Annotated in this window: 44 protein-coding genes; 30 read left to right on the forward strand and 14 right to left on the reverse strand. The window is 54.1% G+C overall.

Going from position 1 to position 50,485, the window contains the following annotated elements:
- Positions 1 to 150: 150 nt before the first annotated feature.
- The gene (locus G9Q73_RS18360; RefSeq protein ID WP_177421068.1) at positions 151 to 546 is read right to left on the reverse strand and encodes a hypothetical protein; all 396 of its coding nucleotides are present in this window, start codon (positions 544 to 546) and stop codon (positions 151 to 153) included.
- A 283-nt stretch (positions 547 to 829) separates the two neighbouring features.
- Here G9Q73_RS18360 and G9Q73_RS18365 point away from each other — a divergent pair, with 283 nt between their 5' ends.
- Complete coding sequence (locus G9Q73_RS18365; protein ID WP_218649984.1) at positions 830 to 1,753, forward strand: hypothetical protein; 924 nt, start codon at positions 830 to 832, stop codon at positions 1,751 to 1,753.
- 47 nt (positions 1,754 to 1,800) lie between these two features.
- Here the strand turns inward: G9Q73_RS18365 and G9Q73_RS18370 are convergent, their stop codons facing one another.
- Positions 1,801 to 2,688: an alpha/beta hydrolase gene (locus G9Q73_RS18370; RefSeq protein ID WP_177421070.1), complete on the reverse strand. Its 888-nt coding sequence runs from the start codon at positions 2,686 to 2,688 to the stop codon at positions 1,801 to 1,803.
- A 661-nt stretch (positions 2,689 to 3,349) separates the two neighbouring features.
- On the opposite strand from G9Q73_RS18370, the gene G9Q73_RS18375 reads away from it, so the two are divergent.
- Positions 3,350 to 4,915: an XrtA system polysaccharide chain length determinant gene (locus tag G9Q73_RS18375; RefSeq protein WP_177421071.1), complete on the forward strand. Its 1,566-nt coding sequence runs from the start codon at positions 3,350 to 3,352 to the stop codon at positions 4,913 to 4,915.
- Positions 4,916 to 5,151: 236 nt separating this feature from the next.
- Positions 5,152 to 6,270 carry a glycosyltransferase family 4 protein gene (locus G9Q73_RS18380; RefSeq protein WP_177421072.1) on the forward strand — a complete coding sequence of 373 codons (1,119 nt, stop codon included), beginning with the start codon at positions 5,152 to 5,154 and terminating at the stop codon, positions 6,268 to 6,270.
- 54 nt (positions 6,271 to 6,324) lie between these two features.
- On the opposite strand, the gene G9Q73_RS18385 is transcribed toward G9Q73_RS18380, so the two are convergent.
- A complete protein-coding gene (locus G9Q73_RS18385; protein WP_177421073.1) occupies positions 6,325 to 7,104 on the reverse strand; it encodes a type IV pili methyl-accepting chemotaxis transducer N-terminal domain-containing protein in 780 nt (259 codons plus the stop codon).
- A gap of 224 nt (positions 7,105 to 7,328) precedes the next feature.
- Between G9Q73_RS18385 and glyA the strand changes: the two genes are divergently transcribed.
- The 5 genes from glyA (at position 7,329) to G9Q73_RS18410 (ending at position 12,184) form a co-directional block, all read left to right on the forward strand.
- Complete coding sequence (gene glyA / locus G9Q73_RS18390; RefSeq protein WP_177421074.1) at positions 7,329 to 8,582, forward strand: serine hydroxymethyltransferase; 1,254 nt, start codon at positions 7,329 to 7,331, stop codon at positions 8,580 to 8,582.
- Between the two features lie 105 nt (positions 8,583 to 8,687).
- A complete protein-coding gene (nrdR, locus tag G9Q73_RS18395) occupies positions 8,688 to 9,200 on the forward strand; it encodes a transcriptional regulator NrdR (protein WP_177421075.1) in 513 nt (170 codons plus the stop codon).
- Positions 9,197 to 10,321 carry a bifunctional diaminohydroxyphosphoribosylaminopyrimidine deaminase/5-amino-6-(5-phosphoribosylamino)uracil reductase RibD gene (gene ribD, locus G9Q73_RS18400; protein ID WP_177421076.1) on the forward strand — a complete coding sequence of 375 codons (1,125 nt, stop codon included), beginning with the start codon at positions 9,197 to 9,199 and terminating at the stop codon, positions 10,319 to 10,321. Before nrdR ends, ribD begins: the two co-directional genes overlap by 4 nt.
- A 121-nt stretch (positions 10,322 to 10,442) precedes the next feature.
- Positions 10,443 to 11,102 carry a riboflavin synthase gene (locus tag G9Q73_RS18405; protein WP_177421077.1) on the forward strand — a complete coding sequence of 220 codons (660 nt, stop codon included), beginning with the start codon at positions 10,443 to 10,445 and terminating at the stop codon, positions 11,100 to 11,102.
- Positions 11,103 to 11,794: 692 nt separating this feature from the next.
- Positions 11,795 to 12,184 carry a potassium channel family protein gene (locus G9Q73_RS18410; protein ID WP_177421078.1) on the forward strand — a complete coding sequence of 130 codons (390 nt, stop codon included), beginning with the start codon at positions 11,795 to 11,797 and terminating at the stop codon, positions 12,182 to 12,184.
- Here the strand turns inward: G9Q73_RS18410 and G9Q73_RS18415 are convergent.
- Together G9Q73_RS18415 and G9Q73_RS18420 are read right to left on the reverse strand one after the other, a co-directional pair.
- Positions 12,170 to 12,442, reverse strand: coding sequence for a hypothetical protein (locus tag G9Q73_RS18415; RefSeq protein WP_177421079.1), 273 nt, complete (start codon positions 12,440 to 12,442; stop codon positions 12,170 to 12,172). The genes G9Q73_RS18410 and G9Q73_RS18415 overlap by 15 nt on opposite strands.
- A 46-nt stretch (positions 12,443 to 12,488) precedes the next feature.
- A complete protein-coding gene (locus G9Q73_RS18420) occupies positions 12,489 to 13,730 on the reverse strand; it encodes an integrase (RefSeq protein ID WP_246345391.1) in 1,242 nt (413 codons plus the stop codon).
- 177 nt (positions 13,731 to 13,907) lie between these two features.
- On the opposite strand from G9Q73_RS18420, the gene ribBA reads away from it, so the two are divergent.
- The 3 genes from ribBA (at position 13,908) to nusB (ending at position 15,993) form a co-directional block, all read left to right on the forward strand.
- Positions 13,908 to 15,023 (forward strand): bifunctional 3,4-dihydroxy-2-butanone-4-phosphate synthase/GTP cyclohydrolase II, encoded by a 1,116-nt coding sequence (ribBA, locus tag G9Q73_RS18425; protein WP_177421081.1) that lies wholly within the window; start codon positions 13,908 to 13,910, stop codon positions 15,021 to 15,023.
- A 62-nt stretch (positions 15,024 to 15,085) separates the two neighbouring features.
- Positions 15,086 to 15,559, forward strand: a complete 474-nt coding sequence (gene ribH / locus G9Q73_RS18430; protein WP_177421082.1) for a 6,7-dimethyl-8-ribityllumazine synthase — start codon at positions 15,086 to 15,088, stop codon at positions 15,557 to 15,559.
- Positions 15,556 to 15,993 (forward strand): transcription antitermination factor NusB, encoded by a 438-nt coding sequence (gene nusB / locus G9Q73_RS18435; protein ID WP_177421083.1) that lies wholly within the window; start codon positions 15,556 to 15,558, stop codon positions 15,991 to 15,993. Before ribH ends, nusB begins: the two co-directional genes overlap by 4 nt.
- A 1-nt stretch (position 15,994) precedes the next feature.
- On the opposite strand, the gene G9Q73_RS18440 is transcribed toward nusB, so the two are convergent.
- On the reverse strand, positions 15,995 to 16,408 hold the full coding sequence (locus tag G9Q73_RS18440; RefSeq protein WP_177421084.1) for a phosphate-starvation-inducible protein PsiE: 414 nt from the start codon (positions 16,406 to 16,408) through the stop codon (positions 15,995 to 15,997).
- Positions 16,409 to 16,511: 103 nt separating this feature from the next.
- Between G9Q73_RS18440 and thiL the strand changes: the two genes are divergently transcribed.
- The 3 genes from thiL to G9Q73_RS18455 are packed head-to-tail and all read left to right on the forward strand — an operon-like array spanning position 16,512 to position 18,611.
- A complete protein-coding gene (gene thiL / locus G9Q73_RS18445) occupies positions 16,512 to 17,486 on the forward strand; it encodes a thiamine-phosphate kinase (RefSeq protein WP_177421085.1) in 975 nt (324 codons plus the stop codon).
- Positions 17,479 to 17,967, forward strand: coding sequence for a phosphatidylglycerophosphatase A family protein (locus G9Q73_RS18450; protein WP_177421086.1), 489 nt, complete (start codon positions 17,479 to 17,481; stop codon positions 17,965 to 17,967). The genes thiL and G9Q73_RS18450 overlap by 8 nt, the downstream gene beginning before the upstream one ends.
- Positions 17,967 to 18,611 (forward strand): retropepsin-like aspartic protease family protein, encoded by a 645-nt coding sequence (locus G9Q73_RS18455; protein WP_177421087.1) that lies wholly within the window; start codon positions 17,967 to 17,969, stop codon positions 18,609 to 18,611. The genes G9Q73_RS18450 and G9Q73_RS18455 overlap by 1 nt, the downstream gene beginning before the upstream one ends.
- 109 nt (positions 18,612 to 18,720) lie before the next feature.
- Here G9Q73_RS18455 and folE2 read toward each other — a convergent pair whose 3' ends face one another.
- The 3 genes from folE2 to G9Q73_RS18470 form a co-directional block, all read right to left on the reverse strand.
- Positions 18,721 to 19,536, reverse strand: a complete 816-nt coding sequence (gene folE2, locus G9Q73_RS18460; RefSeq protein WP_177421088.1) for a GTP cyclohydrolase FolE2 — start codon at positions 19,534 to 19,536, stop codon at positions 18,721 to 18,723.
- A 185-nt stretch (positions 19,537 to 19,721) separates the two neighbouring features.
- The gene (ispA, locus tag G9Q73_RS18465; protein ID WP_177421089.1) at positions 19,722 to 20,624 is read right to left on the reverse strand and encodes a (2E,6E)-farnesyl diphosphate synthase; all 903 of its coding nucleotides are present in this window, start codon (positions 20,622 to 20,624) and stop codon (positions 19,722 to 19,724) included.
- On the reverse strand, positions 20,614 to 20,850 hold the full coding sequence (locus G9Q73_RS18470; protein WP_177421090.1) for an exodeoxyribonuclease VII small subunit: 237 nt from the start codon (positions 20,848 to 20,850) through the stop codon (positions 20,614 to 20,616). Before G9Q73_RS18470 ends, ispA begins: the two co-directional genes overlap by 11 nt.
- Positions 20,851 to 21,025: 175 nt before the next feature.
- Between G9Q73_RS18470 and parE the strand changes: the two genes are divergently transcribed.
- The 3 genes from parE to G9Q73_RS18485 are packed head-to-tail and all read left to right on the forward strand — an operon-like array spanning position 21,026 to position 24,197.
- A complete protein-coding gene (parE, locus tag G9Q73_RS18475) occupies positions 21,026 to 22,912 on the forward strand; it encodes a DNA topoisomerase IV subunit B (protein ID WP_177421091.1) in 1,887 nt (628 codons plus the stop codon).
- Positions 22,913 to 22,969: 57 nt separating this feature from the next.
- The gene (locus G9Q73_RS18480; protein WP_177421092.1) at positions 22,970 to 23,524 is read left to right on the forward strand and encodes a hypothetical protein; all 555 of its coding nucleotides are present in this window, start codon (positions 22,970 to 22,972) and stop codon (positions 23,522 to 23,524) included.
- A 49-nt stretch (positions 23,525 to 23,573) separates the two neighbouring features.
- Positions 23,574 to 24,197, forward strand: a complete 624-nt coding sequence (locus G9Q73_RS18485) for an SCO family protein (protein ID WP_177421093.1) — start codon at positions 23,574 to 23,576, stop codon at positions 24,195 to 24,197.
- Positions 24,198 to 24,278: 81 nt separating this feature from the next.
- On the opposite strand, the gene ppx is transcribed toward G9Q73_RS18485, so the two are convergent.
- Positions 24,279 to 25,793, reverse strand: coding sequence for an exopolyphosphatase (ppx, locus tag G9Q73_RS18490; RefSeq protein ID WP_177421094.1), 1,515 nt, complete (start codon positions 25,791 to 25,793; stop codon positions 24,279 to 24,281).
- A gap of 289 nt (positions 25,794 to 26,082) precedes the next feature.
- On the opposite strand from ppx, the gene G9Q73_RS18495 reads away from it, so the two are divergent.
- The gene (locus tag G9Q73_RS18495; protein ID WP_177421095.1) at positions 26,083 to 26,652 is read left to right on the forward strand and encodes an NUDIX hydrolase; all 570 of its coding nucleotides are present in this window, start codon (positions 26,083 to 26,085) and stop codon (positions 26,650 to 26,652) included.
- Between the two features lie 16 nt (positions 26,653 to 26,668).
- Here G9Q73_RS18495 and G9Q73_RS18500 read toward each other — a convergent pair whose 3' ends face one another.
- Entirely contained in the window at positions 26,669 to 27,508 is an 840-nt protein-coding gene (locus G9Q73_RS18500) for a LabA-like NYN domain-containing protein (RefSeq protein ID WP_177421096.1), read from the reverse strand.
- Positions 27,509 to 27,751: 243 nt separating this feature from the next.
- Here G9Q73_RS18500 and G9Q73_RS18505 point away from each other — a divergent pair, with 243 nt between their 5' ends.
- From G9Q73_RS18505 to pgl, 4 genes are all read left to right on the forward strand, one after another.
- Positions 27,752 to 28,735: a sulfite exporter TauE/SafE family protein gene (locus G9Q73_RS18505; protein WP_246345393.1), complete on the forward strand. Its 984-nt coding sequence runs from the start codon at positions 27,752 to 27,754 to the stop codon at positions 28,733 to 28,735.
- Positions 28,736 to 28,804: 69 nt separating this feature from the next.
- Complete coding sequence (locus tag G9Q73_RS18510) at positions 28,805 to 30,337, forward strand: tryptophan halogenase family protein (protein WP_177421097.1); 1,533 nt, start codon at positions 28,805 to 28,807, stop codon at positions 30,335 to 30,337.
- Between the two features lie 62 nt (positions 30,338 to 30,399).
- Positions 30,400 to 31,929, forward strand: a complete 1,530-nt coding sequence (gene zwf, locus G9Q73_RS18515) for a glucose-6-phosphate dehydrogenase (RefSeq protein ID WP_177421098.1) — start codon at positions 30,400 to 30,402, stop codon at positions 31,927 to 31,929.
- Entirely contained in the window at positions 31,930 to 32,601 is a 672-nt protein-coding gene (gene pgl, locus G9Q73_RS18520) for a 6-phosphogluconolactonase (protein ID WP_177421099.1), read from the forward strand.
- A 156-nt stretch (positions 32,602 to 32,757) separates the two neighbouring features.
- On the opposite strand, the gene G9Q73_RS18525 is transcribed toward pgl, so the two are convergent.
- Complete coding sequence (locus tag G9Q73_RS18525; protein WP_177421100.1) at positions 32,758 to 33,135, reverse strand: GspH/FimT family pseudopilin; 378 nt, start codon at positions 33,133 to 33,135, stop codon at positions 32,758 to 32,760.
- Between the two features lie 351 nt (positions 33,136 to 33,486).
- On the opposite strand from G9Q73_RS18525, the gene G9Q73_RS18530 reads away from it, so the two are divergent.
- From G9Q73_RS18530 to G9Q73_RS18540, 3 genes are all read left to right on the forward strand, one after another.
- Entirely contained in the window at positions 33,487 to 34,644 is a 1,158-nt protein-coding gene (locus tag G9Q73_RS18530) for an efflux RND transporter periplasmic adaptor subunit (RefSeq protein ID WP_246345395.1), read from the forward strand.
- Positions 34,645 to 34,676: 32 nt separating this feature from the next.
- Positions 34,677 to 37,721: an efflux RND transporter permease subunit gene (locus G9Q73_RS18535; protein ID WP_177421101.1), complete on the forward strand. Its 3,045-nt coding sequence runs from the start codon at positions 34,677 to 34,679 to the stop codon at positions 37,719 to 37,721.
- A gap of 151 nt (positions 37,722 to 37,872) precedes the next feature.
- The gene (locus G9Q73_RS18540; RefSeq protein ID WP_177421102.1) at positions 37,873 to 38,238 is read left to right on the forward strand and encodes a TusE/DsrC/DsvC family sulfur relay protein; all 366 of its coding nucleotides are present in this window, start codon (positions 37,873 to 37,875) and stop codon (positions 38,236 to 38,238) included.
- A 4-nt stretch (positions 38,239 to 38,242) separates the two neighbouring features.
- Here G9Q73_RS18540 and G9Q73_RS18545 read toward each other — a convergent pair whose 3' ends face one another.
- Together G9Q73_RS18545 and G9Q73_RS18550 are read right to left on the reverse strand one after the other, a co-directional pair.
- Positions 38,243 to 38,617, reverse strand: coding sequence for a CoA-binding protein (locus G9Q73_RS18545; protein WP_177421103.1), 375 nt, complete (start codon positions 38,615 to 38,617; stop codon positions 38,243 to 38,245).
- Positions 38,614 to 41,436 (reverse strand): valine--tRNA ligase, encoded by a 2,823-nt coding sequence (locus tag G9Q73_RS18550; RefSeq protein WP_177421104.1) that lies wholly within the window; start codon positions 41,434 to 41,436, stop codon positions 38,614 to 38,616. The genes G9Q73_RS18545 and G9Q73_RS18550 overlap by 4 nt, the downstream gene beginning before the upstream one ends.
- Before the next feature lie 212 nt (positions 41,437 to 41,648).
- Between G9Q73_RS18550 and G9Q73_RS18555 the strand changes: the two genes are divergently transcribed.
- The 5 genes from G9Q73_RS18555 (at position 41,649) to nosZ (ending at position 50,147) form a co-directional block, all read left to right on the forward strand.
- Positions 41,649 to 42,869, forward strand: a complete 1,221-nt coding sequence (locus G9Q73_RS18555) for a response regulator (protein WP_177421105.1) — start codon at positions 41,649 to 41,651, stop codon at positions 42,867 to 42,869.
- A gap of 229 nt (positions 42,870 to 43,098) precedes the next feature.
- Positions 43,099 to 45,885, forward strand: a complete 2,787-nt coding sequence (gene ppdK / locus G9Q73_RS18560; RefSeq protein WP_177421106.1) for a pyruvate, phosphate dikinase — start codon at positions 43,099 to 43,101, stop codon at positions 45,883 to 45,885.
- Between the two features lie 194 nt (positions 45,886 to 46,079).
- A complete protein-coding gene (locus tag G9Q73_RS18565) occupies positions 46,080 to 46,448 on the forward strand; it encodes a hypothetical protein (protein ID WP_218649985.1) in 369 nt (122 codons plus the stop codon).
- 10 nt (positions 46,449 to 46,458) lie between these two features.
- Positions 46,459 to 47,892, forward strand: coding sequence for a metal ABC transporter solute-binding protein, Zn/Mn family (locus G9Q73_RS18570; protein WP_178941540.1), 1,434 nt, complete (start codon positions 46,459 to 46,461; stop codon positions 47,890 to 47,892).
- A gap of 155 nt (positions 47,893 to 48,047) precedes the next feature.
- Entirely contained in the window at positions 48,048 to 50,147 is a 2,100-nt protein-coding gene (gene nosZ, locus G9Q73_RS18575; RefSeq protein WP_304956623.1) for a Sec-dependent nitrous-oxide reductase, read from the forward strand.
- Positions 50,148 to 50,485: the final 338 nt, after the last annotated feature.

The raw sequence follows: 50,485 nt of genomic DNA on the forward strand, positions 1-50,485 counted from the left end.
CAATTTATTGAACAGAGGAATCCGAAAAACCGATTGGTTATTCCCATTGACAGTAGACTCCATCACGTCGGGTTCAGGATTGCAGTTTCGCTTAGTTCAAAGATTTGATTCTTTCCCAATTATTATTTCTCCCTATCTAATCAGCGGTAGCTACGAAATCGACCTCAACAGATTGACCAACATCGGACGATCCACCACCCCTTCCGAGGTAGCCGTCAGGCGGTAGATCGCCACGATCATCCGTGCCTTCTTTTCCGCGGCCATTACCTGTCCGGAGGATTCCAGGAACTCATCGACGATCTCGATTGACGTGCGCAGGATTACCTCCTCGATCGATGCCTTAGTTGTCCGTCGTTCCCAGGCGATATCCCGCCACAGAATCAGTTCGTCCTCCGTAACCTGCTCGATGTCGGCGATCTTGCCGATTTCCAGGAGGCCGGCGTTGTACTCCTTCACGAATGTCTTGATGGCCGCGCGGGCCATGTCCGGCCGACGTTGTGCGTAACGTTCGAACTCCAGCACAACCGCCAGTTGTGCGGGCGTCATGAATTCATCCTGTCCGACACCCTCCTTTGTTTTTCACGGAGAGCCCGCCGAGTGGAGGTCGAGGCGGGGCGTTTGCAAAGAACGCAGACCGACACACTGGAGTGTCGCAATGGGCTACTGTTTTAAGCACATTCTGTTCTATCGTTACGGTCGCTGTCCGAAGTGCCTCGAATCGGAGGTTCGGGCTCTGCCCGCTGCCGCGAAGTATCAGCTGATCGGTCGCGAGAATGCACTTCTGGCAAATCCCTGGAAACTCAACCAGGATCAATTCGGTGTGTGTGGGTTGGCGACACCCGTATACCTGATCATGCGATCGGCTAAAGACAAGGCCCGCCAGCTCTTCGAAGCAACCTTCGCCGACGTGATCCCTGATTTTGCCAATACGAAGTTCCTCACCAGCAACTATGGTCCCCAGTCAGTCAAATTCAGATACCTGGCCCGAGGGTACCGGCTCAAGCAACGCGACTGGGAAAAGGAAAGGCCGAAGAAGCTGAAGCAGACAATGGAGCGGTACGAGCCGAAATTGAGACAAGTGTATTCGACCGAGCAGACACTCAACGTAGGTAGAGAGGAACTGAGGAAAAAAGTCGATGAACAACTGGGACAGTGGCACGGCGAACTCCTCGTGGATTACTGTTTGAGCCGGGCGTTGGGCTACATCATGAAAAACACGGCACCCAGCAGATATACCAGTGAGAAGATCAATTTCAACAGCGAATTCACCGATACCGGGAACTATCGTGATGTGACCCGGATGGGGCACCTGGCGTTGAGGACCAACAACGCAGCCTTCGTTTTGACCGAAATTCTTGGTGCCAAAGGTGTGCATATCGCCAAGCAGAAGATCGAGGCCTCCGTGCCATTGGCGCCGCCAGTCAGCGGTGTGACCGAAACGCAATTCGAAACCGTGGCCCGATTGCACAATTTGTTTCAAACTCACGCATCGGGACGCGGATCCTTCGCCATGGCGGCCGTGTACGCCGGACTCCTCAAGCAAAAGCAAGGTCTCATGGTCATCAAGAAAAGTGGTGGTGATGCGAGGTTCCCAAGGCTCTCCTATAACCACTGGGTCAATATCGAGAAATTCGATCTGACCACCAACAACGTCGAATTGCTGGTCTGGACCTGGGCGAAGTTTTGGCGGGTGCGCGTGGACAAAAACGTCTTTCTCTCATATATTCAGGATGTTATTTTCGGACATTTTTGAATATTGGCTATCTTTGGGGATCTCGCCCCAAGCTCTTTAGAAAACCCTCAGCGTGGTGGGCCGTCCAGGCATCTCCGAAAAAATGCCACCAGCGATCCTCCATGTGTGGAGATGGCTTGCCTGGAGTCATGGCCAGTTTCTGGCAAGATGAGCAGTTCCACTTGATCGTCCGGGCTGTTGGCATATATCTGCTGTGCATCCGCCAGCGGAACGCTCCTGTCTTCCTCTCCGTGTACCAGCAATATCGGACAGGTTGCCTGCTGGATGGTGTTGCAGGGGGCGATATCATCGAAGCTGGCCTTGATAGTGCGCTCAATATAACGCAGTAGGAGCCAGCCGATGGGCAGGTAGGGAATATGGTGTGATCGCATCTGTCTGCGCATCAGTGTTTCGGGGTGGGCAAAGGTGGAGAGACTCACCACACCAGCAAGATCCGGTCGGCGGGAGGCCACCAGGAGCGATGCGGCTGCTCCTACGGAATGGCCGAGGAGAAACAGCTGCTGTGGATCAATGTGCGGTTGGTCGCCTAGCCAGTCGAGCCCGTGTTCGAGATCTTCGGCGAAGCGTGGCATGGAAGAGAAGTTGTCAGCATCGCTGTTGCCGTGGTTGCGGGCGTCCAGCAGCAGGACCGCGTAACCTTCGCGGTGGAGTAGGGAGGCGAATGGCAGCATGTGCCCGGCGTTTCCGCCCCAGCCATGTATCACGGCTACTGCGGGGCCGTTATCAAGACCTTCCGGAAGTGGAATAAACCAGGCAAACAGGTGCTTGCCATTTGCTGTTGGGATGTGCGTGGTCTGGTAGGGCAGGTCCAGATCCGCCGGTGTTCTATGTTCTGGGACTCTCGGTGCGCGATAGGCGCGGCGAATCAGAAACGGCGCCAAGGCGCCCCCCGCCAATAAGGTGAGCACGATCAGGGTCAGGGTCAGGGTAGTCATTTCAGGTTGTCGTTCTCAATTTCATATGAGATCACTGCGGCAGAGCTGGCTTGGCGCATCCTCATTTCGAAGAGGTTGTGTTATGTCAGGCCACTCCCATGAGCACGGGAGATTTTAGCTGCATTTGTCCAAATGTCTAAAGTATTTCCTTTTCGCTGCCGATGACTTGGGCATCCATTACAAACAACAGGCACTCAGTGTCATGATGAAAAGTTTAAGCAACTGCCCTAAGCGCAATTAACGGGACAATTCAAATCATGCACAAATGAAAATGGCAGTCGGTGGCGATCACATCGTTTTCGTGGCGGTCAAAGTCGAATGACCTGGCCGCATTAGGATCAAGGTATCTGTATGATATCAAGCAGAAAATCGCATAAGGATGCGCTGATATACCCTTTCTGCATTGACTGTCACCTTTCTACACAGGTGCATTGGTAACTGGGTCGATGCATCTGTATTATAGAGCGGCTTGATGGGCAGGGCTGTGCCGGTAGCTGGCGAAAGAAACCGGCTGTTACAGAATGCTAACAGTGGCTGGTCATCCATCCCCGTGCTTACCTAACGAATCGGGTTGCGTTCTTTTTATGCAAGGATATATTTTCTCGCATCGATGAACGGAATCTGGAAATTAGGATATTAGAGACCTCTAGATACTCATGTCATGAAAGATTTAATCAATATCATCAAGAATCAGATTCGCTCCGCATGGCGGTATCGCTGGTATGCGATGATCGCAGCTTGGCTGATTGCTATTGCTGGCTGGGCTGCAGTTTTTGTCATGCCCGACAAGTATGAGGCGAATGCCAGAGTTTTTGTGGATACAGACTCGATCCTGCGTCCCCTCTTGAAAGGGCTGGCAGTGGAGACCAATCTCGCGCAACGGCTTCAGTTGATGACCCGTACGCTTTTGAGCCGGAAAAACCTTGAAAAGGTGATGCGCGAAACGGACATGGATCATGATGCTATATCCGTGACAGAGAAAGAGTACCTGCTTGAAAAGCTTAAAAGTGAGATTTCGATTGAGACTCAAAGGCGGCAGAATTTCTACACCATAGCCTATAGTGCGAATGATCCCTATGTTACGAAAAAAGTGGTGGAGACACTGCTGAATATCTTTGTGGAGTCGGCACTGGGCGATACGCGGGTTGAGTCGGATACGGCACAAAGGTTTCTGGAACAACAGATCAGGGAGTATGAATCCCGGCTTGTTGAGGCTGAGAATCGGCTGACCGATTTCAAAAGAAAGTATATCGACACCTTGCCAGGCCAGGATGGTGGTGTTTTTGCGAGACTGCAAGATGTGGGGGTTACGTTGCAGGATCTCAATCTGGAGCTGAAAGAGGCAAGGATTCGACGTGGCGAGTTGAGGCGCCAATACGAAGCCGCCGAGAGGGATGAGAGAAATCGCCGGGAGGCAGAGGGACGTTTGTCAATGGCTACGACCCCAGGTGAACAGCGTATTCTGGCCATGGAGACAAGGCTCGACGACCTTCTTCTGAGATACACTGAAGCCCATCCAGATGTTAAGGAGGCAAGGCAGACGATAGATGAGCTGAAGAAACAAGAGAGGGAATTACAGGAGAGTCGAGCTGCTGGCGACTCCAATGTCAATGTAACCTCGATCGCGGTGGAGGAGTTGAAACTGGCTTATCGCCAATCAGAAGTTACCTTAACCGGGATTCGCGTCAGAACGAACGAATATGAAAAGAGAATTAAAGCGCTGAGGGAGAAGCTGGATACCTTGCCACAGGTAGAGGCTGAACTGAAGAAGCTCAATCGGGATTACAGCATCAACAAAGAGACCTATGAGCAGTTGGTGCAGCGCCTGGAATCTGCCCGCATGTCGGAACAGGCAGACGAGGCGGGTGACAATGTAAAGTTCCGGATAATTGATCCACCTAAGGTTCCGTTGGTTCCCGCCGGCCCCAAGCGGGTGGTTTTCAGCGTGGTCATCCTGGTGTTGGCTCTCGCTGCCGGTGGGGGGCTGGCATTTCTTATCGCGCAGTTCAAACCCGTCTATTACGATACGACATTGCTCAGGAAAGGGACGGAAATACCTGTGCTTGGTCAGGTCTCCAGAGTCTGGACCAGTAGTGTGGCGATGAAGCGCAGGCTCGAAGTCAGTGCCTTTGTAACGGTTGGGGCGATGCTCGTGACTGTGTTCGTCGCTATCATGATCGTATACAGCATTGGTCTGCGTGGCGAGATTATTGCCCTCATTAAATAGATTGACGGCTATTAAGGAAGGTTTTCCCCAGGAAATTTCCTTCAAATACTTCGCCTGTCAATCTGAATCCTATGGTTCGTGTGAGTACCTTGTGCTCCTTCAACGTGATAATTACGGATTCAGCGCTCCTGTGGTGTTTCGCAGCAAGGCGCAGCGTGCAGGGAATGGCTATTTCCTTTCCATGAACGCAGACAAGCTCACTGAACCCGCAAGTATCACATTGAAGGAACACTAGAATGACAATAAAAATTTCTCTCGTGGCGCACAATGCCTATGGCGCTATATCAGGCGGGAGCGCCGGGCATGTGGGTGGCGTCGAGCGTCAGACCAGCATGATGGCTTTCTGGCTGCAGAAGAAGGGTTTCGACGTCTCGATCATTACCTGGGATGAGGGTCAGGAACAGGACTTTGTCATTGATGGTGTAAGGCTCATCAAGTTGTGCCGGAAGGACGAGGGTCTTCCCGGGATGCGTTTTTTTCATCCGCGCTGGAGCAGTCTCAATGCCGCACTCAAACGTGCTGATGCCGATGTCTACTATCAAAATGGCGCCGAGTATGTAACCGGTCAGGTTGCCTTGTGGTGTAAGCGGAACCGTAAGAAATTCATCTTCTCCTCTGCCAGTGACGCTGATTGTCAGCGAAATCTGCCCTGTCTGGATTCCTTCAGAGAGAAGTACCTCTACAAGAAAGGGTTGGAGTTGGCGGATCATTTGATTGTGCAGACTGAAAAACAGGCTGTGGCCCTGTTGGATGCTTTTGGCATGACGTCAACCGTATTGCCTATGCCCTGTCCCGACTTGTTGTCGGATGAACAACCGGCGCCAAAGGATTTTCATGAACGTAAAGGAGTAATCTGGGTTGGTCGGATAAGTGAGGAGAAACGCCTGGAGTTCCTGCTTGAAGTGGCGGCTAAAACTCCAGAAATCACCTACGATGTTCTGGGAAAACCCAACAGAGACTCCGAGTATGCGCGTAGTGTGCTCGATGCGGCGGAACAGGCGGAGAACGTCAATATTCGCGGCATGGTCGAGCGGGACAGAATTCGGGATTTCTATGCGAACGCCAGAATTCTATGTTGTACCTCCTCCTTTGAAGGTTTTCCCAATACCTTTATCGAGGCATGGAGCGAGGGACTGCCTATCGTCACAACCTTCGATCCTGATGATCTCGTGCAACGGAAGCAGTTGGGTTTTGCCGGTTCGGAGATATCAGATCTTGCCGGGAAAGCAGCTCATCTGCACAGTAATGAGGATGAGTGGACGCGGATGTCCCGGAACGCCCGGCAGTATTTCGTGGAAAATCACGAACTGGATGCTGCGATGGAGAGGTTTTCTGCTCTCTTCAGGGACGTTTGATATTCTCTAGAGCGAAGTGCCGGCCCGCTGAGGCCGATCAATCCGTTTTTTTACCTACATCAATGCCGCATACATGCCGGTAATCTTATTCATCGCGACGAGAATCTTGTCCAGTGAACGGATGACCAGAGAGGGGACAAAATTGCCGTCCTCCAGATTGTTGCCAAGGCTGAACAAATCCCATTGCTCCTTTACCCCCGTCAGTGCCTGATCAATCTCGGGTGTATTCTCGGGTGCCGTCCTTAACTGCAGCAGTGCGCTGTCGAAATCTGCTACCGCCTTTTTGTAATCGGATTCGTAGAGGGGTTGTTGGAATTTCCAGCTGCGCAGCATATATAGATTGGCCATGCGTTGGGATAGCATACGCTGGCGTCCGGCCATATTGACCAATTTTCCGGTGGACGTGCCGGAGGCGGTCTCGAGCAACACAACAATCCGGTGTGATGCATTCAGCAACTCCTCCCCGGCCTGACGTACTGCTTCGGCAGAGGCGCGGTTGGGTTTGCCTGCCGCGAGCTGGTGAAAAGGGGTCCAAAGTGTGGAGACCTGCGCTAATGCCTGGGTGACACTGCTGTTCACCTTGAATTTTTTCAACTCGGCAAGTTGCGCAGCAAAGAGATCAAGTGAAGCTTTGCGCTGTTTTTTGGCGATGCGATAGCGGATATCCTGGCCCATCTGGCAATAGGTCTTGATAATCCGTTGGGTCAGCATGCGCTGCCGGCCAGCCTTATTGATCGCCTTCCCCATGCTCAATTCGACGGCGGGTGCCTGTACCGGAATGAAGAGCAGCGCCAAGAGAACGAGCAGAATGGTCTTTGCCGATACACGACGCATGGAGAATACCCCTTAAGTTTTACTTCAAAAGTGCCAAGCTGATGAATGTAATTATTATCCTCGTTAAAATAACGGCTTGGGCAACAGCCGTAAAGGGAAAAACTGCGATTTTCCGTGGAGAGTGAAAATCTTTTTCTGTCTTTCGAGCCGGTGAACTGGTTTAGAGACCGGTTTGCTTTTTTTTGCTATATTAGTTCGTTTTTTATTGGCGGGGGAATGGCCTGATGTTTAACAAGAACATGCAAATCCAAGGGTATGACGATGAGTTGTGGTCGGCAATGCAGGCCGAAGAGACGCGCCAGGAAGAGCATATCGAGCTGATCGCCTCTGAAAACTATACCAGCCCCCGCGTAATGCAGGCTCAGGGTAGTGTGCTGACGAACAAATATGCCGAGGGCTATCCCTACAAACGCTACTATGGCGGCTGTGAGAATGTCGATGTTGCCGAGCAGTTGGCCATTGACCGCGCCAAGGCGCTGTTTGATGCGGACTACGCGAATGTCCAGCCTCACTCCGGTTCTCAAGCCAATGCGGCGGTTTATATGGCGCTCTGCCAGCCAGGCGACACCATACTTGGCATGAGCCTGGCTCATGGTGGCCATCTGACTCACGGCGCCAAGCCCAATTTCTCCGGCAAGCTTTACCATGCTGTGCAGTATGGTCTCAATACCGAGACCGGTGAGATCGACTATGAAGAGGTCGAACGTCTTGCCCGTGAGCACAAGCCAAAAATGATCATCGCTGGCTTTTCCGCCTACTCCCGCGTTGTCGATTGGCAGCGTTTCCGTGATATTTCCGATGAGGTGGGTGCCTATCTGTTCGTTGATATGGCGCATGTTGCGGGCTTGATTGCAGCCGGTCACTATCCGAGTCCGGTAAATATTGCCGATGTGACCACTACGACCACGCACAAAACCCTGCGAGGTCCCCGCGGCGGCCTGATTTTGGCAAAGGCCAACGCAGAGATTGAAAAGAAGCTGAATTCTCTGGTCTTTCCCGGCATTCAAGGTGGCCCCCTGATGCATGTGATTGCCGCCAAGGCCGTGGCCTTCAAGGAGGCGATGGAGCCTGAATTCAAGACCTATCAGGGACTGGTGATCAAAAATGCCCAGGCGATGGCCCAGGTTTTCATGGATCGCGGCTACGACGTGGTCTCCAAGGGTACCGATGACCATCTGTTTCTGGTCAGCTTCATCGAGGCGGGTCTGACCGGCAAGGATGTTGATGCCTGGCTGGGTGCTGCCAACATCACCGTCAACAAGAATGCAGTACCGAACGATCCTCAATCCCCCTTCGTAACTTCGGGCATTCGGGTCGGCACACCGGCCATCACCACCCGGGGTTTCGATGAGGCCGATGCCGCTGAACTTGCGGGCTGGATGTGCGACGTAATCGATAGCCGTGGAGATCAGGCGGTGATTGATGGGGTTAAAGAGAAGGCTCTGGCTATCTGCGCCAAATATCCGGTCTACGCTTGATATAATAGGGCCAAGGAGATAGGGCCGAGGGCCAAGGTTTGAATGAAGATGACATTGCGCAATATATTCCCTCGGCCCTCGGCCCTCGGCCCTTGGCCCTAGCCGATGCGCTGTCCTTTTTGCGGAGCGCAGGATACCAAGGTCATCGACTCCCGCCTGGCGGGAGATGGCGATCAGATTCGACGTCGTCGTCAGTGTGCAGTCTGCCAGGAACGGTTCACCACTTATGAAGCCGCCGAGCTGAACCTGCCCAGGGTCGTCAAGCACGACGGTAGCCGCACGCCCTTCGATGGCCGCAAACTGCGTTCCGGCATGATGCGGGCGCTGGAGAAGCGCCCGGTCAGTACCGAACAGGTGGAGGCGGCAATCAACCACATCACCCGCAAGTTAACGGCCAGTGGGGAACGAGAAGTCGCGTCGCTGCAAATCGGGGAGATGGTCATGGATGAACTGAAGACGCTGGACCAGGTTGCCTATGTGCGCTTCGCATCTGTCTACCGCAAATTTGAGGATGTTAACGCTTTCCGGGAGGAGATTGACCGCCTGGAGAGTCAACCCGGCCCCGAGGCGCGCAGACAGCAGATGGATCTTCTAAGTCGCGATAAAAAGGACAAATGAGTAGCGGCAGCGACCACGACTATATGGCCAGAGCGATTCGTCTGGCGGAGCGGGGACGTTATACCACCCACCCCAATCCCAGGGTTGGCTGTGTGTTGGTGAAGGGGGATGAGATTGTCGGTGAAGGCTACCATCGCCGTGCCGGAGAACCCCACGCCGAACGCAATGCCATCGCCATGGCGGGTGCGCGGGCCGAGGGATCGACGGCTTATGTCACACTGGAGCCCTGCTGCCACCATGGGCGTACCCCACCCTGTACAGAAGGACTGATCGAAGCGGGTGTCACGCGTGTTGTGGCGGCGATGGAAGATCCCAATCCCCAAGTGTCAGGGAAGGGTCTGGCGCAGTTACAGCAGGCCGGAATAACTGCTGAGGTGGGGCTGATGCGGCTCCAGGCCGAGGCGCTGAATCCGGGCTTTATCAAGCACATGCATTACGGCAAACCCTTCGTGCGCTGTAAGCTGGCCATGAGTCTGGATGGGCGTACGGCAATGGCCAGTGGTGAGAGCAAGTGGATCACTTCGTCTGCGGCGCGCCATGATGTGCATTTGCTGCGCGCCCGCAGTAGCGCAATTCTGACCGGCATCTCCACGGTACTTGCTGACGATGCATCGATGAATGTACGGCTGACTTCCCAGGAGTTGGGGCTGGACGAAGGGCTGCAGACGCCACATCCGGTGAGGGTCGTTTTGGATCCGCAGTTGGAGATGTCACCCGCTGCAAAGATGCTGGCTCTACCGGGGAAAACGCTGGTACTGGGCAGTGATGACCATCCCCGGCAGGCGGCCGCCCTGGAGGCTGCGGGAGCCGAGGTGGTGCTGGTGACGCCCCGGGACGATGTGCTGGACCTGACTGCAGTGATGGCGCAGCTCACAGCGCGGGAACTGCATGAGGTGATGCTTGAGTCAGGTGCTGTGCTGGCCGGTGCAATGCTGGAGCAGCAGTTGATCGACGAACTGGTGATCTATGTTGCGCCCCACATCATGGGAGATGGGGCGAGGGGACTCTTCCATCTGCCGGGTCTGAAGAAGATGGAGGATCGTCTAGAACTCGATATCACCGACTTGCGCCAAGTGGGCGAAGAGATCCGTATCACTGCCCGCCCGCTATATCGGGAATAGAATCTGAAGCCACACGGTAGGCCGGTTCAAGCGTAGCGGAACCGGCAATCCGTAGACTCTGAAATGCCCGATCCGCTGAGCTTGATCGGGCCTACAGTTTGAGCAAGATAGCGAAATCAATATGTTTACAGGCATCATTCAATCGGTCGGCACGCTTGCTGGTCAGGAGCCTAAGGGCGGAGACGTGCGCCTTTACATCCACACTGGTCAGTTGGATTTGGCTGACGTTGCGCTTGGCGACAGTATCGCCACCAACGGTGTCTGTCTGACAGTGGTCGAGTTGCCTGGGGATGGTTTTCTGGCGGATGTCTCCCGCGAGACACTTTCCTTGACTACACTCCACAACCTCAAATCGGGCAGCCCAGTGAATTTGGAGAAGGCCTTGACCCTGAACTCCCGTCTTGGCGGCCACCTGGTGAGCGGACATGTGGATGGCGTGGGGAAGGTGGTGGGTCGCCGGGAGGATGCCAGATCCATCCGTCTCGACATCGAGGCACCCAAGGCGTTGGCGAAATATATCGCCCACAAGGGTTCTATCTGTGTAGATGGCGCCAGCTTGACGGTGAACGGCATCGACGGTAGTCGCTTCGATCTCAATATCGTTCCTCATACCCTGCAGGAGACGACCCTCGAAGGGATTCAGGTGGGGCATGAAGTGAACCTGGAAGTCGACTTGATCGCCCGCTACCTCGAACGGCTGGTGCTCGGGGAGAAGGCGTCTGAATCAGCGGCATCAGGTGTCACCGAAGCGTTGTTGATGGAACGGGGGTTTATCCGCTAAAGGCTTAAACCTGGTCTGACAACGTTTGTTGTTAATCCCGCCTCTGTTACAATTATCTGTTCGCTTCGCCGATAATCAAGACTGGATATATGTCCCTAATACTACAGAAGAAATCACGTTTGTCTGAAACAGGAAGATGGTTGTCATCATGGATGATGAGGATCAGAGAACGAGGGCGATCTCATTATGGCTGCCGAGATCGCACTGAGCGGTCAATTTATGGCCCAAGCGGCCGTGGCCTGATTCGCCTTTACGCTCACCAAAGAGAGCGCAGCCAGTTACGCCTGCCCCTTGATGGTGCCTACTTGTCTATTTGTTGGTGGCACTACTCTACAGTCTCTATCGAGGCCGCCGAAGGGTGGACCACCGGAATCTCACGCAGATCGGGCCACCAATTATTTTGCCGCAGTGGCAGAGGACGCACAACCTCGTGATATCATAACCGGGACACATCTTCCGCTGATGGCGCAGCCTGGTGGTGCTGGTGCGTGCCGGCCATGCCTCGAAGCGGGTGATCTGGCCTGCATGGTGGGCTTACGCTTCCGTCATCGTGTGGAGACTCTCAACGATGACGGGACCAGGCGCGCCGGTCGGACCTTGAGAAGTTTGCACAAGAGCAATACGTAACTGAAACGTAGTACCCCGATCTGAAGATCATCTGTGTCTCAGAGTCTCCCCAGTCCGGGCAGAAGTTGTTTGCGGCCGGTGCCAGCAAGGTCATAGATCCCTACGAGATCAGCGGGCGTAAGGTGCATGAACTGATCGCCCGGCCGATGATCGTCGATATGCTCGAACACACGGTCTTCGGCAAACATCTCGACATTGCCGAGATCGAGATACCATTGGGCTCCTGTCTCTCAGGCAACCCTCTCAGCGCCCTGGATTTGGGCGGGCGCTATAATGTGGTTCTGATGGGGGTGGTGGATATCGAGATGAGTGACAGCCTTATCTTCAGCACCAGTGGCGTCGACCATAAACTGGATGCCGGGGATATGCTTGTGGTAATTGGCCCGGCGGTCGAGATCACCCGCCTGAAGGGTGATCTCGAAGAGGATAGAACAGACCAGTTATTGGGGGGCTGACAGGAGGTTTGCCAGGGTTGCTGATGCATTGCCTGTCTGTGCCTGCATCACCGTTTGCGGTGTCGTGCCCAAACGTTCCAGCACCTGATCCAACAGTGAACGTGCCTGCTCAGGTGTTTCCAGTGCGCCTTCCGGCCGGTTCTGTTCCAGCTCAAAAAGTTGGCGCGCCCCATCAATCTGTACATCGCTCGCCGTTGGCTCTGTATCTTGGACTCTTGCAGGAGTCTCTCCAGCTCCCCCCAGTCTATTCCAATCCATAAATGAGTCTGAAACAGGGTAGTTGAAAGTCAGTCAGAGAAGCCATTCAGCCGACTTTCTTATTCTGTTCAAAGATGGCCTTGAAGAGTTTACGTTTGGCCACGTTCATCTGTTTGGCTGCTTCATTGTCGCTGATAGCGAGTGCAATTGCATCCAGTTGCTTAAAGGTGATGCATGGCTTGAGTAAAGTGTCTGCCTTAGGCAGGGATTTGAGCTTGTCATAGGGGGTGTTCATCTCCTCGTAGGGATAACGTTTTTTCACCCTGCCCTTACTGTCGATGTGTGGAACAGGAAAGAGGCAGGGGCGGTGGAAATTGATGTAGGGATTAAAGTGTTGACGATGGAAGTCATTGAGCTGTGGAGCCCATCGACCGGGGATGTGGTCATAGCCCAGGTGTTTACGGATCACAGTGCCATTCTTTGACTCAGCCAGCGCATTATCATTGGAATGGCGTGGGCGTGATTTGGTGAACTCGATGGTCAGTTTATTGAGCAACTTTGCCACGGTCTGATTGATGTATTCCGAGCCGTTATCAGCATGAAAACCCAGAATGGGAAAGGGCAACGTCGCCATGATCTCTTTCAGTGCCGGGATCATGAAGCGTTCACTGATGCGCTCCACGGAAAAGACACACTGGAATTGAGTAACCTCGTCTACCGCATTGATATGATAGACCCCTTTGATACCGTCCAAATCCCCCTGATGGACGGTATCGACCCGCAGATAGCCCGGCTGTCCCTTGGGGTTTGGTTTGCGCCGCTCCCCAATCTGCGAACGGGTGGGACGCGTCTTGTCGAAGTGGCGTCGTTGGCGTTGGTAGCCGGTAGAATGACGCAGGTTGTAAAGGTGGGAAACCGAGATATGGGAGAGCTGTTCAAAACGCGCATCCCCATGGACACGGTACATCCGTTCACATAGCTTTTTCGCGGCTGCTCCGCAGGGTGTGCCATGCAGTTCATCGAGTTCTGCCAGCAGCAGGGCATCTTGGGTTGTGTAATAACGCTGGAAGCCAGTCACAGTGCGTTGGTGGCGTTGAATCTTTCCTGTCTTCCGGTACTGAGCTACCAGCCTGGTCACCGTTTGGCGTGAGTAGCCACTGACGTGCTCCAGATAGCGCAATACCACTCCACACTCACATCGGCTAAGGGAAAGGTATTTGAACCGCACCAAGGTTTTTCTGATCCACCGGTAGCGCTCGTCTTTACCCTCAATGGAAAACTCAATTTCCGTGGTCCCATTCAGGAAGGCACGGACATCGTCCAGGGTCTGAATCTTCTTGTCGTTCATATAAGTCACCATGGGTGACCATCATGAACAGGAACTCCCTCTTTTCAGACTCATTTCACGCTGGAATCGAGCCCTTCGTTCAGACTCATTTCATATTGGACAAGACTCAACGTTTGTTGTTAATCCCTCCTCTGTTACAATTATCTGTTCGCTTCGCCGATAATCAAGACTGGATATATGTCCCTTAATACTACAGAAGAAATCATTGCCGACCTGAAACAGGGGAAGATGGTTGTCATCATGGATGATGAGGATCGTGAGAACGAGGGCGATCTCATTATGGCTGCCGAGATCGTGACCCCGGATGCGGTCAATTTTATGGCCCGTTACGGCCGTGGCCTGATCTGCCTTACGCTCACCAAAGAGCGCTGCAGCCAGTTACGCCTGCCCCTGATGGTGCCCACTGACGATGAGCTGGCGGCGACCAATTTCACAGTCTCTATCGAGGCCGCCGAAGGGGTGACCACCGGAATCTCAGCCGCAGATCGGGCCACCACCATTTTGGCTGCAGTGGCAGAGGACGCACAACCTCAGGATATCGAGCAACCGGGACACATCTTTCCGCTGATGGCGCAGCCCGGTGGTGTGCTGGTGCGTGCCGGCCATACCGAAGCGGGGTGTGATCTGGCCCGCATGGCGGGCTTCTGCGCCGCTTCCGTCATCGTGGAGATTCTCAACGATGACGGGACCATGGCGCGCCGGTCGGACCTTGAGAAGTTTGCACAAGAGCACGATCTGAAAATCGGCACCATCGCCGATCTGATCCAGTATCGGGTGAAAAATGAGCATACGGTGGAGCGGGTCAGTGAATGTGCATTTCCCACCAAATATGGGAATTTTCGCTTGGTTGCCTATCAGGACATGGTGGATAACGAGTTGCATCTGGCGCTGGTGATGGGGCATCCGAAGCCGGATAAGCCGACACTGGTTCGTGTTCACATGCAGAACAGCCTGTGTGATTTGTTCAGTTCAACCGCTGGTGATTGTGGTTGGCCACTTGAAAATGCCATGAAGCAGGTGGGTAAAGCGGGGCAAGGCGTGATCGTGGTGCTGCGCAATCACGATACCGCCCGAGAGATCGTGCAGCGTATGATGGAACTGCAGCTGCAGAGGCCGCAAGGCGAGTCGTTCGTTAAACAGGACAACAGTAAGGAGCTACGCACCTACGGTGTCGGCGCGCAGATTCTCTCTGATCTTGGTGTGCGCAAGATGCGCGTGCTCAGTGCGCCGAAGAGTATCCACGGCCTCTCCGGCTTCGGCATGGAAGTGGTTGAATACGTCGATTGTGAATAACCAATAGCTGGAACGCGAGCGCGCGTTTTTGATAATAGATCTATTTTTTCAGGGTAAAGAACATGACCATCAAAACCATTGAAGGCGCACTGACGATTGAGAATGCGCGGTTCTGTGTAGTGGCTGCGCGTTTCAACAGCTTTGTTGTGGAGAGTCTGGTGGACGGGGCGATTGACACCCTGAAACGCCACGGCGCGTCTGAGGACGATATTACGCTGGTCAGACTGCCCGGCGCCTTTGAGATGCCGGTATTACTGGAGAAGATCGCCGCAAAGGGCGAATATGATGCCATCATCGCGCTGGGCGCAGTGATTCGTGGTGGCACCCCCCACTTTGAATATGTGGCCGGCGAGTGTGTGAAAGGGATGTCTCAGGTCAGCCTGAAACACGGCGTCCCCATCGCCTTCGGCGTATTGACGGTCGACACCATCGAACAGGCCATCGAGCGAGCAGGGACCAAGGCCGGCAACAAGGGTGCCGAAGCGACGCTCTCCGCTATCGAGATGGTGAATCTGCTGCGTCAGATCGAGGCATGAGCCGCAGCCGCAAACGCAGTCAGGCGCGCCGGCATGCGGTTCAGGCCGTCTACCAGTGGCAGATGGCCGGTCAGGATATCGGTTCCATCATCGACCAGTTTTTGGCGGAGCAGGATATCAAAAGCTTCGAGGTGGCCTATTTCCAGGATCTGCTGCGCGGTGTTCCCAGACATCTGACTGAGCTGGATGAACTGCTGAAGCCTGTCCTCGATCGCGCTATCGAAAGCGTCGATCCAGTGGAGCGGGCGGTGCTGCGCCTCGGTGTCTATGAATTAAACTACCACCCGGAGGTGCCCTATCGGGTGGTAATAAACGAATCGGTGGAGTTGGCCAAGGTGTTTGGGGCGGAGCAGGGCCACAGGTTCGTCAATGGTGTATTGGACAAAGTGGCCAGAGAGATTCGTAAGGTAGAGATGAAGGCTAAAAAGGCCTGAATTAGAACTCATCCTGCTGGCTGCCGAGTTTCGAATTGCCATACCTCAGTACCAGGATGGCAAATGTCAGCATCAATATTGCGCCGGTCAGAGTGAAAATGGTCTCGTTGGACATGGCCTTGATGTCGATGGTCAGCAGGCGCGTAAGCGCTGTGACGGCGATATAGATCAGGAACTGCACCGGCATGCGGCGGGTCTTGAAATAGATGCCGACCATCGCGCCCAGTTCCAGATAGATGAAGAGCAGCAGGATGTCCTTCAGTGTGGCGTGACCGTGAGAGATCATCTCCAGATAAACGGTTACACTCGACCAGATTACAGTGGCTCCGATCACGAACAGACCGATGGTGTGGAACAGTTCGACCATGAGGTCTCCTGCCTTCTCAATCTTGTTAAAATGTTCGTGTTCGCTCATCTTTGATACCTGTCACCATAATCCGCATACTTTAAACTGCGCAAGCTACACTGATATTGTCTCGATAGGCAAGCCTTCTTTCGTAATAAACCATTGAAAATTCATGGCCTTATCCGAATTTGATCTGATTCGACGCTATTTTTCCGAAGTGGTGGTCATGCGTGATGACGTGGTGCTCGGCATCGGCGATGACTGTGCCCTGTTGCGGTTGCCTCCAGATCATGAGCTGGCGGTCACTGTGGATACCCTGGTGTCCGGCGTGCATTTTTTCCCCGATGTGGATCCGGAAGCGTTAGGTCATAAGGTGCTGGCGGTCAATCTCAGTGATTTGGCGGCGATGGGGGCGCAACCTGCCTGGGTGACATTGGCCCTGACTCTACCCACAGCAGACAGCAACTGGCTGGCGGCATTCAGCAAGGGTTTTTCAGCGTTGGCGAAACGCTATGGTGTGCAACTCATTGGCGGAGACACTACCCGTGGGCCGCTCTCCATCACGGTTCAGGCCCAGGGTTTTTTGCCCTCTGGCAGTGCATTGACCCGATCCGGTGCTCATCTGGATGACCTGATCTGTGTCACCGGCAATCTTGGGGATGCCGGGCTCGCACTCTCCGCAAAGCAGGGACACAGGTTGCTGCAAACCTTTGACTTGCGTGATGTCCTACAACGGCTGGAACGTCCGGAACCCCGTGTTGGGATGGGGCTTGAGCTGCGTGAGCTTGCGACCGCCGCCATCGATATCTCTGACGGGCTCCTGGCCGACCTCGGACATATCCTGCAGGCTAGTGGGGTGGGTGGCAGATTGAATCTATCACAGCTCCCCATGACGCCACCGGTGGCAGCGGTTGTTGCTGAAACGGATGGATGGTCGCTGCCGTTGGCCGCCGGGGATGATTATGAACTCTGCTTCACCCTGCCTGCCGAAAGGCTGCATGAGGTGGAGGCGATCAGTGGTCGCCTGGCTTTGCCAGTATCAGTGGTCGGCCGCATTGAAGCGGACTCCGGACTGCGCTGCGAGCGGGAGGATGGTACCCTTTGGCAACCACCTGCCGCAGGATTTGATCATTTTGCCGATGTCTGACTCAACCGCCAACCCCGCCCCTAATCTGCGTAACCCGGTACATCTGTTGGCTTTCGGTTTTGGTAGCGGCGCCATGCCCTTTGCGCCGGGTACTTTCGGCACCCTGGTCGCAGTCCCGATCTATCTGTTGATGACCCCACTGGCACTGACCGCCTATTTGGTCACTGTGTCGCTGATGTTCGTGGTGGGGATCTGGCTCTGCGAGCGAACCTCCCGTGATCTCGGTGTACACGATCATGGCGGTATCGTTTGGGATGAGATTGTCGGGTATCTGATTACCATGATTATGGCGCCCGCAGGCTGGCAGTGGCTGCTGCTCGGGTTTGTACTGTTTCGCCTCTTCGATATTTTCAAGCCCTGGCCCATCAACTCCATCGACCGCAAGGTGGGCGGGGGACTGGGCATCATGCTGGATGATGTGGTGGCAGGTCTCTTCGCGCTGTTGGTGATGCAGTTGATCCGAATTTCGGGGCTTATCTGATGCTGAGACGGCTGGCCTTCCTGCTGATTGCCATACTGTTTCCTGTAGCCGCCATCGCGGTTGACAGGATTACTGTCGAGGCGCTTTTTTCCAACAAGGTAATGGTCACCATCGATGGTACCCGTCGTTTGTTGAAACTCGATCAGCCCTCGCCGGAGGGCGTGGTCTTGATCGACGCGGACAGCCGTGAGGCGGTGATAGAGGTGGATGGAGAGCGGCAGATATACCGACTCGGCAATCATGTCTCCAGCCAATTCAGCAAGCCGGAAACGACCACCGCCAGGATCCAGCGGGATCTGAACAACAGTTACTCGACGGTAGGCAGCATCAATGGCCGTAACGTGCGCTTTTTGGTCGATACGGGGGCGTCGGCGGTGGCCATGAATTCACGGGTTGCCAAGCGCCTTGGGGTCTCATATAAGCTGGATGGCAAGCGTATTTCGGTCAGCACGGCGTCCGGCATAACACCGGCCTATGAAGTGATGCTGGATCGGGTGCAGGTGGGGGATATCAGGCTGAACCAGGTACGAGGGTTTGTTATCGAAGGGGAGAGTCCACGACAGGTATTGTTGGGTATGAGTTTCCTCAGCCGGGTGAAGATGGAGGATCAGGGGGCGGTACTGCTGTTGCACAGCAAGTACTAACAGATAAATCTGAATGACAGATTTATGAGCTGTAGGCCCGATCAAGCTTGCGGATCGGGCGTATACTGCCGGTTCCGCAAGCTTGAACCGGCCTACGATTTGCTGGTAGCTAACTACCCGCCGCCTTATCCCGCTCGATCAGTGCATAGGCCGAGTGGTTGTGGATCGATTCGAAGTTCTCCGATTCAATGACATAGGCACTGATGCGATCCTCATTGTTTAGGCGCACCGCCACGTCCCTAACCATGTCCTCGACGAACTTTGGATTGTCGTAAGCGCGTTCGGTGACATGTTTCTCATCCGGTCGCTTGAGCAGTCCGAAGAGTTCGCAGGAGGCCTCCTGCTCGACCATGTCGATGATCTCCTCAATCCAGATAAATCCTCTGGTGCGTGCCTGTATCGTGACGTGAGAGCGCTGGTTGTGAGCGCCACGATCGGAGATCTTTTTCGAGCAGGGACAGAGGCTGGTGACTGGCACTACTACCTTGATGTCGATGTTGGCAACGCCTCTGTGGATCTCTCCAATCAGGGTGACATCGTAGTCGAGCAAGCTCTGTACATTGGAAACCGGCGCGGTTTTATTGATGAAGAAAGGGAAGCTCATCTCGATGTGACCCGACTCGGCTTCCAAGCGCTCCGCCATCTCCGTCAGCATGTCCTTGAAGGATTCAACGGTGATCTCGTAGTCGTGGCTGTTGAGGATCTCCACAAAACGGGACATGTGAGTGCCCTTGAAATTGTGGGGCAGGTTGACGTACATATTGAAGTTGGCAATGGTGTGCTGTTCGCCCTCACTGCGATCTTTGATGCGCACCGGGTGGCGGATATCCTTGATGCCCACCTTATCTATGGCGATTCTGCGGGTATCTTCGCTGCTCTGGACATCCGCAATCTGGGTGCCGGTGTGAGGGGTGTTTTCTGCCATGTCTGGGATCCTGCTTCGCCAACCTTGTGCGAAGTCATGCAAATACTGAGTCGGGAAGTCGGAGGATAGTCTGCCACCTTTTCAGGGACAACCGACAGAACCTCTGGTTTTTCCGTATATTCCTCATTGGGAAGACGGCCAGCGTAAAACGGCTAATTATCCCAAGCAGAAGGGAGGGGTGCAAGTTAATGATTTCGGCCGATGATGTAATCGGCGATCCAGCGTAACGGTGCAGCCTCTTCTCCAAAACCCTCCAGGCTCTGTAAGGCATTCTGTCGGAACTCCTCCGCTTTCTCGCGGGCACCTGTGAGGCCGAGTAGAGAAGGGTAGGTGGATTTGTTCTGGGCCTGGTCCTTGCCCTGGGTTTTTCCCAGGGTCTCGGTGTCGCCCTCCACATCCAGGATATCGTCCCGGATCTGAAATGCCAGCCCGATACATTTCGCAAAGTGGCTGAGTTTGCGGACTATTTCAGAATCGAGATCGGGATTCAATAGTGTGCCCATGCGGACGCTGGCGCAGATCAGCGCCCCCGTTTTGTGGATATGCAGATTTTCCAGTTCGGTAAGATTCAGCTCGCGTCCGGTCGCACCCAGATCCAGCGCCTGGCCACCGGCCATGCCTCTGGAACCGCTGGCACGGGCAAGTGTCTCCACCATCTTCAGCCGGGTTTCGGTATTCGCTTCCAGAGTGTTATCGGTGCAAAGGATCTGGAAGGCCAGAGTCTGCAGGGCATCGCCGACCAGGATAGCGGTGGCCTCGTCGAATGCTTTGTGGCAGGTGGGGCGCCCACGGCGCAGGTCATCGTCATCCATTGCCGGCAAATCGTCATGCACCAGTGAGTAGGCGTGGATCATCTCGATCGCACAGGCGGCGGTATCCAGTCGTTCCATCTTGACGCCGGTGGCCTGTCCCGCAGCGTAGACGAGTACCGGTCGGACACGTTTGCCTCCGCCCAGGGCGGCATAGCGCATTGCTTCATGCAGTAGTGTGGGCGTGGTGCCGGTCGTGGGCAAAGTGCGATCGAGGGCGTGCTCCACCCGTGCCTGGCAGAACTGCATAAAGTCCCTAAGATGGGTTTCACCCGTCATGCTGGAAAGGCTCCAATTCAGCGTCATTGGAATCGCCGGTCAACAGACGAACTTTCTGTTCCGCCGCGTCCAGCGCCTGCTGGCAGGTACGGGTCAGTTCCACCCCCCGTTCAAAGGATTTCAGTGACTCATCCAGGGATAAATCGCCCTGTTCCAGGGTCTCGACCAGGGATTCCAGCTCGCTCAGCGCCTCTTCCAGGGGCGGGCTCTTCTTTTTTCTCGGCACGGTTTGGCTCTATAACGGATGTCTGTGTGGATTGAATATCAACTATTAGACCACACGGTAAAGAGATAAAGCCAACCTATGCGGGATTGAAACCTCGCCACGGGCTATCGGGGTGTGTAAACTTCCTGGCTTCGTATATTTCCAAGTTTAAACTTGATTTACCCCAAAAGATTTTATGACAGGTAGCTACGACGCCTCCGATATTGAGGTTCTCAGCGGGCTTGAACCGGTGCGCAAACGCCCGGGAATGTATACCGACACAAGCCGTCCCAACCATTTGGCGCAGGAGGTCATAGATAACAGTGTCGATGAGGCGATTGTCGGTTTTGCCAAGTCAATCGAGATCACGCTGTTCAAAGATGGTTCCCTGCAGGTGCAGGATGATGGACGCGGCATGCCGGTTGATCTACACCCACAGCAGGGGTTGCCCGGTGTCGAGGTGATCCTGACCAAGCTGCACGCTGGCGGTAAGTTTTCCAATAAAAACTACCAGTTCTCAGGCGGTCTGCATGGGGTTGGTGTGTCGGTCGTGAACGCCCTCTCCCGACACCTTGAGATCTGGGTGAAGCGTGATGGCCAGGAGTACAACATGGCCTTTGCGGGGGGCACCAAGGTCTCTGATCTGGAACCAGTGGGTAAGGTTGGGCGCAACAATACCGGTACCCGTTTGCGTTTCTGGCCCGATGCCAAGTATTTTGACAGTCCACGCTTTTCTGTGCGCCTGCTGCGCCATGTGCTACGTGCCAAGGCGGTACTCTGCCCCGGTCTCCATGTTCGGTTCATCGATGAGAAGAGTGGTGAGCAGGAGGAGTGGTGCTATGAGGACGGTCTGCAGGATTACCTGCTGGATGCGCTTCTTGGTCAGACGCTGATTCCCAGTGAAGCCTTTGTCGGCAACATGGAGGCCAACACTGAAGCGGTTGCATGGGCCGTGGTCTGGTTGCCGGAAGGTGGTGAAGCGGTGACTGAGAGTTACGTCAATCTGATCCCCACCGCCCAGGGTGGTACCCACGTTAATGGTCTGCGCAGTGGTTTGACGGATGCGATCCGGGAGTTCTGCGAGTTCCGTAATCTGCTGCCAAGAGGTGTCAAGCTGACGCCGGATGATGTCTGGGCACGGGTCAGTTATGTGCTCTCAGCCAAACTGCTGGAGCCGCAGTTTTCCGGGCAAACCAAAGAGCGCCTCTCCTCCAGGGAGTGTGCTGCTTTTGTTTCCGGTGTGGTGAAGGATGCCTTCAGCCTCTGGCTGAATCAGCATACCGATCTTGGCGAAAGTATCGCTGAACTTGCGATCAACTCTGCACAGAGCCGGATGCGCGCCGGGCGCAAGGTGACCCGTAAGAAGGTGACTCAGGGACCGGCGCTGCCGGGGAAACTGGCAGACTGCAGTACGGCCGACCCTTCCCGCAGTGAACTCTTTCTGGTGGAGGGCGATTCAGCCGGTGGCTCCGCCAAACAGGCGAGGGATCGGGAATTCCAGGCGATCATGCCGCTGCGCGGAAAGATATTGAATACTTGGGAAGTTGATCCGGCGGAGGTTCTGGCCTCACAGGAGGTACACGATATCTCCGTGGCTATCGGAGTGGAACCCGGTAGCGATGATCTTTCCAAGCTCCGCTTCGACAAGGTCTGCATTCTTGCGGATGCGGACTCCGATGGTTTGCATATTGCCACACTGCTGTGCGCGCTGTTTCTGCGCCATTTCAGAAAGCTGGTTCAGGAGGGACACGTCTACGTGGCCATGCCTCCGCTCTATCGTATCGATGTTGGCAAAAAGGTCTATTATGCGTTGGACGATGACGAGAAGCAGGGTGTACTCGACAGGATCGAGGCGGAGAAGATACGCGGCAAGGTCAATGTGCAGCGCTTCAAAGGATTGGGTGAGATGAACCCCCTGCAGCTGCGGGAGACCACGATCCACCCGGATACCCGTCGCCTGGTGCGCCTGACCATTGAGTCAGGAGATAATACCGACAGGATAATGGATATGATGTTGGCAAAGAAGCGCGCGCCTGATCGTAAGCGTTGGTTGCAGAAGAAAGGGGACTTGGCTGAAGTCTGAGTGACTCGGGTTTTGTTGGATTTTGAACTGTTTGAGGGTGCTCCCCGGATATTGAATATGTATAAACAGGGTCTTTCACTGATTGTCCTGACAGTTGTTCTGATGTCGTCGGTCGTTATTGCCGCGCCGGCAGATAATGAGCGTTTATCCAGCAACGGTGTAACGAAAACAGAGTTGTTGGATACGGCCGATCTGCGCCAGCTGCAGAGTCAGCTTGATCAAGTAAGGAAATTGGCCCCGTCATTACGGGTTCAGCTACGAAATCTACGTCATCAGGCAGGTTTCAGACGGTTCGATCCTTTTGAGATCGAGCTTCATATGAGCCGCGCCCAGAGCGGCATCGAACGTCTGCTTCGTCTCCACCAGCGCCCGACAGCCTCCTCTATGCAGATCCATTTTATTGCAGTGGATCTGCAGCGGCAATCTGTGGGACTGACACGTCAGCTGGAAAAAGTGGAAATAGTGATTGAAAGGATTGATGAGTCGCTGGATGAAGATATCAAGCAGGAGAGTGTGGTCATTGAAAGGAATGAGAAGTTTCTGGATACGCTCACTTTATTTGCCGAAACTGTTCAGGATGCCTCAAAGCTGATCGGGCAAAGAAGCGAATAGTGGCCGATTCGCTTTAGCCACTCAATCTATACCGAAATCGGAAGTCATCATGCAGCGTATCTTCCTATTGGGCGTCATTGTGTTGTTGAGCGGCTTGCTGATATGGGTGGCGCTGTTCTGGGCTCCTCAGTCTGACAGTGTGCCCAGTCACGAACAACTCTCCATCTCCGCAACACCCGTTGGCGGCAATTTTGCGCTTGAATCACATCTGGGGCCTGTATCGCTGAACGATTATCGGGGTAAGGTTGTCATCCTCTATTTTGGCTATACCTGGTGCCCGGATATCTGCCCGACGAGTCTGGGTTTTCTCAGCATGGCCCTGAACGAACTGACTGAGGATGAGCTTGCCGGGGTACAGCCGCTGTTCATCAGCGTCGATCCCAAGCGCGATTCACTGGAGCGGCTCAGGGTGTATGGGGAGTACTTCCATCCAAGCATTTTAGGTGTCACAGGTTTGCCGGAAGCCGTGGAGGAGGCCGCAGAGAAATATGGCGCAGCCTATAGCATCGTAGAACAGCTCACTGAATCCAATTATGTGGTGGATCACTCGGCGGATACTTACTTTATCGACCGGGAGGGAGAGCTGACGAAAGTGATGCCTCATGGTACACCACCCGAAGAGATGTTGGCCCTGATGAGACGAATGCTGTCAGAAGGGGCGGCGAATCAATAGGCCGGTTCAAATAGAGTGGAACCGGCACTTCCTAGTGCCTGATCCGCTGCGCTTGATCAGGCCTACTGATCCTGTTCTGGATTATTCGAAAGAGAGTCCGAAGCCAGTGGCTTCAAGATAGTCCGCTTCCTGTTTTAACTCGGCGTGGGTCAGTGGATGAGACTCCAGCCAGCCTTGCGGGAACTCCAACAGCAGATGATTTCCCTCGACCTCCAACAGGGCGTGCGGCTTGGTTACCGCTGAGCGGCTGCGATGCAGCAATACTGCAAGACGCAGCAGAATGCAAAGCTGTTTTGTACAGTGCACCACATCCTTGGGTAGCGCCTCGAAGGTGGAGGAGGGGAATTTGCGCCGGTGTCCCCGCACCAGCGCGGCAATCACACACTGCTCCTGCCGGGTAAATCCCGACATGTCGGAGTTTTCCAGCAGATAGGCGCCGTGCTTGTTGAACTGGCTGTGGGAGACGGTGAGACCGATCTCATGCACAAGTGCGGCCCAACTCAGCATGTTGGAGTAGCTGGGATCGCCCATCTTCCAGGCTTTGATGACTTGGTTGAAGAAGGCCAGGGCAGTGGCTTCGACACGCGCTGCCTGGTCGGCGTCTATATTGTAGCGTTTGGATAGAGATTTGATGGTGCGTTCGCGGGTGTCTTCGTGACGGCTGCGGCCGACCATGTCGTAGATCAATCCCTCTCGCAGCGCCTCGTCGGAGACCTGCATCTGCTCAATGCCGATATGGCGAAAGACTGCCAGGAGGACCGCGACGCCACCAGAGAAGACAGGTTTCCGTTCCGCTGACAGTCCTTTCAGGTTGAGTGCTTCTACGCTGCCCGCAGCAATCATCGCCTTTTGCAGTTTTTCCAGGGATCTTAGAGTGATGCCCTGCTCACTCCAACCCTCTTCCAGAACCACTTTTTGGATCGCTTTGATGGTGCCGGAACTGCCGATGGCGAGAGCCCAGTTACCGTCGCGAAACCAGGCGCGTACAGGACGGATCTCGATGGCGCAGGCAAGCTCTGCCTTTTTCATCGCCTTAGCGGTGATATTACCGTCTTTGAAAAATCCCCTGCTTATGCTGACGCAGCCCATGTGCAGGCTCTCGCGCTGGCGGGTGGTGAAGCCTTCGCCGATGATGAGTTCAGTACTGCCACCACCGATATCCACCACCAGACGGCGTTCATCCCCTGCGGCAAGGCCGTAAGCCACGCCGAGATAGATCAGGCGGGCCTCTTCGCGACCGGCAATGACCTCGATGGGATGGCCCAGCGCCTGCTGGGCGGTCTCCAGGAAATTGTCTGCTGAACTTATCTGGCGTAGGGTGTTGGTGCCGACGGCGCGGACATTTTTAGAAGGGATAGAACCCAATCGCTGGCCGAATCGCTCAAGGCAGGCGATGGCCCTTTCTGCCACCTCGGGTTTAAGCTGTTTGGTTTTGGTCAAACCTTCGCCAAGTCGCACCATCTCCCGTAATTTGTCGATGATCTGCAGATGGCCGTCGGTAACGCGGACGACAATCAGGTGGAAGCTGTTGGAGCCCAAATCGATGGCAGCAACAGTTTCCTGGAGGCCTGTGGTTGGTGGCGTATTGTCCTGCATGATCTGACCATCTCCGGTGTGAAGTCCGGATGATTTTACCGGGAGCTATGGCGATTATCTAACCTTCGTTTTCTTTATCGGTCAGTGGCCGCTGATTGTCGCTTTTGCCGGCGCGTGTAAAACTGATGCGTTCTCAGAGGATTGCATATCTTACTATTACTGTTTGTATGGAAAATCGCTGTGTTTGGGGGTTCTTAGGTGATAATGGCAGGCAGCCTTGGGTAAATACAATGGTTTGAAAAGATTGGCCGAAGGTCTGTTGGAGCAGGAAAAATATGAGAGTTGATCGATGAAGTATTGCAGCCAGTGCGGCGCTGAGTTGGAAATTAAAGTGCCGGATGGAGACAATCGGCCCAGGCACATCTGCGCTGAGTGTCTGACGGTCCACTATCAGAATCCCAAGATGGTGGTGGGTTGTATTCCGATGTGGGAAGACAAAGTGCTGCTCTGCCGCCGAGCGATCGAACCCCGTTACGGACTATGGACACTGCCTGCGGGTTTTATGGAAAACGGCGAGACCAGCCAGGAGGGCGCAGCCAGGGAGACCCTGGAGGAGGCGAATGCCAGAGTGGAGGTGGAGACGTTGTATGCACTCTTCAATCTTCCTCACATCAGCCAGGTTTATATGTTGTTCAAAAGCCGTCTGATGGATCTCGACTTTGGACCGGGCAGCGAGAGTCTGGAGGTCGCTCTGTTTGCTGAGCAGGAGATCCCCTGGGATGAGATTGCCTTTCCGGTGGTCCATGAGACCCTGCGGCTTTTTTTCGAGGATGCCAGGCGTAATCACTATGAATTGCGCAGCGGGACGATTGTTCGTCTGTCAGACAATCCCCGCCGCTACCACACCCAACTGCTGTAGAGTCAGCAGGCGTAAGTCATAGACCATGATTTCCATAGGTGGGCACAAGACGAACATTGTTGGCAACCATGCCGTCGCCCTTCTCACTCTTTTCGATATAGAATTCGAGTACGGTCTCCCGGTTTGACAGGAGTTCGTCGGTGACACCGTCGGCCAGCTCATTGGCATGGCAGAATACGCTCTCATAGGGGGATTCCGGATCACGTGGATCCGTAATCCACAAGTTCGGATCGATGCGCTTGATGAAGCGCAGAAAGCCATATCCTTTGTCGGGAAACCATTTCGAGCAGATGCCACGGACGCAGGAGCCAGGGGAGCCCCACTCGTTACGTGGTTCATAGGAGATCGGTAACAGGTCGGGAATCAGAAAACCGGAAAAAAAGTCATCGACCCGCCGTTGCAGTTCCTTGGAGACGTTGCGGAAACCGAGCAGTTCCACACGGCAGCCCCGGTCCTGCAGGGCAGTCACCACCTGTAGGAAGTCGCCGTCTCCGGTGACCAGCAGCACCAGATCGAGTTTTTCCGACTGCAGCATGGCATCGACCGCCAGATCGAGATCCGCATTGGCCTTGGTTGTGACATTGCCCTCTTCATCGGTGTAGCGGCGTACTATTTTAACGATGATCTTCCAGCCGTAATCCCGTACCATCTGCTGATATGAACGTGCCCGTTTGGCGTATTCGTAATCATCCTTTGCCCGTTCCTGGTCAAAGGCAATATAGGTGTTCATGCGCAATAAATTACCGCCAAAACGTGCGGCAAAGCGGCGTAGAATATCGTATCGAAGTTGGTAACCGCCGTTGTAGCGGATGTTTTCGGCGTCCACGAAAACGCCTATCTTGAGGTTATTATTCAATGTAGCTCTCTAAACAAAAAAATGAATGATATAGATTCGGCAATATAAATACGTGACTCATTAATGGTGGATTAGGTTTCCATTTGCAGTCTTTATATTAAGATGAATAATGATTGTTAAACAGGCCTTGCTTTGAAGTGAGCCTATGGAATTGCAGGGTAACTGAAATTTGAAAAGGATTCGAATGACAATATCCGTTTTCAGATGTTATTAACCCTATTGTTAATAGGATAATCCAGGCCATTGATCTCCAGACGAGCCCTTTTGTTTCATAGTGTGATGGCGATCGCCATCTGGTCCGCATGGTATTTGATCGCTGGGGAAGATGTGATTATCGCCGCCATGAAGGATCATTGGCAAGTGACCCTGACAATGGCGTTCGGTTCTTTTATCGCAGGGGCCACCAGCGAAGGTGGCGGTGCGATAGCTTTCCCTGTCTTTACCAAGGTGCTGCAGATCGACCCTGCAAGTGCAAAGATTTTTTCACTCGCTATTCAAAGTGTGGGAATGAGTGCAGCATCCCTGATGATTATAGCGATGGGCGTGCGTGTAGAGTGGCGGGTAATTCGTTGGGCCGGAATTGCAGGTATTCCCGGGATGGTTATAGGTGCGACTGTGGTGGCGCCGTTGCTGACATCAGCCATGATCAAAATGAGCTTTACCTTCATGGTGACGAGTTTTGCGGTTACGCTGTTCATGCTGAACCGCCGCATGCGACTCTGCCACGACCGGCTGCCGGATGAGAGTGGCTACGAGTCTTGGATTATCGCTCTTGCAGGTTTCGTTGGCGGTGTGATGTCTGGTCTGGTGGGGAACGGTATCGACATCATTACCTTCTCTGTCATGGTGCTGTTATTCAGGGTGAGTGAAAAAATTTCAACACCCACCTCAGTGATTCTGATGGCATCGAATTCGATTGTCGGTTTTCTGCTACATATTTTCGTGATCGATGGTTTTACGCCAGAGATCAGGGAGTGGTGGCTTGCCGCCATACCTGTCGTAGTGGTTGGTGCGCCTTTGGGGGCGATGTTCTGTAGTCTGCTGGATCGTGAGGTTATCGCGAAAGGGCTGATTTTGCTGATCCTGATTGAATTTATCAGCTCACTCTGGCTGATCCCCATGACACCGTCTGTTGTATCGGTCAGCCTGATCATGCTGGTGATATTTTCACTGCTCTACTATGGTATGTACAGTGTAAGACGTTACGAACCCATGGGATCAGATTGACCTGAGTTTGATCGAGTCAAAGACTTATTAGTCAAAGGTATACTGCTAAAGAAAAACGGGGACGGGGAGATGAATGAGAGGATCGATGATATCACCATCGTGGGTGGCGGTGCGGCAGGCTGGTTGATGGGTCTGTTCCTGACCACGATGCTGAACAAGGGGGAGTCCAAAGTCAAGGTGACCCTGATAGAGTCGCCAAATATTCCGACCATCGGCGTTGGCGAAGGGACGGTGACGGGTTTTCCCCGCTTGCTCCAGCAACTGGGCATCAAGGAGAGCGAATTCCTGCGTAAATCCGATGCCACCTTCAAATGCGCAGGAAAATTTGTAGGCTGGAATCTGGATGCCCAGGGCAAACCGACCACCTTCTATAATCCCTTTAACGTGGGTGGATACGTCGGCGGTTTTGAAACAGGTTATTACTACCAAAAATATGGCAACGCACCAGGTGCGAGCAGTTTTGTCGATAGCATCATGCCGACTCAGATGGTGGTGGAAAACCAGCTTGGTCCAAAATTGATAGGCGCAAAGGATTACGAGAGTCCCGTACCCTATACCTACCATCTGCACGCCCACGACTTTTCCAGGCAGATCGCAAATATTGCGAAAAAGAGGGGGGTCGTACATATCCTGGACGAGATGGTGGACGCGGAACAGGATGAGAACGGCTATATCACGGCGCTCAACCTGAAAGAGAAGGGACGTGTGCCGGTAAAACTGGTGATCGATTGTACCGGTTTCAGAGGGCGTATATTGCAGCAGGTGTTGAAAGAGCCCTATAACGAATTTGGTAACCACTTGCTGTGTGACCGTGCCATCCCCATCCCTCATCCCCATGAAGATCCTAAGAGACTGACTCCGTGCACCACCGCAACGGCGATGAAGGCGGGTTGGACGTTCGATGTGCCACTCTATAGCAGAATGGGTACGGGTTACGTTTACTCAAGTCGTTTCATCTCCGATGATGAAGCATTGGATGAACTGATCAGACACATCGGCGATGAATCCCTGCGGGAAAGAACGCCACCGGTGATCAAGATGCGGGTAGGCCGGGTACGCAACACCTGGGTAAAGAATGTTATCGCCACCGGCCTTTCAGCAGGCTTTGTGGAGCCACTGGAGGCTTCCGCGATCTATACCATCGAGATGACGGCGCGCATGCTGCTGACCTATTATCCTGAGCAGGGCATCGAGCAGAAGACAGTCGACCGCTTCAATGAAGTCATGAACCGGATGTATAATGAGATTCTCTCCTTCATCGTCATGACCTACTACACTTCCAACCGTACCGAGCCCTTCTGGGTTGCCGCCCGTGAGGATATCGATCTGCCAGACAGACTGCGGGAAAATCTTGAGATGTGGCAATCATTCATGCCGTCACCTCATGATGTCGAGGGCAAATTTCTCTTCAGCCACTGGAACTATATCTATGTCCTGCTCGGTAAAGGTTATTTCGAGGGACGCCATTTTCCGGCTGAACGTTTCCTTGTCAAAAGTGACTGGACGCGTTTTTCCAATCATATAGCAGAGGTCAAACGACAGATGAAACAACAACTGCCTTCGCATTATGATCTGCTTAAAGCGATTCGGAGTGGGAGGTAAGGGTCCCTCAATACTTGAAACGGCCTGCTTTTTCAGAGTAATAAGATAGAGGAATTACATCGGTGTTACCCGTTGACTATGCAATACGGCCAGAGGCCGAGGAACCTTTTCTACAGGCGGACAGGTCGACTCCCTGTCTTCTGGTCATCTTCGGTGCGGCGGGAGACCTGACTCGCCGTAAATTGATACCCGCGCTCTACAATCTTCTTTGCGAACGCGTGATTGATGAGCGGTTTGCGGTCATCGGCTACAGCCGAACCGAGCAGGAGAGCGAAGCGTTTCGGGCGATGTTGGAGAGTGCGGTCAAGGAGTATTCCCGCACGCAGCCCGTCGATCCGCTGGTCTGGCAGAGCTTTGCGAAACGCATAGAATATGTGCGCGGATCGTTTGAGGATCCTGAAGGTTACAATGCATTACGGGAACGAATCGATGTTCTGGAGCAGGGCATTGGTACAGGTGGCAACCGGCTCTTCTATCTGGCTACTCCACCCGCGGCTGCACCGCAGATACTGCATCGTCTGCAGGAGACGGGGGTGCTTTACGATAGTAGTGATGAAACCCCTTGGTCACGGGTGATCATGGAGAAGCCCTACGGTCGGGATTTGACCTCGGCTCAGGAGCTCAACCGTATTGTAGGCGAAGTGCTGGATGAGAGTCAGGTCTACCGTATCGATCATTATCTAGGTAAGGAGACAGTGCAGAATATCCTGGTGACCCGTTTTGGCAATACTATCTTTGAACCTCTCTGGAACCGAAAATATATCGATCATATCCAGATTACTGCGGCGGAGTCGATCGGTGTCGAGGGAAGGGGACGCTTCTATGACCAGACCGGGGTGATTCGAGACATGGTGCAGAGCCATCTTTTGCAGGTGCTGTCGCTCTGTGTCATGGAGACGCCGATCTCTTTTGCGGCGGACGATATCCGTGATAAACGGGTTGAAGTGCTGCGTTCCCTGCGCCCCATATCCGCTGATGGTATCGAAAAACATGTCGTGTTTGGTCAGTACCGGGGTTACCGTGATGAGGAGAATGTCGACAAGGACTCCCGTACCCCCACCTATGTGGCGCTCAAGTGTTTTATCGACAACTGGCGCTGGCAGGGGGTGCCCTTCATGTTACGGGTCGGGAAGCATCTCAAAGCGCGGATGACTGAGATCTCTGTCGTTTTTCGTCCTGTGCCGCACTGTCTTTTCGGACGTGACGATGTCTGCCAGACCCTCGACTCCAATGTGTTGACGATCCGCATCCAGCCGGATGAGGGAATCGATCTCAAAATTATCAGTAAACAGCCGGGGGATTCACTGCAGGTGGGAACAGTGGAGATGGATTTCAGCTACTCAGATGCCTATAACCATCCGATCAAAGATGCCTATGAGCGCCTCTTGCTTGATGCCATGCGCGGCGATGCCACCCTGTTTGCGCGTCGTGACGAAGTGGAGCATGCCTGGCGATTCGTAACGCCGATTCTGCAAGCCTGGGAACGGGCGACAGATCGCTATCCGGCCTTCTATGCTGAAGGCGGTGCGGGTCCTGTGGAGGCGGATAAACTTATGCACCGATACGAGCGAAAATGGCGGGAGATCGTTTAAGTGGCGGGAGAGATAATCATTGTCGACGGTGCGCGTTTTGTTCTCACTGCATCACAGTGGATTCTGGATACCATAAAGACGGTGTTACAGCATAACGAACGTTGTCATCTGATGCTGGCGGGGGGTGGAACACCGATGCCGGTTTATCGGAAACTCTCTCAGCAGGAGATTCCCTGGGAGAGGATGGTGATCTTCTTCGGCGATGAACGCTGTGTGCCCCCAACCCATGAGGCCAGCAACTATCGTGCGGCGGTTGAGGCACTCTTTCCTAGTGGTCTGCCGGATGATCTGATACTACATCGCATGCATGGTGAGGATGATCCTGAAACCGCTGCTGAGGCATACGAGGCGATTCTGCCGGAACAGATCGACATCCTGCTGTTGGGTTTGGGTGAGGATGGACATACGGCCTCCCTGTTCCCCGATTCGGATGCGCTGGAAGAGTGGCAGCGGCGGATCATTCCTGTGGTCGGCAGTAAACCGCCACCACAACGTTTGACCATTACCCCTGCTGTTGTCAGGTCGGCGAAACATACCCTGATGATGGTGGAGGGTGACGCTAAAGCTGATGCCGTGCGGCGGGCGCTTGAAGTTGGTGATGTACCGGCTACCCTGGCCAGCGAAGCTACCTGGTTGATTGACAGGGCAGCTGCATTGGCTCTGTCAGAATAAGGGGCCAACATTATGCCTTTATTCAATTGTGGATAAAATATACGGAAGAATGCGTAGGCCTGATCAAGCGTAGCGGATCGGGCAACATCGAGTGCCGAAGCAGGAGTAGTTGCCGGTTCCGCTGCGCTTGAACCGGCCTGCTTTAACGGCGAAGTATCAATAAAGGACAATGCTTCCATCGGCCTGGTATTGGATGTAAGCGAGGTTGCTCTGCAGGCCCAGATGATCTCCACTGTTACGGAACTTGCTCAACACAATGTCGCTGCTGCCGAGATCGCCTTGTGCGCCATCCACCTCGATGAAGACGATACAGCCCTCTCCCCAGTACTCTGCATCGTTACAGGTTTCCCCGTCTCCTGATGCGCAGACAGTGACAGGAAGCCCACGGCGAATCGCTTCCTGATGTGCGAACTGAAGGTGGTCTGTTATGGAACCGGCCGCTTTGGCCGTGGCTTCATTTTCGTTCAGCTGACTAAAAGCCGGGACACCGGCAACGATCAAAAAAAGAAATACTGCCGCTGCCATCAGCAGCATTGTAGATCCTGTGCCATTACATCGATTGATTCTATCAATACCCATTACGTTACTGACTCCATAACTGATCTTGTTTCTCATTATCGGAAAGTCGTGCGATTTCTTCATGCGAAAATGGAATCTAGTTCACGGAATGACAGGGATTGACCCTGAAAACCGCAATCTGAGTAATAGAAATCCCAGCCTGGGGAATGGCTTTCCGATTCCACGCCAGTTACTGTTTTGTTGCTGACAGATAGTTATCTGCATCATTCTGAAAAGCGTGAGAGGGTGGGGGATTACCGCTGCACCGGTATGAATTGTGATATATGCTAAGATTTATTATCCCACCGCCAGTTATTCGCAATAAATATGGACATCAATAAGATGAAGAAAGAGATGCTGCGTTTGCCCACGATTTTCCTTACTACAGTTGTGTTGATCTCTCTGTCAGGCTGTGCGCAGAAGGAAGCCCCTCCGGCAGAGGTAACCGCACGGCCGGTCAAGTCAATGTTAGTGGCAGCACCGGCGCAGGGGGGAGTACGAAACTTTCCCGGGCGGATCGATGCGGAACACAAGGCGGAACTTTCGTTTCGGGTGGCCGGAAAAGTGATCAAGATGGAGGTCGCAGAGGGTGAACGGGTCAAGAAGGGGCAACTGTTGGCGAAACTCGATGCCACGGACTACCAAGTGGTCGTGAAGGACCGTCAGGCCACTTACGAGAATTCCAAAAAAGACTTTAACCGAGCCAAGGAGTTGGTGGATAAGGGGCATATCTCCCGGCGTGATTACGACAAACTCGAAGCCTCATTCAAAAGCGCCTCTGCCGCTCTGGAAAAGGCGCGCCTGGATCTTGGTTACACTCAGTTGAAGGCGCCTTTTGATGGCAGCGTCGCCAGGCGTTATATACAACAGTTCGAGGAGGTGCAGGCCAAGCAGACAGTCTTTTCCCTGATGGACAATACCCAGTTGGAGGTTAAGTTCGACGTGCCGGAAAACCTGATCTTGCGACTTGCCCCTGCCAAAAAAGATGCGGAGAAGGCTGGAAAAGTGTCTGTCTGGGCCGCTTTCGATACGGTGCCGGATAGACGCTTCGATCTGGTATTTAAAGAGATCGCTACCAAAGCAGATGCCAAAACCCAGACTTTTCAGGTGACCTATACCATGCCTGCTCCGGTCGGACTGGTCGTATTGCCGGGCATGACGGCCAACGTCACTGCAGATCTCACCAAGGCGCTGGAAGAGAGGGTGGTCCACTTCGTGCCCATCAATGCGGTATCCGCTAATGGCAAGCTCGATTCCCGGGTCTGGGTTGTGGATGAGACATCGATGACGGTTACAGCGCGAAAGGTATCACTGGGACGCATGAGGGGCGCCGAGATCGAGGTGACGGATGGGATAGAGCCGGGATTACGGATCGTTACCGCAGGTTCAGCCTATCTTGCCGAAAATATGAAAGTGACGCTGATGAAACAGACCGAGCAGGCTGAGCCCAGGGCGGAGGATATTCCCGTCATGGACAAACAGTAGCAGCGGCCCCACGGACTGACAGGAATCAGCTAATGAACATCGGTGAATATTCGATAGAGAAGAAGGTCGTCTCCTGGCTGCTGGTCATCATCATGGTGGCGGGTGGTTTTTACGGCTTCGAGAAGATGGGCAAACTGGAAGACCCCAACTTCACCATCAAACAGGCCAAGATCATCACCTTCTATCCCGGCGCCACCGCCCAGGAGGTGCAGGATGAGGTGACCTACCATATTGAGGAGGCGCTTCAGCTGATGGGACAGCTGAAGCGCATCAAGATGTCGATTGCGCGTCCTGGCATGTCCGATCTCAATGTCGAGTTCAAGGACGAGTATAAGGCGAAAGATTTTCCCGACATTTACGATGAGCTGCGGCGCAAGATCGCCGACATGAAACACAAGCTGCCACCGGGAGTCCAGGGGCCGATCATCGTCGATGATTTCGGTGATGTCTATGGTATCTACCTTGCCTTGCAGGGGGAGGGTTATACCTATCGTGATCTCAAGGACGTGGCGGACGATCTCAAGAAACAGCTGGTGTTGGTGGATGGGGTCAAGAAGATCGTCATCGGCGGTGAGCAGCCGGAAGTGGTTTATGTGGAGATATCCCGTACCCGTATGGGCGAACTGGGTATCTCCCTGGAACAGATCGGCAGCGTCCTGCAGTCCCAGAATGTGGTCGAGGACGCAGGCAAGGTGCGGGTGGGACCCGACTATATCCGCATTCATCCGACGGGTGAGTTTGACTCAGTGCAGGCGATCGGCGATCTGCTCATCAGTTCGGATAACAGGAAACTGATCTACCTGAAGGATATTGCCACTATCCATCGTGCCTACGAGGAAGTGCCCGGTAAACTGATCTATTTCAATGGAAGGCCTGCACTCACCATGGGTATATCCATGCGCGGTGGCGAAAATGTCGTTGCGGTGGGTGAGACGCTGGTGCAACGCTTCCATGAGCTGCAGTCGATTATTCCTGTCGGCATGGATTTGAACATTATTTATGATCAGCCAACCGAGGTAAACAAGTCCGTCAACAGTTTCATCGTCAGTGTGGGGCAGGCGATCGGCATCGTGATTGCAGTCCTGCTGCTTTTCATGGGATTGACCTCGGGGCTGATAATTGGGGCAGTGCTTCTGATCACCGTATCTGGCACGCTGCTTGTGATGGAGTTGTATGGCATAGAACTGCAGCGAATTTCGCTCGGTGCACTGGTTATCGCGCTGGGTATGTTGGTGGATAACGCTATTGTGGTGGCGGAAGGCATGCTGGTTCGCATCCAGTCGGGAATGCCGGCAACCCAGGCGGCGAAAGAGGCGGTGGGAAAAACTATCTGGGCGCTGCTGGGGGGCACCATTATCGGTATCCTCGCATTTTCCGCGATAGGTCTCTCCAGCGATAACACCGGTGAGTTTGCCAGCTCACTCTTCTATGTGATTCTGATCTCCCTGACGCTCTCCTGGGTTACGGCAATCAGTACGACGCCGCTCTTGTGCGCCCTCTTCATGCGTCCGAAAAAAGATGGGGCTGCGGATAACCCCTATGACAAAGGTTTTTTTAAAGTTTTTCGTACTTTTCTAAAAGCGGTCATCAAGGCACGCTGGCTGGCGGTTATTGTTGTGATTGGCTTGTTTGTGAGTGCCGTACTGGGGTTCGGCTATATCAAAAACGCCTTTTTCCCCAGTGCCAGCACGCCGATGTTTTTTGTCGATGTCTGGGAACCCGAGGGAACCGATATTCGGGAGACCCGTGATGATGCTTTGAAGATCGCTGAATTCCTTCGCAGTCAGGCGGGTGTGGTCAAGACAACCACGCTGGTGGGCGGGGGGGATGCCCGGTTTGCGTTGACATACGAGCCCAAAGAGGCAAGTCCGGCCTATGCCCAGATCATCGTGCAGACAGAAGAACTGGAACAGATCTCCCAAGTCTGGCCGGCCGTCGCAGATTATATGCGCGACAATTTTCCTGAACTCGATCCTATTATCAAGCCTTTCCGTATCGGTCCAGGCCGCGACGGCAAGATAGAGGCGCGTTTCCATGGGCCGGACGCGGCAATCCTGCGTGACCTGGCCGAACAGGCCAAGGCGATCATGCGGCAGGACCAGGAGGCCAAAGAGATCAACGACGATTGGCGCCAGCCGGTGGAACTCATCCGTCCGCTCTTCAATGAAAAGGTGGGGCGACAGTTGGGTATCACGCGCCATGACCTTGCTATTGCATTGAAGTCTGCATTTGAAGGCAAAAGCGTGGGTCTCTACCGGGACGGTATCCGGATGTTGCCGATCAAACTTCGACCACCGGTCGATGAGCGTGCGGACGTGGCTAATATTCAGGACATCCAGGTCTGGAGTCCCGCGTTGCAGAAGGCGGTGCCCGTGGCACAGGTTGTGAGTGGTTTCGAGACTGTGTTCGAGAATACGGTGATTCGGGGACGCAACCGGATACAGACCATCATCGCGGCCTGTAATCCAACGGGGGAATTGGCGACGCCGCTGTTCAACCGTCTGCGGGCGAAGATTGAAACGATTGAGTTGCCAGCGGGTTATGAACTTTCCTGGGGTGGCGAATACGAAGACTCCGCCAATGCCCAGGCGGGACTCTCCAAAGTGCTGCCGGCGGGTTTTATTATGATGATTCTGGTCAGTATCCTGCTGTTTGCCAAGGTGCGTCAGCCGTTGATCATCTGGTTGACCGTGCCACTGGCCATTGTCGGCATCACAGCCGGACTGCTTGGTTTCGACGGTGCCTTTGACTTTATGTCTCTGCTCGGCGCATTGAGTCTCATCGGCCTGTTGATCAAAAATGCCATTGTTTTGATCGATGAGATCGACCAGCAGATCGATGATGGCAAAGAGCATTTGGCGGCGATTCTGGACGCCACGGTAAGTCGGTTGCGTCCGGTGTTGATGGCAGCCGCCACCACCATTCTGGGATTGATCCCGCTGCTCTCTGATGTCTTCTTCGTCAACATGTCGATTACCATCATGGCGGGACTGGGTTTTGCGACGCTGCTGACACTGCTCTTTGTCCCGGTTCTGTACGCGGTTTTCTTCCGGGTGCCTTACTCCAAGGATGCCTGATCCGCTGCGCTTGATCAGGCCTACGAATCCAGTATGCCACTGGTTTTGATCGGTAGTAATAATTGCCCTTCTGATAGCATGGTATCTGTTGGCTGTCAGGGGCAGACGCTGATCTATACTTCCTCTCATAACTCCAAAGGAGGAGATGGACATGTCGGATATACTGCAGCACATACGTAGCCCTGCTTCGAATCGGAATGATTCGGATGGCAACCTGCTGGAATTGGCTCCCTGGTCAGAAGATGCGGCAGTTGCAAGAGCCCAGGAGTTGGGTATCGAATTGAGTAATGACCATTGGGATGTTGTCCTCTTCGTGCGTGATTACTATCGCGGACGAGGGGAGAAGGCCAAGGCGAGGGAGATCACAAAGGCGTTGGTGGAGGAGTTTGCCGAAGATGGCGGCAAAAAATGGCTCTATCAGTTGTTTCCCCGTGGACCAGTTACCCAGGCCAGCCACATAGCTGGTATACAGGTGCCTGGAGGCACAAACGATTCATCCTTCGGCAGTACCCATTAGGCGGTCAGAAAACGCGGGTTCTCAGCATCACCAGGGTGCAGCCCTCCAGCCACTCGATGCCCGCCTTGTCCAGACGTGACATGAGTTCGCGGGATTCGGTGCCTGGATTGAAGATCACTCTGCCGGGTGCTGATTTGACGATCTCATCGAACGTGGGCACCAGGCGCTGTGGCCCGACATAGAGGGTCAGGGTGTCGATGGTTTTTGAGATCTTCCCTAATGATGGAAATACCTGCAGGCCTTCGACGCTCTCCAGTTTCGGGTGTACAGGCGTGACTTCATAGCCGAGTTCGTTCAGCAGTTTAATCGCCTGATTGGCGTAACGGTGCGGCTTGGCGCTGGCGCCAAGCACCGCGACATGGTGTTCTGACGGCTTCATAACGCCTGAATCTTTTCTGCCTGCGCCTGCAAATCCTCAAGCGCCTTACGGGCGACCTCCATCTTGTCCTTCTCTTTCTGCACTACGGCCGCTGGCGCCTTGTCGACAAAGTTGGGGTTGGAGAGTTTTTTCCCGGTGCGTTCCACTTCCCCCTGTAGTTTGCCGATCTCCTTCTCCAGACGTTTGATCTCCGCGTCTTTGTCGATCAGACCAGCAAGGGGGATCAGCACTTTCATCTCGCCCACCAGCGCAGTGGCGGACTCCGGCCCCGCCTCTCCCGCAGGCAGGACTTCCACCGACTCTGTGCGGGCAAGGAAATCGAGGTAACGCCGGTTGGAGGTGAGCCAGGTCTGATCCTGTTCGGTGGCGTTGGCCAACAGCACCGGAACTGGCTTGCCGGGGGCGATGTTCATCTCTCCCTTGATCTTGCGGATGCCGAGAATGAACTGCATGGTCCACTCCATCTCGGCGACTGCACGCTCGTCGATCAGTGATTGATCAGCCACTGGATAGCCCTGCAGCATGATGGTGTCACCCTGGGCATCGGTCATTGGTGCGACCCTCTGCCAGATCTCTTCGGTGATGAAGGGCATGATCGGATGAGTGAGGCGAAGCAGGGTCTCCAGAATCTGAACCAGGGTGCGACGGGTGCCGCGTTTGGCAGCGTCCGAGGAGGTATCGTTCGTCAATACCGGCTTACAGAGTTCCAGGTACCAGTCACAGTAGTTGTTCCAGGTGAACTCATAGATCGCTTGGGCAGCGTGGTCGAAACGGTAGTTGTCGATCGATTGGGTTACTGCAGAAATAGTCGACTGCAGTTGGGTGGTGATCCAGCGGTCGGCGACTGAAAGTTCCACCTCCGATGAACCTTTGCCGGTATCTTCGCCTTCGGTGTTCATCAACACGTAGCGAGTGGCGTTCCACAGCTTGTTGCAGAAGTTACGGTAGCCTTCGACCCGGCCCAGATCGAACTTGATGTCGCGGCCCCGGGAGGCCAGTGCGGCAAAAGTGAAGCGCATGGCATCGGTACCGAAACTGGGGATGCCGTAGGGGAAGTCCTTGCGGGTTGCCTGTTCGATCTTCTTCGCCAGTTGCGGCTGCATCATGCCGCTGGTGCGTTTCTCCACCAGTGGTTCCAGTTCGATACCGTCGATCAGGTCGATGGGGTCGAGCACGTTGCCCTTCGATTTCGACATTTTGTCGCCGTGGGAGTCGCGTACCAGACCGTGTACGTAGACCTCTTTGAAAGGCACATCGTCCATGAACTTGATGCCCATCATGATCATGCGGGCGACCCAGAAGAAGATGATGTCGAAGCCGGTGACCAGCACTGAGGTGGGGTAGAAAGCCTTTACCCGCTCGGTATCCTCGGGCCAGCCCAAGGTGGAGAAGGGCCAGAGGGCGGAGCTGAACCAAGTATCGAGCACATCCTCATCCTGTCGCAGAGGATAGTCGATAGGCAGATCGTGTTTCTCCCGCACTTCCGCTTCGGAGCGGCCGACATAGACGTTGCCCTCGTCGTCATACCAGGCCGGGATCCGGTGGCCCCACCAGATCTGGCGACTGATGCACCAGTCCTGAATGTTGCGCATCCACTCAAAATAGGTGTTTTTCCAGTTGTCGGGGACGAATTTGATGTCGCCGTTCTCCACCGCCTCGATGGCCGGTTTCGCCAGTGGCCCCACCTTGACGTACCACTGGTCGGTGAGAAAGGGTTCGATAACCGCGTCGGAGCGGTCGCCCCGTGGCACCATCAGCTTGTGGTCATCGATCTTCTCCAGTAGTCCCTGGGCCTTCAGGTCGGACACGATCTGCTTGCGTGCAGCGTAGCGGTCCATGCCGATGTAGGCCGCCGGGATCAGGTTGTCCTCACCCTCATCGTTGTCACGGATAGCGGCATCGACGGTGAAGATGTTGATCAGGCCGCCGTGGGGCTCTTCAGAGATGACCTTCTCATCCCGGTGGCGCTGCCAGACCGCATAGTCGTTGAAGTCGTGGGCCGGTGTGATCTTCACGCAGCCGGTGCCGAACTCGGGATCGACATGCTCCTCGTCAGCGATGATGGGGATCTTGCGGCCTGTCAGCGGCAGCTCCAGCAGTTCGCCGATCATGTGCCTGTAGCGCTCGTCACCGGGGTTGACCGCCACCGCGCAGTCGCCAAGCAGGGTCTCCGGCCGGGTGGTGGCGACGATCAGGTGGCCCTGGCCGTTGGAGAGGGGATAGCGCATGTGCCACATGTGGCCGCTCTCCTCCTTGGAGAGAACCTCCAGATCGGAGACGGCAGTGTGCAGCACCGGATCCCAGTTGACCAGACGTTTGCCCCGGTAGATCAGTCCCTCTTCATAGAGGCGGACAAAGACCTCCTTCACCGCATCCGAGAGTCCCTCATCCATGGTGAAGCGTTCGTGCTCCCAGTCGAGGGACGAACCCATGCGCCGCAACTGGCGAGTGATGGTGTTGCCGGAGTGCTCCTTCCAGTCCCAGATCCGTTCGATGAATTTTTCCCGCCCATAGTCGTGACGGGTCTTGCCTTCGGCATTGATCAGCCGTTCCACCACCATCTGGGTGGCGATGCCCGCATGATCAGAACCCGCCTGCCAGAGGGTGCGTTCCCCCTTCATGCGGTGGAAACGGGTCAGGGCATCCATGATGGTGTCCTGGAAGGCGTGACCCATGTGCAGTCTGCCGGTGACATTGGGTGGCGGGATCATGATGCAGTAGGCACCGCTCCCTTCGTCTTTGGGCGCAAAGTAGCCGCGCTCCTCCCAAGTTTGGTACCAGTGTTGTTCTATGGCGTGGGGATCGTAGGTCTTGTCCATGGGGTTCGTGATGGTTGGTCGCAAAAGGCGCCTAGTATAACCGGATGGACCGGATAAGGTGGAGGGCGGTTTTTCGCCGATTCTGCTCAACTGTGTGGAGAATCTGCCTTCAGTTACCGCTTTCGTGGCCGCCAAACAGGTATGGAACGGCTCGATTTCGGAGAGAATGGGAGCCATCTGAACTAGGATTGACTGAGACATATTGGCGAAAAATGGACGCTTCTATAGATATACTGGCGATAGATGACGACAAGATAAGTCGAAAAATTATTGGCCGCAGTCTGGAGGCGGCAGGTATGGTGCCGAGGTTCGCCGAAAATGGCGAAGAGGGGCTTGCTGAAGCCCAGCGTCATATTCCCGATATCGTCCTTCTCGATGTGGAGATGCCCGGCCTCAATGGTTATGAGGTCTGCGATCGTCTGCGCCACACTGAAGCGACCAAAGATGTCCCGGTTGTCTTCCTCTCCTCTCATAGTTCCCTGCGGGAAAGAATGCTGGGCTATGAAATGGGGGGGGATGACTATCTGGTAAAGCCTTTTGAGTCGAAAAACCTGATCGCCCGTATCAGGGTGCTGATCAAATACAGGGAAGAGCAGCGGGAGTTGCAGGCGCAATACGAACTGGCGCAGAAAACCGCCTTTATCGCGATGACCGGGACCAGCGAACTGGGCATGGCTGTGCAGTTTGTGGAGAAGAGTTACGCTCACAAAACCTACGAAGAGCTGGCAGATGAGCTTTTCGGAGTCATGGATCATCTGCAACTGGAGTGTTGCCTGATGATCAAGGATGAAAACACGCCTCTTTGGTTCTCATCGAAGGGCGGCATCAGTCCATTGGAAAAGGAACTGATCGAGATGGCCGATAAGGAGATGCGTTTTTTTGATTTTGGAGCCAATACCATCGTCAACTACCCCACGCTCAGTCTGTTGGTAAAAAACATGCCGCTCGATAATCCTGAACGTTATGGGCAAATCAAGGATCTCCTGCCGGTAGTGCTGTCTGCGGCGAATGCAAAAAACAGCACCATTAGTGTCGAAATGGCCCTGCTGGGGCAGAGCCGTGATCTGTTGAGTGCCTTTGGTCAGATCCGCACAAAGCTCTACTATCTTGCCCGGGGCATGCTGGACAAACAGGAAGAGAGTGGTGGATTGCTGCGGGAGATGGCGGAGCATATCAACTACGATCTGTTGGGCATGGGTCTGGAGGAAGATCAGGAGGAGTATCTGCTGACGCGAATCGATACTGCGATCGATGAGGCGATGGAGCGCATCGACTCAGGTGAGACCATTTACCATACGCTGTCAAATGTGCTGTCGAGCATTAAAGGGGTTATGCAGAATCAGGAGCATATCGTGGAGGCATTTGCCATGAGCCAGACAGTGGATAGTGATGCAGATAAGAAAAACTATGAAGGGGATATTGAGCTCTTTTAAACACTGAAAATCCGCCACAAAAAACCGCATAAAAGCCTACTCTTCATTGCTGAATCTATCTTCTAGTCCCTCTTAGAATAAAGCGCCATTACCATGACCCGATAATAGGGGCATCCCGCTGTGTTCCGGGTAAATTCAGTAATGGTTCGGCAACAAAAAAAGACTATCATAACCGGATGATTCAATCAGGGTGGAGCAGGTTCCGCCTCCCGACAAAGGAAGGAAGTAAATGAGTGGAAAAAGACAGGTTTTCTCTTTTGAAGAGGGTGACGGCAAGAATAAACAGCTGTTGGGCGGCAAAGGTGCGAATCTGTGCGAGATGACCCAGTTCGGTCTCAATGTGCCGCCCGGCTTTGTCATCTCCACCGAGGCCTGTCTCGACTATCTCGCCAACGAAGCCCAGCAGCTGCCGGATGGCCTGATGGACGATGTGAGAGAACACATGAAACGGGTCGAGGCGGCCACCGGCAAGGGTTTCGGTGATGCCAAGAATCCGCTGCTGGTCTCTGTACGCTCCGGCTCCGCGATGTCGATGCCGGGCATGATGGACACCATCCTCAACCTGGGGCTCAACTCCGAGACCCTGCAGGGCGAGATCGAACAGACCGGTGATGCCCGATTTGGATATGACGCCTATCGCCGTTTCATCCAGCTCTTCGGCAAGGTCGCCCTCAATGTGCCCGACGAACTCTTCGATGCGGAGTTTGAGCAGGTAAAACAGAAGGCTCATGTTACAGAAGATGTGGGGCTCTCCGGAGATGACCTGAAAGAGATCAGCGAGCGTTTCCTGACTGTCTTTGAAAATCATACCGGACGACCCTTTCCGGAAGACCCTTTCGATCAGCTGGAGATTGCCATCAAAGCAGTATTCGGCTCCTGGGGCGGCAAGCGGGCGGTGGATTACCGCCGTGAATTCAATATCACACCTGACATGGCCAATGGCACTGCGGTCAACGTCTGCACCATGGTCTTCGGGAATAGGGGTGACGACTCCGCCACTGGCGTTGGCTTCACCCGTAACCCCGGTACCGGTGAAAACAAGTTGTATGGAGAGTATCTGGTCAATGCTCAGGGCGAGGATGTGGTGGCGGGTATTCGTACGCCAAAACCCATCGACCATCTCACAGAAGAGATGCCGGAGATGGCGCGGCAGCTTGCGGAACTGCGCGAAAAACTGGAGACCCACTATAAAGAGATACAGGATTTCGAGTTTACCATCGAGCGCGGCATTCTCTACTGCCTGCAGACCCGCAACGGCAAGATGAACGCAATTGCCATGGTGCGTACCTCCGTGGAGATGATGGAGGAGGGGCTGATCGGCAAGGAGCAGGCTCTGCTGCGCATCGATCCCGCCCTTCTTGAGCAGATGCTCTACCCCCGCCTCGATCCTGACGCTAAGGCGGATGCGGTGGCCCAAGGCTTGCCCGCATCCCCGGGTGCGGCCAGTGGCCGGGTCGTTTTCGATGCGGACCGGGCGGAGATCATCGGCAAGGATCAGGGGCAGAAAGTGATCCTGATGCGCGAGGAGACCAAGCCCGAGGATATTCATGGCTTCTTTGCCGCAGAAGGTATCCTCACCAGTCGTGGCGGCAAGACATCTCACGCCGCAGTGGTGGCCCGTGGCATGGGCAAGCCCTGTGTGGCGGGTGCGGAGGGTATCTCTGTGGATGTGCAGCGCCGTGAAGCGCATATCGGCGGTTTGGTGATCCGGGAAGGCGATGTGGTCACCATCGACGGCAGTAGCGGCAATGTCTATTTGGGTGAGATATCGATGGTGGAGCCCGACTTCACCGAGGAGCTGAACCGGTTGCTGCGCTGGGCCGACGATGTGGCCTACCTGCGGGTGGTGGCCAATGCCGATACCGGACCGGATGCCACGCGGGCGCTCAAGTATGGCGCCAAGGGTATAGGTCTCTGCCGTACCGAACGCATGTTCAATGATGTCGACCGTCTGCCGGTAGTCATCGAAATGATCGTGTCGGAGACCGATGAACAGCGTGAGGCGGCGCTGGATAAGCTGTTGCCGATGCAGCGCGCCGACTTTAAGGCGATATTTGAAGTCATGTCGCCGTTTCCGGTCACCATTCGTCTGCTCGATCCGCCGATCCACGAGTTTCTGCCATCCGAGCAGCAGTTGCTGGCGGATCTGGAGCAGCTGCGCCATCTGCGCAATTCGGTGCGCGGCATGGAAGTGTTGGCCAGCAGCATGATCCTGCTGCACGATCCTGATCAGGCAAAGCAGGAAGCGGCTTCGATGCGCCAGATCGTGGACATCGACATGGTGGAAAAGACGCTGAAAAAGAAGGAGACCATGCTGAAAAAGGTACGCGCTCTGACCGAAACCAACCCGATGCTGGGGCATCGCGGCGTACGGTTGGGTATTACCTTTCCTGAGATCTATTCGATGCAGATTCGGGCAATCCTGGAGGCTGCCGCCGAGTGTGCCGCCAAGGATCTGGAGGTGCATCCGCAGATCATGGTGCCCCAGGTCTGTACCGCTGAAGAGCTGAAAAAGGTCAAGGAGACGGTTGACCGGATTCGCGGTGAAGTCGAGAAGGAGTTCGGACATCCGCTCAACTTCCGCTTTGGCACCATGATCGAGGTGGTGCGTGCCTGTATGCGGGCTGATACCCTGGCCGAAGAGGTGGATTTTTTCTCCTTTGGCACCAATGATCTGACCCAGGCCACCTTCTCCTTCTCCCGCGAGGATGCAGAAAACAAGTTCCTGCCCATGTACAACCAGATCGGTATTCTTCAGGACAATCCTTTCGAGGTGTTGGACGAAAAAGGTGTGGGCAAGCTGATGGATCTGGCGGTGAAGTGGGGACGTGAAAAGAAGCCCGATCTGAGTGTCGGTATTTGTGGAGAACACGGTGGGCATCCTGCCTCCATCGCCTTTTGTCATAGGGCGGGGTTGAACTATGTCTCCTGTTCCGCGCCGCGGGTGCCGGTGGCAAGATTGGCTGCAGCCCATGCCAGTCTGCTGAATAAAAAAAGGTCGAAGGCTAAAGGCTAAAGGAGGCTGTCCCACCAGCGTAGGCTGGTTCAAGCGTAGCGGAATCGGCAACCAGGATTGTATTGCAAAAGTCTGGGTGCCTGCCCGCTACGCTTGATCGGGCCTACCTGCGAATAGTTACGCGTGTCATGAAATTCTTCATCACACCGCGAATTTGATCTAAAACAGTGACAGAAAGATCAGGTATGCCTAGAATGCCGCGCTTACTTGAGAGTGTCTGCATGAAATTCAATCGAATCCCAGCTGTTCTGTTATTGACCTTGTTTTTTCAAGGTGCAACTGTTGCTGCGACTGATCAGCAGTTTGCAGCGATCAAGCGTCTGGGAGAGCTCAACGGTGTGGCCCTGCACTGCCGTTATCTGGAGCAGACCCAGAAAATGAAAAGAGTGCTGGTGATGACGCTTCCCAAACGCAGGCAGTTGGGAGAGTTGTTCGATATTGAAACCAATACCTCCTTCATGAGTTTTATGGCGGCACAGGCTACCTGTCCGGATGTGCATACATTCAAAAAGCAGGTGGATACCGCTATGCAGCAACTTGAAACTGTTTTTAGCAAACCCTAAGCCGATTATTATGTGGTTCAAACGTTACCTATTATCTCTGTGTGTCGCTTTCGGCCTTATTTTCTCAGGACAGACTCTCCTTGCGGATGACAGTTTTGATGTCGTTGTCAGTATCAAGCCGATCCACTCCATCTTGGCTGGCCTTATGGAAGGCACAAAAGGCCCGCAGCTACTTGTGAGTGGGGAGCAGAGCCCCCTTGAATTCAAACCAACTGACCAGCAGAAGCATGCTATGCAGTCTGCAGATCTGGTCATCTGGGTCGGCCCGGAGTTGGAGACGCATCTGGCGGAATCGATAGCCGCGCTTGAATCCCGGGTAAGGGTAATTGAGCTTTTGTCGAGCCAAAGCATGAAGATTCTGCTTTCGCGGGGTGATGATACACAACGTGACCCTTTTTTCTGGCTCGATGACCGGAATATCATCATTTTGTTGGATGATCTTACCCATTTGCTGGTGGAGGCAGACCCGCTCCGAACCCATATCTACCAACAAAACAGACGCAAGCTGATGCAGCGCCTCACCCGTCTCGACCGGGAGTACGAGTACGGTTATCGAGGATTGAAGGCGGGATTGGGTGTGCAGTATTACGACACACTTCACTATTTTGAACAGGCTTATGCGCTGACGGTGCTCGAACATATGGGTATCTCTCCAAGGCAACCTGGGGATGCGGCTTCGCTGTTCAAGGTGCGGCAGCGCATCGTGGACGGTGAGGCAGTGTGCCTGTTGATAGAAGCAGGCATGCCTGCGGAGCATGCAGGGCTTTTGACTCAGGGGCAGGAAGTCAATGTCGGCAGGCTCGATAGCCTGGGCATCAATCTAAAGCCGGGTCCCGAGCTCTATTTCCAACTGATGGATCACAATACGGATACCATCAAGCGTTGTCTGAATGCGGATATGGGGGCAGCGGAACAGGCGCGTATCACCGCTGATAGTAGTGGTATTCCCGATCAGGAGGGTATCGGTGGGCGTTTCATCCTGACCGACCATCTTGGTAGAACGCTCACCGAAGATGACATGCGGGGAGGTTATCACCTGCTCTATTTCGGTTATACCTACTGTCCGGATATCTGTCCCACAACCCTGCAGGTGCTGTCACTGGCTTTGGACGAACTGGGTGAAAAGGCCAAGTTGATACAGCCCTATTTCATCACCATCGATCCGGAACGGGATAGCGTCAAGGTGATGCGTAACTATGTAGAGTACTTTGATTCCCGGTTGATCGGGGTGACTGGTTCAAAGCCGATGATTGAGCGTGTTGCCGCCCAGTTCAAGGTAAAATATGAAAAGGTGGAGGAGGAGTTGGCTGATCCCAACTTCTACATTATGGATCACTCCGCCAGCCTCTATCTATTGGGACCGGACGGCCGCTTTATAAAAAAGTATGTCTATGGCATTACCGCTGAACAGTTGGCTCAGGCGTTGCTTGAGGTTCTGCCCTAAATTCCACTTCTTCCTTGTGCTGATATAGAAAAATCTAATCTGTGTTATTTGACCAAAATCAATGTGTCATATGACGTATTTTTAGACTATTCTCGTGTGAGTGCTTCGTGATTAGGCGGAGTGCAATCTGTCTCTAAACTTGGGGAAGGGGAATAATGAAGAAAAGCACCAAACAGTTATGTACGGCGCTTGTGGGCCTGGGTATTGGGCTAGGAGCGGCTTCAAGCAGTTTCGCCCAGCAGTCTCTCAAAGATGTGATGCAGGCGCGTGGCCTGACTCAGAAAGACCTGCTGGCAGCAGCCAAGACCTACACGCCAACCGGTGGGCGCGATGAGTATCTGGCTTTCAGTTCAGGCGGCCAAAGCGGCCATGTGATCGTATACGGCATTCCGTCGATGCGCATCCTGAAATACATCGGTGTTTTCACCCCGGAGCCTTGGCAGGGTTATGGCTTCGATGATGAGTCCAAGGCAGTATTGGCTCAGGGTAATATCCAGGGTAAACAGATCAACTATGGTGATACCCACCATCCGGCCTTCTCCGAGACCAATGGTGAGTACAACGGTAAATACCTGTTTATCAATGACAAGGCCAATCCGCGTATCGCGGTAATCGATCTGCATGATTTTGAAACCAAGCAGATCGTCGTAAACCCTTTCATGAGGTCCGATCACGGTGGTGCATTTGTCACCCCGAATACGGAGTACGTGATGGAGGCCTCCCAGTATGCTACTCCTGTCGGTGACGAGTTCGTGCCGCTGGAAGAGTTCAACGAGAAATATCGTGGCGCTCTGACCTACTGGAAGTTCGACATGAAGAAGGGCAAAATTCTGCCCGAGAAATCCTTCACCTTTGAATTGCCTCCCTACAGTCAGGATCTCTCTGATGCAGGTAAAGGCCCATCAATGGGATGGGGTTTCACCAACTCCTTCTGCTCCGAGCGTTATGTCGGTGGTATCGAGCGTGGACGTCCTCCTTTCGAGGCGGGTTGTTCGCAGAAAGATACTGACTTCATGCACGTAACCAACTGGAAAAAGGCTGCGGAGCTGGTCGCTGCCGGTAAGGTGCACAAGGTCAATGGCGCTTACCAGATCACCATGAAACAGGCCGTTAAAGAAGGTCTGCTCTATTTGATCCCCGAGCCAAAAAGTCCCCACGGTGTTGATGTAAGCCCGGACGGCACTCACATCATTGTCTCTGGCAAGCTCGACAGCCATGCCTGGGTCTACAGCTGGCCCAAGATCAAGAAGGCCATCGACAGCAAGAAGTTCGAAGGCAAAGATCCCTATGGCATACCGATTATCGCCATGAAGGATGCTCTGCATACGCAAGTGCAGGTGGGCCTGGGTCCGCTGCATACACAGTATGATTCCAAAGAGTGCGTGGTCTACACCTCTATCTATGTGGATTCCATGGTCACCAAGTGGGACTACTGCAAAGGTAAGGTGCTGGATCAACTGCTGCATATCCACTACAACATCGGTCACTTGTTGACAATGGAAGGCGACTCCGTCTCTCCTGACGGCAAGTATCTGGTCGCCCTCAACAAGCTGGCTATCGATCGCTTCAATCCTGTCGGTCCACTGCATCCGCAGAACCATCAGCTGATCGATATCAGTGGCGACAAGATGCAACTGCTCTACGATATGCCGCTGCCGCTGGGTGAACCCCACTACGTTGTGGCAATCAAGGCCGACAAGCTGAAACCTGCGGTTCGCTACAAGTCCGGTTGGGACAGCCGTGCCAACAAGATATCACCCTGGAAGACCCGTGCCGGTCGCGAGAAGGTGGTTCGCAAAGATGGTGTAGTGCATATCTACGGTACCGTTATCCGTTCCCATATCACGCCTGAGATCATCGAGGTTGAAGAGGGTGAGACTGTCTCTATCCATCTGACCAATCTGGAGCGTGCAGAGGACGAGACCCATGGTTTCGCCATGTACGGCCAGAACGTCAATCTCTCGATTGAGCCTGGCAAGACCGTATCCGCCACCTTCGTGGCTGATAAGGCTGGTGTCTATCCCTACTACTGCACCGAGTTCTGCTCCGCGCTCCATCTGGAGATGCAGGGTTACCTGCTGGTCAAACCCAAGGGTTATGTGGCCAAAACTGGCGCGAAGATGACGGAAGGTCAGAAGTACACCAAGGCTGATTTCGACAAGCAGGTCAAGGTCAATATCGACACCCAGGCTATAATCAACTCGGTGGTGGTTTTATCACTGCTCAATAACTACAAGGACTTCTTGAAGTTGTAGCCTTGGTTGAGGACGCATTCGACCAGCTTACTTTTGCTGAAGAGTCCAAGAAGAAGTCTGAGGGGCTATGCCGCAAGGGGTGACTACCAAGAACGCGACGCTTTGGTAGGTCAGCACTGGCAGTACCAGGTCAGACCGCGAACGCATGGGTCTGCGTGCCAAAACCTTCCTTGAGGAGCATGGCGCCATATCAGTAAAAGGCAAATAATTGCTGAGAAGCAATTAACCTGAAGGAGGGGACCTAACGGTCCCCTTTCATTTATAGATGGTAATTTGGCCGAGAATTATAACTGTATGGTTAGCTGGATTTTCTCCTGATAGCGATAGCAATACGTAAT

It is taken from the genome of endosymbiont of Lamellibrachia barhami, assembly GCF_011947365.2.
Taxonomy (GTDB): Bacteria; Pseudomonadota; Gammaproteobacteria; order Chromatiales; family Chromatiaceae; genus QGON01.

Excerpts from the sequence above, each read along its gene's own strand:
- G9Q73_RS18480 (WP_177421092.1), top strand. The coding sequence starts at position 22,970 with ATGTATAAACAGGGTCTTTCACTGATTGTCCTGACAGTTGTTCTGATG.
- ribD (WP_177421076.1), top strand. The coding sequence starts at position 9,197 with ATGAGTAGCGGCAGCGACCACGACTATATGGCCAGAGCGATTCGTCTG.
- G9Q73_RS18530 (WP_246345395.1), top strand. The coding sequence starts at position 33,487 with ATGGACATCAATAAGATGAAGAAAGAGATGCTGCGTTTGCCCACGATT.
- G9Q73_RS18565 (WP_218649985.1), top strand. The coding sequence starts at position 46,080 with ATGCCGCGCTTACTTGAGAGTGTCTGCATGAAATTCAATCGAATCCCA.
- G9Q73_RS18495 (WP_177421095.1), top strand. The coding sequence starts at position 26,083 with ATGAAGTATTGCAGCCAGTGCGGCGCTGAGTTGGAAATTAAAGTGCCG.
- G9Q73_RS18375 (WP_177421071.1), top strand. The coding sequence starts at position 3,350 with ATGAAAGATTTAATCAATATCATCAAGAATCAGATTCGCTCCGCATGG.
- G9Q73_RS18570 (WP_178941540.1), top strand. The coding sequence starts at position 46,459 with ATGTGGTTCAAACGTTACCTATTATCTCTGTGTGTCGCTTTCGGCCTT.
- G9Q73_RS18540 (WP_177421102.1), top strand. The coding sequence starts at position 37,873 with ATGTCGGATATACTGCAGCACATACGTAGCCCTGCTTCGAATCGGAAT.
- ribH (WP_177421082.1), top strand. The coding sequence starts at position 15,086 with ATGACCATCAAAACCATTGAAGGCGCACTGACGATTGAGAATGCGCGG.
- G9Q73_RS18510 (WP_177421097.1), top strand. The coding sequence starts at position 28,805 with ATGAATGAGAGGATCGATGATATCACCATCGTGGGTGGCGGTGCGGCA.
- folE2 (WP_177421088.1), bottom strand. The coding sequence starts at position 19,536 with ATGGCAGAAAACACCCCTCACACCGGCACCCAGATTGCGGATGTCCAG.
- G9Q73_RS18380 (WP_177421072.1), top strand. The coding sequence starts at position 5,152 with ATGACAATAAAAATTTCTCTCGTGGCGCACAATGCCTATGGCGCTATA.
- ppdK (WP_177421106.1), top strand. The coding sequence starts at position 43,099 with ATGAGTGGAAAAAGACAGGTTTTCTCTTTTGAAGAGGGTGACGGCAAG.
- ribBA (WP_177421081.1), top strand. The coding sequence starts at position 13,908 with ATGTCCCTTAATACTACAGAAGAAATCATTGCCGACCTGAAACAGGGG.
- G9Q73_RS18420 (WP_246345391.1), bottom strand. The coding sequence starts at position 13,730 with ATGAACGACAAGAAGATTCAGACCCTGGACGATGTCCGTGCCTTCCTG.
- ispA (WP_177421089.1), bottom strand. The coding sequence starts at position 20,624 with ATGACGGGTGAAACCCATCTTAGGGACTTTATGCAGTTCTGCCAGGCA.
- nosZ (WP_304956623.1), top strand. The coding sequence starts at position 48,048 with ATGAAGAAAAGCACCAAACAGTTATGTACGGCGCTTGTGGGCCTGGGT.
- G9Q73_RS18550 (WP_177421104.1), bottom strand. The coding sequence starts at position 41,436 with ATGGACAAGACCTACGATCCCCACGCCATAGAACAACACTGGTACCAA.
- G9Q73_RS18535 (WP_177421101.1), top strand. The coding sequence starts at position 34,677 with ATGAACATCGGTGAATATTCGATAGAGAAGAAGGTCGTCTCCTGGCTG.
- G9Q73_RS18450 (WP_177421086.1), top strand. The coding sequence starts at position 17,479 with ATGTCTGACTCAACCGCCAACCCCGCCCCTAATCTGCGTAACCCGGTA.
- G9Q73_RS18485 (WP_177421093.1), top strand. The coding sequence starts at position 23,574 with ATGCAGCGTATCTTCCTATTGGGCGTCATTGTGTTGTTGAGCGGCTTG.
- G9Q73_RS18385 (WP_177421073.1), bottom strand. The coding sequence starts at position 7,104 with ATGCGTCGTGTATCGGCAAAGACCATTCTGCTCGTTCTCTTGGCGCTG.
- thiL (WP_177421085.1), top strand. The coding sequence starts at position 16,512 with ATGGCCTTATCCGAATTTGATCTGATTCGACGCTATTTTTCCGAAGTG.
- G9Q73_RS18555 (WP_177421105.1), top strand. The coding sequence starts at position 41,649 with ATGGACGCTTCTATAGATATACTGGCGATAGATGACGACAAGATAAGT.
- nusB (WP_177421083.1), top strand. The coding sequence starts at position 15,556 with ATGAGCCGCAGCCGCAAACGCAGTCAGGCGCGCCGGCATGCGGTTCAG.
- G9Q73_RS18405 (WP_177421077.1), top strand. The coding sequence starts at position 10,443 with ATGTTTACAGGCATCATTCAATCGGTCGGCACGCTTGCTGGTCAGGAG.
- G9Q73_RS18415 (WP_177421079.1), bottom strand. The coding sequence starts at position 12,442 with ATGGATTGGAATAGACTGGGGGGAGCTGGAGAGACTCCTGCAAGAGTC.
- G9Q73_RS18370 (WP_177421070.1), bottom strand. The coding sequence starts at position 2,688 with ATGACTACCCTGACCCTGACCCTGATCGTGCTCACCTTATTGGCGGGG.
- G9Q73_RS18545 (WP_177421103.1), bottom strand. The coding sequence starts at position 38,617 with ATGAAGCCGTCAGAACACCATGTCGCGGTGCTTGGCGCCAGCGCCAAG.
- glyA (WP_177421074.1), top strand. The coding sequence starts at position 7,329 with ATGTTTAACAAGAACATGCAAATCCAAGGGTATGACGATGAGTTGTGG.
- parE (WP_177421091.1), top strand. The coding sequence starts at position 21,026 with ATGACAGGTAGCTACGACGCCTCCGATATTGAGGTTCTCAGCGGGCTT.
- G9Q73_RS18440 (WP_177421084.1), bottom strand. The coding sequence starts at position 16,408 with ATGAGCGAACACGAACATTTTAACAAGATTGAGAAGGCAGGAGACCTC.
- nrdR (WP_177421075.1), top strand. The coding sequence starts at position 8,688 with ATGCGCTGTCCTTTTTGCGGAGCGCAGGATACCAAGGTCATCGACTCC.
- G9Q73_RS18525 (WP_177421100.1), bottom strand. The coding sequence starts at position 33,135 with ATGCTGCTGATGGCAGCGGCAGTATTTCTTTTTTTGATCGTTGCCGGT.
- G9Q73_RS18360 (WP_177421068.1), bottom strand. The coding sequence starts at position 546 with ATGACGCCCGCACAACTGGCGGTTGTGCTGGAGTTCGAACGTTACGCA.
- G9Q73_RS18455 (WP_177421087.1), top strand. The coding sequence starts at position 17,967 with ATGCTGAGACGGCTGGCCTTCCTGCTGATTGCCATACTGTTTCCTGTA.
- ppx (WP_177421094.1), bottom strand. The coding sequence starts at position 25,793 with ATGCAGGACAATACGCCACCAACCACAGGCCTCCAGGAAACTGTTGCT.